Annotated in this window: 55 protein-coding genes and 1 pseudogene (2 of these 56 only partly in view); 35 read left to right on the top strand and 21 right to left on the bottom strand. The window is 72.6% G+C overall.

Annotation, left to right across the window (positions count from 1 at the left end; translation table 11 throughout):
- Nucleotides 1–1,408, bottom strand: the 5' portion of a protein-coding gene (locus ABD946_RS38155) for a DHA2 family efflux MFS transporter permease subunit (protein ID WP_345290344.1). The gene continues 35 nt to the left of window position 1, outside the view; 1,408 of the gene's 1,443 nt are visible here — the first part of the coding sequence; it begins with the start codon at nt 1,406–1,408; its stop codon lies off the left edge, out of view.
- Between the two features lie 320 nt (nt 1,409–1,728).
- On the opposite strand from ABD946_RS38155, the gene ABD946_RS38150 reads away from it, so the two are divergent.
- A complete protein-coding gene (locus ABD946_RS38150; RefSeq protein WP_345290343.1) occupies nt 1,729–2,589 on the top strand; it encodes an AfsR/SARP family transcriptional regulator in 861 nt (286 codons plus the stop codon).
- Between the two features lie 120 nt (nt 2,590–2,709).
- Here the strand turns inward: ABD946_RS38150 and ABD946_RS38145 are convergent, their stop codons facing one another.
- Entirely contained in the window at nt 2,710–3,747 is a 1,038-nt protein-coding gene (locus ABD946_RS38145) for an alpha-ketoacid dehydrogenase subunit beta (RefSeq protein WP_345290342.1), read from the bottom strand.
- Nucleotides 3,748–3,782: 35 nt separating this feature from the next.
- Complete coding sequence (locus ABD946_RS38140) at nt 3,783–4,709, bottom strand: thiamine pyrophosphate-dependent dehydrogenase E1 component subunit alpha (protein WP_345290341.1); 927 nt, start codon at nt 4,707–4,709, stop codon at nt 3,783–3,785.
- A 477-nt stretch (nt 4,710–5,186) separates the two neighbouring features.
- On the opposite strand from ABD946_RS38140, the gene ABD946_RS38135 reads away from it, so the two are divergent.
- The 3 genes from ABD946_RS38135 to ABD946_RS38125 are packed head-to-tail and all read left to right on the top strand — an operon-like array spanning nt 5,187 to nt 8,321.
- Nucleotides 5,187–6,365, top strand: a complete 1,179-nt coding sequence (locus tag ABD946_RS38135; protein WP_345290340.1) for a cytochrome P450 — start codon at nt 5,187–5,189, stop codon at nt 6,363–6,365.
- A 13-nt stretch (nt 6,366–6,378) separates the two neighbouring features.
- Nucleotides 6,379–7,653 carry an activator-dependent family glycosyltransferase gene (locus tag ABD946_RS38130; protein ID WP_345290339.1) on the top strand — a complete coding sequence of 425 codons (1,275 nt, stop codon included), beginning with the start codon at nt 6,379–6,381 and terminating at the stop codon, nt 7,651–7,653.
- Between the two features lie 8 nt (nt 7,654–7,661).
- On the top strand, nt 7,662–8,321 hold the full coding sequence (locus ABD946_RS38125) for a dTDP-4-dehydrorhamnose 3,5-epimerase family protein (RefSeq protein WP_345290338.1): 660 nt from the start codon (nt 7,662–7,664) through the stop codon (nt 8,319–8,321).
- Between the two features lie 70 nt (nt 8,322–8,391).
- Here the strand turns inward: ABD946_RS38125 and ABD946_RS38120 are convergent, their stop codons facing one another.
- The 5 genes from ABD946_RS38120 to ABD946_RS38100 form a co-directional block, all read right to left on the bottom strand.
- Complete coding sequence (locus tag ABD946_RS38120; protein ID WP_345290337.1) at nt 8,392–9,846, bottom strand: NDP-hexose 2,3-dehydratase family protein; 1,455 nt, start codon at nt 9,844–9,846, stop codon at nt 8,392–8,394.
- Nucleotides 9,847–9,898: 52 nt separating this feature from the next.
- Nucleotides 9,899–11,098 (bottom strand): FAD-dependent monooxygenase, encoded by a 1,200-nt coding sequence (locus tag ABD946_RS38115; protein ID WP_345290336.1) that lies wholly within the window; start codon nt 11,096–11,098, stop codon nt 9,899–9,901.
- Nucleotides 11,099–11,168: 70 nt separating this feature from the next.
- On the bottom strand, nt 11,169–13,148 hold the full coding sequence (locus tag ABD946_RS38110; RefSeq protein ID WP_345290335.1) for an anthranilate synthase family protein: 1,980 nt from the start codon (nt 13,146–13,148) through the stop codon (nt 11,169–11,171).
- Nucleotides 13,149–13,151: 3 nt separating this feature from the next.
- Nucleotides 13,152–13,811, bottom strand: coding sequence for an isochorismatase family protein (locus tag ABD946_RS38105; protein WP_345290334.1), 660 nt, complete (start codon nt 13,809–13,811; stop codon nt 13,152–13,154).
- 68 nt (nt 13,812–13,879) lie between these two features.
- Entirely contained in the window at nt 13,880–14,632 is a 753-nt protein-coding gene (locus tag ABD946_RS38100; protein WP_380149758.1) for a 2,3-dihydro-2,3-dihydroxybenzoate dehydrogenase, read from the bottom strand.
- Between the two features lie 718 nt (nt 14,633–15,350).
- On the opposite strand from ABD946_RS38100, the gene rfbB reads away from it, so the two are divergent.
- From rfbB to ABD946_RS38055, 9 genes are all read left to right on the top strand, one after another.
- A complete protein-coding gene (gene rfbB, locus ABD946_RS38095; protein WP_380149759.1) occupies nt 15,351–16,415 on the top strand; it encodes a dTDP-glucose 4,6-dehydratase in 1,065 nt (354 codons plus the stop codon).
- 64 nt (nt 16,416–16,479) lie between these two features.
- Nucleotides 16,480–17,349: a glucose-1-phosphate thymidylyltransferase RfbA gene (rfbA, locus tag ABD946_RS38090; RefSeq protein ID WP_345290333.1), complete on the top strand. Its 870-nt coding sequence runs from the start codon at nt 16,480–16,482 to the stop codon at nt 17,347–17,349.
- Nucleotides 17,350–17,475: 126 nt separating this feature from the next.
- Entirely contained in the window at nt 17,476–18,636 is a 1,161-nt protein-coding gene (locus tag ABD946_RS38085; RefSeq protein WP_345290332.1) for an acyltransferase family protein, read from the top strand.
- Nucleotides 18,637–18,702: 66 nt separating this feature from the next.
- Nucleotides 18,703–19,827, top strand: coding sequence for a nucleotide disphospho-sugar-binding domain-containing protein (locus ABD946_RS38080; RefSeq protein WP_345290331.1), 1,125 nt, complete (start codon nt 18,703–18,705; stop codon nt 19,825–19,827).
- 4 nt (nt 19,828–19,831) lie between these two features.
- Nucleotides 19,832–20,269 carry a VOC family protein gene (locus tag ABD946_RS38075; RefSeq protein WP_345290330.1) on the top strand — a complete coding sequence of 146 codons (438 nt, stop codon included), beginning with the start codon at nt 19,832–19,834 and terminating at the stop codon, nt 20,267–20,269.
- 108 nt (nt 20,270–20,377) lie between these two features.
- Nucleotides 20,378–22,120 carry an FAD-dependent monooxygenase gene (locus ABD946_RS38070; RefSeq protein WP_345290329.1) on the top strand — a complete coding sequence of 581 codons (1,743 nt, stop codon included), beginning with the start codon at nt 20,378–20,380 and terminating at the stop codon, nt 22,118–22,120.
- A gap of 115 nt (nt 22,121–22,235) precedes the next feature.
- Nucleotides 22,236–23,003 (top strand): SDR family NAD(P)-dependent oxidoreductase, encoded by a 768-nt coding sequence (locus tag ABD946_RS38065; protein WP_345290328.1) that lies wholly within the window; start codon nt 22,236–22,238, stop codon nt 23,001–23,003.
- 57 nt (nt 23,004–23,060) lie between these two features.
- Nucleotides 23,061–24,107 (top strand): ketoacyl-ACP synthase III family protein, encoded by a 1,047-nt coding sequence (locus tag ABD946_RS38060; protein WP_345290327.1) that lies wholly within the window; start codon nt 23,061–23,063, stop codon nt 24,105–24,107.
- Nucleotides 24,108–24,139: 32 nt separating this feature from the next.
- Nucleotides 24,140–25,279, top strand: coding sequence for a ThiF family adenylyltransferase (locus tag ABD946_RS38055; protein WP_345290326.1), 1,140 nt, complete (start codon nt 24,140–24,142; stop codon nt 25,277–25,279).
- Between the two features lie 199 nt (nt 25,280–25,478).
- Here the strand turns inward: ABD946_RS38055 and ABD946_RS38050 are convergent, their stop codons facing one another.
- The gene (locus tag ABD946_RS38050; RefSeq protein WP_345290325.1) at nt 25,479–26,846 is read right to left on the bottom strand and encodes an aminotransferase class V-fold PLP-dependent enzyme; all 1,368 of its coding nucleotides are present in this window, start codon (nt 26,844–26,846) and stop codon (nt 25,479–25,481) included.
- 287 nt (nt 26,847–27,133) lie between these two features.
- Nucleotides 27,134–27,967 carry a helix-turn-helix transcriptional regulator gene (locus tag ABD946_RS38045; protein ID WP_345290324.1) on the bottom strand — a complete coding sequence of 278 codons (834 nt, stop codon included), beginning with the start codon at nt 27,965–27,967 and terminating at the stop codon, nt 27,134–27,136.
- Between the two features lie 448 nt (nt 27,968–28,415).
- Here ABD946_RS38045 and ABD946_RS38040 point away from each other — a divergent pair, with 448 nt between their 5' ends.
- From ABD946_RS38040 to ABD946_RS37990, 11 genes are all read left to right on the top strand, one after another.
- Nucleotides 28,416–29,717, top strand: a complete 1,302-nt coding sequence (locus ABD946_RS38040) for a nitroreductase family protein (protein WP_345290323.1) — start codon at nt 28,416–28,418, stop codon at nt 29,715–29,717.
- A gap of 3 nt (nt 29,718–29,720) precedes the next feature.
- Nucleotides 29,721–31,157 (top strand): class I adenylate-forming enzyme family protein, encoded by a 1,437-nt coding sequence (locus ABD946_RS38035; RefSeq protein WP_345290322.1) that lies wholly within the window; start codon nt 29,721–29,723, stop codon nt 31,155–31,157.
- 23 nt (nt 31,158–31,180) lie between these two features.
- A complete protein-coding gene (locus ABD946_RS38030; protein WP_345290321.1) occupies nt 31,181–31,450 on the top strand; it encodes a hypothetical protein in 270 nt (89 codons plus the stop codon).
- Nucleotides 31,443–32,192, top strand: a complete 750-nt coding sequence (locus ABD946_RS38025) for a dihydrodipicolinate reductase C-terminal domain-containing protein (RefSeq protein ID WP_345290320.1) — start codon at nt 31,443–31,445, stop codon at nt 32,190–32,192. Before ABD946_RS38030 ends, ABD946_RS38025 begins: the two co-directional genes overlap by 8 nt.
- On the top strand, nt 32,189–32,923 hold the full coding sequence (locus tag ABD946_RS38020) for a class II aldolase/adducin family protein (protein WP_345290319.1): 735 nt from the start codon (nt 32,189–32,191) through the stop codon (nt 32,921–32,923). Before ABD946_RS38025 ends, ABD946_RS38020 begins: the two co-directional genes overlap by 4 nt.
- Entirely contained in the window at nt 32,920–33,654 is a 735-nt protein-coding gene (locus ABD946_RS38015) for a 4'-phosphopantetheinyl transferase family protein (protein ID WP_345290318.1), read from the top strand. The genes ABD946_RS38020 and ABD946_RS38015 overlap by 4 nt, the downstream gene beginning before the upstream one ends.
- Entirely contained in the window at nt 33,651–34,823 is a 1,173-nt protein-coding gene (locus tag ABD946_RS38010; protein WP_345290317.1) for an acyl-CoA dehydrogenase family protein, read from the top strand. The genes ABD946_RS38015 and ABD946_RS38010 overlap by 4 nt, the downstream gene beginning before the upstream one ends.
- A 17-nt stretch (nt 34,824–34,840) precedes the next feature.
- Nucleotides 34,841–36,472, top strand: coding sequence for a GMC oxidoreductase (locus ABD946_RS38005; RefSeq protein ID WP_345290316.1), 1,632 nt, complete (start codon nt 34,841–34,843; stop codon nt 36,470–36,472).
- Entirely contained in the window at nt 36,469–37,455 is a 987-nt protein-coding gene (locus ABD946_RS38000; protein WP_345290315.1) for an aldo/keto reductase, read from the top strand. The genes ABD946_RS38005 and ABD946_RS38000 overlap by 4 nt, the downstream gene beginning before the upstream one ends.
- A 62-nt stretch (nt 37,456–37,517) precedes the next feature.
- On the top strand, nt 37,518–38,294 hold the full coding sequence (locus tag ABD946_RS37995; RefSeq protein WP_270147342.1) for a class I SAM-dependent methyltransferase: 777 nt from the start codon (nt 37,518–37,520) through the stop codon (nt 38,292–38,294).
- 136 nt (nt 38,295–38,430) lie between these two features.
- Entirely contained in the window at nt 38,431–39,474 is a 1,044-nt protein-coding gene (locus ABD946_RS37990) for a PEP/pyruvate-binding domain-containing protein (protein ID WP_345290314.1), read from the top strand.
- Nucleotides 39,475–39,527: 53 nt separating this feature from the next.
- Here ABD946_RS37990 and ABD946_RS37985 read toward each other — a convergent pair whose 3' ends face one another.
- Nucleotides 39,528–40,031, bottom strand: a complete 504-nt coding sequence (locus ABD946_RS37985) for an FBP domain-containing protein (RefSeq protein WP_345290313.1) — start codon at nt 40,029–40,031, stop codon at nt 39,528–39,530.
- 234 nt (nt 40,032–40,265) lie between these two features.
- Between ABD946_RS37985 and fusA the strand changes: the two genes are divergently transcribed.
- Nucleotides 40,266–42,398: an elongation factor G gene (gene fusA / locus ABD946_RS37980; RefSeq protein WP_345290312.1), complete on the top strand. Its 2,133-nt coding sequence runs from the start codon at nt 40,266–40,268 to the stop codon at nt 42,396–42,398.
- A gap of 144 nt (nt 42,399–42,542) precedes the next feature.
- Entirely contained in the window at nt 42,543–43,139 is a 597-nt protein-coding gene (locus tag ABD946_RS37975) for a TetR/AcrR family transcriptional regulator (RefSeq protein WP_345290311.1), read from the top strand.
- A gap of 58 nt (nt 43,140–43,197) precedes the next feature.
- Here the strand turns inward: ABD946_RS37975 and ABD946_RS37970 are convergent, their stop codons facing one another.
- Nucleotides 43,198–44,412, bottom strand: coding sequence for a PP2C family protein-serine/threonine phosphatase (locus ABD946_RS37970; RefSeq protein WP_345290310.1), 1,215 nt, complete (start codon nt 44,410–44,412; stop codon nt 43,198–43,200).
- Between the two features lie 254 nt (nt 44,413–44,666).
- Between ABD946_RS37970 and ABD946_RS37965 the strand changes: the two genes are divergently transcribed.
- The 5 genes from ABD946_RS37965 (at nt 44,667) to ABD946_RS37945 (ending at nt 46,887) form a co-directional block, all read left to right on the top strand.
- Nucleotides 44,667–45,032, top strand: coding sequence for a PRC-barrel domain-containing protein (locus tag ABD946_RS37965; RefSeq protein ID WP_345290309.1), 366 nt, complete (start codon nt 44,667–44,669; stop codon nt 45,030–45,032).
- 65 nt (nt 45,033–45,097) lie between these two features.
- A complete protein-coding gene (locus ABD946_RS37960) occupies nt 45,098–45,271 on the top strand; it encodes a CsbD family protein (RefSeq protein WP_345290308.1) in 174 nt (57 codons plus the stop codon).
- A gap of 146 nt (nt 45,272–45,417) precedes the next feature.
- Entirely contained in the window at nt 45,418–45,792 is a 375-nt protein-coding gene (locus ABD946_RS37955) for a helix-turn-helix transcriptional regulator (protein ID WP_345290307.1), read from the top strand.
- 111 nt (nt 45,793–45,903) lie between these two features.
- Nucleotides 45,904–46,302 carry an STAS domain-containing protein gene (locus ABD946_RS37950; RefSeq protein ID WP_345290306.1) on the top strand — a complete coding sequence of 133 codons (399 nt, stop codon included), beginning with the start codon at nt 45,904–45,906 and terminating at the stop codon, nt 46,300–46,302.
- Between the two features lie 402 nt (nt 46,303–46,704).
- Nucleotides 46,705–46,887 carry a DUF6479 family protein gene (locus ABD946_RS37945; RefSeq protein WP_345290305.1) on the top strand — a complete coding sequence of 61 codons (183 nt, stop codon included), beginning with the start codon at nt 46,705–46,707 and terminating at the stop codon, nt 46,885–46,887.
- A gap of 87 nt (nt 46,888–46,974) precedes the next feature.
- Here ABD946_RS37945 and ABD946_RS37940 read toward each other — a convergent pair whose 3' ends face one another.
- Both ABD946_RS37940 and ABD946_RS37935 read right to left on the bottom strand, forming a co-directional pair.
- A complete protein-coding gene (locus ABD946_RS37940; protein ID WP_345290304.1) occupies nt 46,975–47,130 on the bottom strand; it encodes a DUF6131 family protein in 156 nt (51 codons plus the stop codon).
- Nucleotides 47,131–47,190: 60 nt separating this feature from the next.
- Entirely contained in the window at nt 47,191–47,418 is a 228-nt protein-coding gene (locus tag ABD946_RS37935) for a DUF6296 family protein (RefSeq protein WP_345290303.1), read from the bottom strand.
- Nucleotides 47,419–48,006: 588 nt separating this feature from the next.
- Between ABD946_RS37935 and ABD946_RS37930 the strand changes: the two genes are divergently transcribed.
- Entirely contained in the window at nt 48,007–49,200 is a 1,194-nt protein-coding gene (locus ABD946_RS37930; protein ID WP_345290302.1) for a carboxylate-amine ligase, read from the top strand.
- Nucleotides 49,201–49,252: 52 nt separating this feature from the next.
- On the opposite strand, the gene ABD946_RS37925 is transcribed toward ABD946_RS37930, so the two are convergent.
- Both ABD946_RS37925 and ABD946_RS37920 read right to left on the bottom strand, forming a co-directional pair.
- Entirely contained in the window at nt 49,253–49,741 is a 489-nt protein-coding gene (locus tag ABD946_RS37925; RefSeq protein ID WP_345290301.1) for a DUF6328 family protein, read from the bottom strand.
- 7 nt (nt 49,742–49,748) lie between these two features.
- Nucleotides 49,749–50,162, bottom strand: coding sequence for an ATP-binding protein (locus ABD946_RS37920; RefSeq protein ID WP_345290300.1), 414 nt, complete (start codon nt 50,160–50,162; stop codon nt 49,749–49,751).
- 238 nt (nt 50,163–50,400) lie between these two features.
- Here ABD946_RS37920 and ABD946_RS37915 point away from each other — a divergent pair, with 238 nt between their 5' ends.
- A complete protein-coding gene (locus ABD946_RS37915; RefSeq protein WP_345290299.1) occupies nt 50,401–51,204 on the top strand; it encodes a SigB/SigF/SigG family RNA polymerase sigma factor in 804 nt (267 codons plus the stop codon).
- Nucleotides 51,205–51,227: 23 nt separating this feature from the next.
- Here the strand turns inward: ABD946_RS37915 and ABD946_RS37910 are convergent, their stop codons facing one another.
- From ABD946_RS37910 to ABD946_RS37890, 5 genes and pseudogenes are all read right to left on the bottom strand, one after another.
- Nucleotides 51,228–51,542, bottom strand: a complete 315-nt coding sequence (locus ABD946_RS37910; protein WP_345290298.1) for a DUF3040 domain-containing protein — start codon at nt 51,540–51,542, stop codon at nt 51,228–51,230.
- Between the two features lie 156 nt (nt 51,543–51,698).
- Nucleotides 51,699–52,007, bottom strand: a complete 309-nt coding sequence (locus ABD946_RS37905) for a hypothetical protein (protein ID WP_345290365.1) — start codon at nt 52,005–52,007, stop codon at nt 51,699–51,701.
- 31 nt (nt 52,008–52,038) lie between these two features.
- A pseudogene (locus ABD946_RS37900) lies at nt 52,039–52,251 on the bottom strand (hypothetical protein); the annotation flags it as partial.
- A gap of 821 nt (nt 52,252–53,072) precedes the next feature.
- Nucleotides 53,073–53,372 carry a hypothetical protein gene (locus tag ABD946_RS37895; protein ID WP_345290297.1) on the bottom strand — a complete coding sequence of 100 codons (300 nt, stop codon included), beginning with the start codon at nt 53,370–53,372 and terminating at the stop codon, nt 53,073–53,075.
- Nucleotides 53,369–53,650, bottom strand: a complete 282-nt coding sequence (locus ABD946_RS37890; RefSeq protein ID WP_345290296.1) for a hypothetical protein — start codon at nt 53,648–53,650, stop codon at nt 53,369–53,371. Before ABD946_RS37890 ends, ABD946_RS37895 begins: the two co-directional genes overlap by 4 nt.
- Nucleotides 53,651–53,930: 280 nt before the next feature.
- Here ABD946_RS37890 and ABD946_RS37885 point away from each other — a divergent pair, with 280 nt between their 5' ends.
- Together ABD946_RS37885 and ABD946_RS37880 are read left to right on the top strand one after the other, a co-directional pair.
- Complete coding sequence (locus ABD946_RS37885; RefSeq protein ID WP_345290295.1) at nt 53,931–54,635, top strand: hypothetical protein; 705 nt, start codon at nt 53,931–53,933, stop codon at nt 54,633–54,635.
- Nucleotides 54,632–56,500 carry the 5' portion of a hypothetical protein gene (locus ABD946_RS37880; protein WP_345290294.1) on the top strand. It continues 105 nt past the right edge of the window, so only the first 1,869 of its 1,974 coding nucleotides appear in the window; it begins with the start codon at nt 54,632–54,634; the stop codon falls past the right edge of the window. The genes ABD946_RS37885 and ABD946_RS37880 overlap by 4 nt, the downstream gene beginning before the upstream one ends.

The following is a 56,500-nucleotide window of genomic DNA, read 5'->3' as shown; positions in this document are numbered from 1 at the left end:
CCGCGGGCAGGGCGGTCAGGACCACGAATCCCAGGGCCGCCCAGAACACGGTGTGGAAGGCCGGGATCACGCTGGCGCCGTCGGCGAGCGAGTGCTGCAGCAGCAGGGCGATGACCGTGGTGCCGATGGCCGCACCGAGCTGCTGGGAGACGGCGTTGACGGTGGTGGCGGCGGCCACGCTGGTCGGCGGGATCGAGTGGTAGAGGGTCACCATGACGGGCGAGGCGGCCAGTGCCAGGCCGATGCCCTGGACGAACAGCGCGGCGAGCAGCACGACACCGGGCTCGGCGCTGTCGGCCAGGCCGAACGCGGTGAGGCCGATGGCGACCAGCAGCAGGCCGGCGAGGACCAGCGCGCGCGGGTTGCTCTTGGTGTCGATGACCTTTCCGACCAGGAGGACGGCGACGGCCGCGCCGAAGCCCTGCGCGATCATGATGGTCCCCGCGGCGAGCGGGCTCTTGCCACCGGCCTGCTGGAAGAACATGGGCACCAGGACGACGGCTCCGTAGAGGCCGAAGTTGTTGAGCAGCGAGACGGTGGTGGAGGCGGTGAAGTTGCGGTCGCGGAACAGGCTGAAGTCCACGATCGCGGACCCCCGGTTGCGGCGGGCCAGCACGCCGTGCGCGACCAGGAGCAGGAGCGCCGCCAGCAGGGGGAGGAGGACCTGGGAGTCGCCGAAGGAGCGGCCCTCGCCCAGCCGGCTGAAGCCGTAGATCCCGGCGGTCAGGCCGATGCTGATGGTGAGCAGGCCGCTGATGTCCAGCCGGCCCGGCGCCTCTCCCTTGACGTTGGGGATGAGCATCGGGGACAGGACGGTCACGGCCAGGCAGACCGGCACGTTCAGGTAGAAGACCCAGCGCCAGGACAGGTCCTGGACGACGGCGCCGCCGATCACCGGCCCGGCGATGGGGGCGACCAGGATGGGGATGGCGATCAGGGACATCATCCGGCCCATCCGCTGCGGGCCGGCCAGCTGGACGACCAGGATGCGCATCAGGGGGAACAGCATGCCGGCCCCGAGGCCCTGGACCGCCCGGAACACGATGAGGGCGCCCAGCGACCAGGACAGGCCGCACAGGACCGAGCCGGCCAGGAAGAGGGCCAGGGAGGCGGTCCAGCACGCCGCGGCGCCGAATCGCTGGGCCGCCCAGCCGGTGACCGGGATGACCGCGGACATCGCCAGCAGGTAGGCGGTGGAGACCCACTGCACGTCTGCCAGGCTCGCGTTGAAGTGCTCCGTGAACGAGTGCAGCGCCACGCCCACGATCGTGGTGTCCATGAGGGCGACGAACGCGCCGAGGGCGAGCACGAGTGCCGCGCGGATCAGCGGGCCGCCGAGGGCCTGCGGCGGGGCGGGCGCCGGCAGCGGCTCGCTCTCCGTCTTGGTGGTGGTGACCTCTTCAGCCATCAGGGTGCCTTTCGTGTGTCGCGCTGCCTGTGCGATGGGTGTGGGTGGGTGACCTGTTCGGCCTCGATTGCCGGGCGCCGTAAGGGATCTGATCGATCGTCAAGCCGCGAACGCCCCATTCCGTCACCGCCCGGTCGTCTCGCCGACGACAACCTAGCACCTCTTGACCAGCACCTAGGACATTTAGGCCAGGTCGATCCCGTTCGCCGGATGCGGGGCGCGGCACCCCTGGCGCGGGCACGGTTCCTATGTATATTAGGCACGAGCCAAGGGTATCGAGGTTGGCAGTCAGGACAACGACTACAGGGGGTGCGTCCCATATGCGGGCCGAGAACGACACGGCGGTGGCGGTGGAATCGTGTGACATCCGGGTGCTGGGGCCGATGAGCGCCCGGCTGGGCGGAACGTCCATCGTTCCCACCGCGAACAAGCCGCGTCAGCTGCTCGCCCTGATGGCCCTGAACGCCGATCGGTTGCTCACGGCGTCGACCCTCATGGACGAGATCTGGTCCGACGCGGACGCGCCCCGCAGCGCGCTGCCGACGCTGCACACCTACATCCTTCAGCTGCGTCGCCTGATGACCAAGGCGCTCGGTCCCGACGCGACCTGCGCGGCCAAGGACATCCTGGTGACCAAGCCCGGCGGGTACCTGCTCAGCGTGTCGCCGGACTCGGTGGACGTGACGGCGTACCAGAAGCTGCTGACCTCCGCGCGTTCGGCGGCCGCCCGCGGTGATGCGGTGGCCGCGGCCCGTGCCTACGACGCCGCGCTGGGGCTGTGGCGCGGACCGGCGCTGGCCGACGTGCAGCCCGGTGCGGTGCTGAGCCCGGAACTGGCCCGGCTCGAGGAGAGCCGCCTGGGCGTCGTGGAGGAGCGGATCGACGCCTGGCTGCGGCTCGGTTGCCACTCCCAACTCCTGGACGAGCTGGCCTCCTTGACCAGGCGTCATCCGCTCAACGAGAACCTGCACGCGCAGTTCATGACCGCGCTGTACCGCGCCGGCCGGCAGAGCCGGGCGATGGAGACGTTCCAGAGCCTGCGCCGCCGGTTGGTGGAGGCGCTGGGTGTCGAGCCGTCCCGCCGGGTACGGACGCTGTACCAGGCGATGCTCTCCGCCGATCCCGAACTCGACGTCCTGCCGGCGGACGACCGGACCCGGCTGGCGTTCGCTGCGGCCTGACCGCCGCTCGCACGACGACGACTCGGCCCGGGGCGACGGTTCGCCCCGGGCCGAGTTCTTGTCGGTACTCGGAGCCGGCACCCGGGGGTGGTGCCGGCTCCGAGGGATCAGAGGGCCGGCTCAGAACGGTCCCTGGAAGCCGGCCGCGACGTCGATCAGCCCGGGAAGGTCCCCCCGCGCCTCTCCGCAGACCGCCAGACAGGCGTCCGCGATGGCGTCGGCACTGGGGTGGTAGGCCTCCTCGAGAGGTTGGGACACCGGCGCCGGGCTGTCGGGCAGCGTGATCCGGCGCACCGGGGCGAGCAGGGCCTGCGGCACGTTCTCGGCGACCACGGCGGCCACCTCCGCGGCGAAGCCGTACCGGGACCAGCTGGTGTCGGCGACGACGAGCCGACCGGTCTTGGCCACGGAGGAGCAGATGATGTCGTCGTCCAGCGGCCGCAGGCTGCGCACGTCGACGACCTCGACGCTGATCCCGCGCAGTGCGAGCTGCTCGGCGGCGCGTTCGGCCTCGTGGACCATGAGGGAGGCCGCGACCACGGTGACGTCCCGGCCGGGGCGGGCGATCCGTCCCACGCCGAAGGGGATCGGGACGGCCTCGGTGGGCACCTCGCCGGTGAGCGAGTACAGATTGCGGTTCTCGATCAGCACCACCGGGGTGTCCCCGGTCAGGGCCTGGACCAGCAGGCCCTTGGCGTCGGCAGGGGAGGCCGGGGTGGCCACGTGCAGTCCCGGGTAGTGCGCGAAGGTGGCGTGCGGGCTCTGCGAGTGGGTGGCGCCCTGGCCCCAGCCACGGCCGACCACGCCGCGGGTGACCACCGGCACACCGCCCTTGTCGCCGCCGTAGGTGTAGCGCCACTTGGCCGCCAGGTTCACCAGCGGATCGAGGGCCAGGAACATGAAGTCGGCGCGGATGTGCACCAGCAGCGGACGGAAGCCGGCCGCGGCCGCCCCGATGGCGAAGCCCGCGGTGGCGTTCTCCGCGTTGGGCATGTCGATCACCCGGCCGGCGCCGAACCTGGCGAACGCCTCCTTGGTGGTCCCGAACGTGCCGTTGACGTCGTCCACGCCTTCGCCGGCGACGAAGATCCGATCGTCCTGCAGCATGCACTGGACGGTGGCCTCGCTGATGGCCTGCCCGTAGGTCAGCTTGCGCATGTGTGGTGTCTCCTTCTCCCGTCGGGTGTCGACGGTCAGCGGGCCAGGGGCAGGTAGGCGCCGTCGAGCAGGCCGTCGACCGAGGGGAACGGCAGTGCCTTGGCCCGGTCCACCGACCGGTGGATCTCCCGCTCGAACCGGGTGCGCCAGTCGGCCACCGCGGCGTCGATGTCCGGCTCCTCGGCGCGCAGCGCCGCCGTGGCGCGCACGATCGGGCACCGGGCCCTCCACTCGTCGATCTCCTCCTTGGACCGGTACCCGTAGTCGTGGTCCCAGTCGGGGCCGACGTGGGCGCGCCAGCGGTAGGTCGACAACTCCAGCAGGAACGGTCCGTGGCCCTCGCGCGCGTGCGCCACCGCCCGCTGCGCCGCGGCGTGGACGGCGAACACGTCGTTGCCGTCGACCAGTTCGGCCGGCACTCCGGCCGCCTCGGAGCGACCGGTGATCGACGTGCCGGCGGGCTGCCTGGCCGACAGCGGCGAGCAGGCCGAGTACAGGTTGTTCTCGCAGACGAACACCACCGGGGTCCTGTGCACGGCCGCGAAGTTGAGCGACTCGGCGAAGACCCCCTCCTCGGTGGCCCCGTCGCCGAAGTACGTCAGGGCGACCCGCGCCTCGCCGTTGCGGGCGAACGCCCAGGCGGTGCCCACGGCCACCGGGATCATCTCCCCGAGGATCGCGGCCGAGCCGGCGAAGCCCGCCGCCCGGTCGATCACGTGCATCGAGCCGCCCCGGCCGTGGGAGCAGCCGTCCTGCCGGCCGTAGAGCTCGGCGACCAGCGCGTCCAGGTCGCCGCCCTTGGCGAGGTACGGAGCGTGGGAACGGTGACTGGTGTACACCCAGTCCTGCGGAGTCGTGGCCGCGCACACTCCGACCGCGCTGGCCTCCTGGCCGATGGAGAAGTGCACGGGCGTGCGGATCTCCTGCTCGTCGCGGTAGTAGTCGGCCAGCGTCTCCTCCACGACACGGATCCGTACCATGTCGCGAACCAGTCGGGCACGATCAGACGCCATGGTTGAAGTCCCAGTCCCTGAGTAGGCGAAGTGCGACGCCGCGGTCCACCACGCAGTCGTTGCGCGTGAGGTCCTCCTGTGCGGTCCGCCCGGCCCGGTCGGCCGTCGTTACGGGCCGCGCTGCCACAGCGGGACCGCGGCACCCGGCCTCCGGCGGTCCTCGCCGTCCGGGTACCGGTGCCGCACGATCGGTCCGTCGCTCGGCCAGTATTGCGGCACTCGATGGAGAGCCGGTTGATTCGTGCTGAGTCGGCCCGAACTCCCGGGTGCCGACCGGCTGTTCGGGGCGGTGGGCCGGCGGCCGCGCGGGGCGGTCCAGCACCGCTCGATCGGTGCTCAGCCGCCCGGGCCGAGGATGTACGGGGAGCGGTGGGCCGAGTCCCGCCGCCGCCCGATGGAGCGCCTGGACCAGGAGGATTTCCGCTCGTGCTGCTCACCGACCCCGGACTGGGGCGCCGAATCCAGCTGCAACAAGGCCTTGTCTGGCTCGCAGCAGCCCAGGGAGACCCCTGCGCGGCTCTGCTGCGCGGGCTCGACACCGATCCGCGCGAGTACTGGCGCCGGCTCGCCGAACGGCCGCTCGACCGCAGCGCCACCGGCGCCTGGGTGACGGCGCGTCACGCCGTGGCGAGCCGCGCGGCCGCCGAGCCGGCCCTGTGCGAAAGGCCGCTCCTGGACGGCTTCGGCCCGAGCGCTGCGGACGGCACGCCGCAGGACCGGGTGCCCGCCGACGGCGGTGACGACCCGGTGATCGACGTCGAACAGGCCTGGCACCGCGCGCTGGCGGCCGTCCCCGCCGCCACCGGCGGGGACGGCGGCTGGGACGTGGTGGCCGTCGCGCGTGCCGCCGCCGTGGAGGCGCTGGCCCTGGCCTGGGGACTGGACGCCGACGGACGGCTGGAGTTGAGCGCGGCGGTCGAGCTGACCGGCGGGCTGCTCGACGCCTCGTGCTATCCGCAGAACCTGGCCGACACCCGGCGCATCGCCCGCGGCGTGACCGCCCTGCGGGCCCTGCCGGCGGTCGGTGGGTCCGAGGAGCGGCTGCTGCTGGCGGCGGTCGGCGTGCGGATGGCGACCGACCTGGTGGTCAACACCCTGGTGCGGTACCCCGAGGCGATGCCCCGGCAGGACCTGGAGGCCCTGTGGGCGCGGCTGCGTGCCGAGCCGGGAGGGGCGGCGCGGGCGGTGGCGGAGACGCTGCGCTGGGCCGGCCCGGTGCAGCTGCGCACCCTCGTCGCGCAGGCGCCGTGCGAGCTCGCCGGACAGCGGATCGAACCGGGGGAGGAGGTGGTGATCCTGCTCGGAGCCGCCAACCGCGACGCCGAGGCGTTCACCGACCCCGACCGGTACGACCCCGACCGGTTCGCGGCGGCCGCCCCCGACCGGTCCGATCCCGTCGAGGCGGCGCGAGCCGCGCGGGTCCTGCTGCCCGGTGCGCCGAGCACCAGGGTGCTGTCCTTCGCCGCGGCGAGCGCGCGGGAGGGGCTGAGCCGGCTCGCCGTCCTGTGCCCGCGGCCGGACGGGACCGGGGCGCCGGAGCGGCGCGCGGCCGCCCCGGTGTCCCGGTCGCTGCTGTCCTTCGCCGCCCGCACACCCCTGAGCTGAGCCAGGAGAAGACATGAAGATCCTCTTCGTGAGCATGCCTCACCCCACGCACTTCCACCCGATGGTGTCGCTGGCCTGGGCGCTGCGCTCGGCCGGTCACGAGGTCCGGGTGGCCGGGCACCCGGACCTCACGGACACGGCCACCGGCGCCGGGCTGACCATGGTGCCGGCCGGGAAGTCCGGCTGGTACCGCGACGACCCCTACGAGCCCGACCTGTACGGGCAGTTGATGGGCCGAGGCGCCTCCGACTTCCTGCGCACCTTCGACTGGTCCTGGACCGACGAGCGGGCCTGGAGCTGGGAGGGCCTGCTGGGACAGGAGAAGATCCTGGTCTCCGCGCTGCTCGCCGGCATCAGCAACGACCCGTTCCTCGACGACGTGATGGACTACGCCCGCCACTGGCAGCCCGACCTGGTGATCTGGGAACAGCTCACGATGGGCGGCGCCGTGGTGGCCGAGGCCCTCGGCATCCCGCACGCGCGCTTCCTCTACGGCCTGGACTTCCTCGGCCGCGCCCGGGAGGAGTTCGTGCGGCTGTACCAGCAGCGACACCCCGACCAGCGCGAGGACCCGACCCGCGAGTGGCTGGAGGAGGCGGTGGGCCGCTTCGGCGGGACCTGGAGCGAGCGGCTGCGGGTCGGCGGTCTCACCATCGCCACCACCGTCCCCGGCACCGAGTTGGAGGTCGGCTTCGACACCATCGGCATGCGCTACGTGCCCTACAACGGGCGGTGCGTGGTGCCGGAGTGGCTGCGCGAGCCCACCGACCGCCGTCGGGTCTGCCTGACGCTCGGCACGTCCAACGAGATCGAGAACACCGGCACCACGGTGGGCGAGATCCTGCGGGGGCTGGCCGACCTCGACATCGAGGTGGTCGTCACCCTCGGCGCCGAGGAGGCCGCCAAGATGGGCGAACTGCCGGCGAACGCGCGGCCCGTGGGCTTCGTGCCGCTGCACGACCTGCTGCCCACCTGTCAGGCGATCGTGCACCACGGTGGCTTCGGTTCGCGGCTGACCTCCGCCTACCACGGGGTGCCGCAGCTCATCCTCGGCCACGGCTACGACACCATGCTGGCAGGGCAGCGGCAGGAGAAGCTGGGCGGCGGACTGTGCCTCTCGGCCGACAGCGCCACTCCTCAGGAGATCCGGGACTGCGTGGCCCGCCTGGTGGACGATCCGGCGCTGGCCGCCGGCGCCGCGCTGATCCGGGCCGACCTGCTGGCGCAGCCCTCCCCGGCCGAGGTGGTGCCGATGCTGGAACGCGTCGTCGCCGAGTGGGGCCGGTGAGCGCGGGCATGACCGCCGACCGGCACGGGACGGCCGCCACCGCCGAGGCTCCGGGGGCGGCACGTCCGGGCGGAGCCGGCGTCCGTGAGCTGGGCGTCGCGGGCGCCTTCGAGTTCACTCCCACCGTGTTCCCCGACGACCGCGGGCTGTTCGTGGACTCCTTCCGGCTGGCGGCCTTCGAGGAGGCGGTCGGTCACCCGTTCCCGGTCGTCCAGACCAGCCAGAGCCGCTCGCGCCGGGGCGTGGTCCGCGGAGTGCACTACACCGCGACACCGCCCGGCATGGCCAAGTTCGTGCACTGCACCGGCGGGCGGGCGCTGGACTTCGTGGTGGACCTGCGGGTGGGATCGCCGACCTTCGGCAGCTGGGACAGCGTCGTGCTCGGCGGGGAGGAGCTGCGGTCGGTCTACGTGCCGGTCGGCGTGGGGCACGCGTTCGTGGCGCTGGAGGACGCCACCACGATGGTCTACCTGATGTCGGGCGGATACGTGCCCGCCAACGAGCTCGCGGTCTCCCCGCTGGATCCGGACCTGGCACTGCCGTACGACCAGGGCGTGGCGCCGCTCCTGTCCGAGCGGGACCGGGCGGCCCCGACCCTGGCGCAGGCCGTCCGCCTGGGGCTCCTGCCGGACTACCGCACCAGCCTCGCGCTCGACAGGGCGCTCTGAGGAGCCCCGCACCGTGCCCGGGGGCCGGCCCGCGCGCTGCCGCGCGGACCGGCCCCCGGGCACGGTCCGTTCAGCCGGCCGCGGGTGCGGCGAGCAGGCTCCGCAGACAGGCCAGCAGGCCGCGCGCCTCCACGTTGAGGTAGTAGCTGTGCCGCAGCAGTTCGGTGAGCTGGCGCACCGTCAGCCACCGGTGGTCCGGGTGCTCCGCCGACCAGTCCGGCTCCGCCTCGACGATCAGGTAGCGGTTGCGGGTGTGGTAGAACCGTCCGCCCTCCTCCGAGAGCGTGGTGTCGAAGCGGACCCGCCGCGGGTCGGCGCCGAGCACCTCGTCGAGGAAGCGCGGGCGGGCCTCGGCGGGCAGGTGGGCGTAGTTCCGCGGGGTGCACTGGACGGTGGGGGCCAGTTCGACGACGTCGTTGTGCCCGGCCTCGGCGCTCGCCTGGACCAGGACGTGCAGGACGCCGTCGATCTCCCGGACCAGGAAGGCGATCACGCCGGGCCCGGTCGCGGCGATCAACGGCTGGGTCCACTCGTCCACCTCGCGGCCCCGGGCCCTGACCCGTACGCCCATGACGTCGAAGAACGCGCCTGTCCGGTGGCTGATCCGGCCCTCGGCCGAGTGCCACTCGTCGACCTGGCGGAGCGGCACCAGCCGGGCCCGCAGGTCCGTGGTGCTGCGGGCCTCGGTGATCCAGTGGGCGATCTCCGCGCCGGTGTGGCGGCCCTCGTCGGGGCCGGCCGTGCAGGACCGCAGCAGCGCGGAGCCGAACGCGTCCCCGGGGGAGCCGACGGTCTCGGTGCCGGGCCCGGCCAGTGGCAGGCAGGCCAGCGCGGCGCGCGAGTCCATGTTCACCAGGTCGTCCACGGCGAGCAGTTCGTGGAGCTGGCCGAGCGTCAGCCAGGTGAAGCCCTCGCGCACCGCGACCGGCTCGCGCACCTCGACGATCATGTTGCGGTTGCGCTTGCGGTAGAACCACGCGCCCTGCTCGGACTGGCGTACGTCGGCCAGAAGGGTGTGCCGCGCCGCGTCGCGGAAGTACTCCACGTACGGGACGTCGCGGCCCCGGTGGGCGCGGGTGAAGTTGCTGCGGGTGGCCTGCACGGTGGGCGACAGCTGGGGCCCGTCGCAGTTGCCGGGCTCCACCTTCGCCTGCATCAGGAAGTGCGGGACGCCGTTGAACTCGCTCATCAGGATGCCCAGGATGCCGGTCTCCGGCTGGTTGATGACGGGCTGGCTCCAGTGCGGCACCGGACCGTCCGGGTGCTCCACCCGCAGGCCTTCGATCGAGAAGAACCGCCCGCTGTCGTGGACGAGGTTCCCGGTCTCCGGGACGGTGTGCCAGCCGACCAGTTCGTCGAGCGCGATCGGCTCCACCTCGGTGTGCAGGCGCTCGGCGCACGCCGCGAACCACCGGTGGAAGTCCGCCGTGGTCGTCAGCCCGCCGGCCCGGGCCGCTGCGGAGCGGGCCAGGCCTCTCACCCGCTGCTCGTCAATCGTCGTGGCATCGAAGGGAGTTGTATTCATCCGGTCTCCTGCGTCCAGTCATCGGCCAGGTGGGTGGTGGTGAGGCGGCGGCTCACTGTGCCGCGGGGGCGGTGGCACCCCCGGCGTCGTGGGCGTGGAGCCAGTCGACGGCGTCCATCAGGTCGTCCGCGGACATGCCGGCGAGCAAGGCGTCGCGGGCCTGCGCCGCGCCGCCCGACGGGTGGTAGACCTCGCGGCCCATCCAGCGCGACACGTCCTGGACCCGTGCGGTGCGCTCCTGCCGCAGCGACGCGAACTCGCGCAGCCGGTCGGCGAGTCGGGAGGACGGGCAGTCCCGCAGCAGATCTCCGAGCACCACCGCGTCCTCCAGGGCCGTGCAGGCGCCCTGGGCGGCGTACTGGAGCATCGGGTGCGCCGCGTCCCCGAGGACCGCGGTGCGCCCGTCGGTCCAGGTCGTGGTGGAGTCGCGGTCGCACAGCACCCAGGTGCGCCAGTCGCGGCCCAGTTCCAGCAGGCGGCGGCCGTCGGGGTGCAGGCCGGGGAACCGGGCGAGCACCCGCTCCCGCTCCGTGGGCAGGCCGGCCACCGCGTCGCGGGCGCCGTCGTCCTGGGTGATGGCGAGGTTGAGGTGGCTGCCGCCGGCGACGGGATAGTGCACGAAGTGCCAGCCGGGGCCGGCCCAGAGGGTGACCGTGTTCGAGCGGAGCTCGGCGGGCACCGCCGCCATCGGCACGATCGCGCGGTGGATCGTGTGGCCCGAGACCCGGGGCGGGCCGTCGCCCACCAGCTGGGCGCGTACGGCCGAGTGGATACCGTCCGCGCCGATCAGGGCGTCGCCGGTGCGGTCCGGACCCCGGGCGGTCAGGGCGCGCACCTGGTCCGGCCCGCCCCGGTAGCCGGTGACCTCCACTCCGGCGTGCAGGGTGATGTGTCGGTGCGCCCGGCAGGCGTCCAGGAGCGGCCGGTACAGGTCGCTGCGGTGGACGACGGCGTAGGGCAGGCCGAAGCGTTCCCGGTAGGCGTGGTCCAGCGGCAGGACCGCCAGCGGAGCGCCGGAGCGGCCGTCCAGGAGCCGCAGGGCGTCGACGTGGACGGCCGCGGCGCCGACCGGCTCCGCCAGGCCGAGCCGCGCCAGGGCGCGGAAGGCGTTGGGGGCCAGCTGGATTCCGGCGCCGAGTTCGGTGAACTCGCGCTTGCGTTCCAGGACTTCGACGGTGTGGCCGGCCTGGGCGAGGGCGAGGGCGGTCGCCAGTCCGCCGATTCCCCCGCCTGCTACGACGACATGTGGCACGTGGGTCCCCTGTGTTCGTGCGGAAATGACGGTGCGTCAGTTGTGGCGTGTGCGAGCTGGACCGGACCGGTCAGCCGACGGCTCCGGTCAGGCGGGCGGATCCGCCGGCCCGGCGCTCCGGTCGGTCTCGGGTCAGGTCTCCGGTCAGGTCGGCGACCAGGTCGGCCAGGACGGTCAGGCCGTCGCGGCTGAGCACGGACTCGGCGTGGAACTGGAGCGACGCGAAGGCCGGCCCGCGCAGGCCGTGCACCTGGCCGGTCCCGGGATCGCGGCAGACCGCGACAGGACCGGGGAGCGCGTCGTGGTGCAGCACGTCGTCGGCGGCGTGCAGGGCGAAGGTGTTGTAGAAGCCCACCAGCACCCGGCGGCCGAAGAAGTCGATCTCCTTCTGCACGCCCTGGTTGGGGCGGCTGCGCCGGACGACGGGCAGGTCGAGGAGGGTGCCCAGGACCTGGTGGCTGAGGCAGACGGCGAGGAAGGGGGTGCCGTCCGCCAGCAGCCGCGCGATGGTGCCGCGCAGGGTGGCGATGCGGGGGTCGCCGGTGTCGCACGGGTCGCCCGGGCCCGGTCCCATCACCACGAGGTCGTAGCCGTCGGCGGAGTGGTCCTGGTCGAAGCGGCGCACGTCGACCGTCAGCCCGAGGGCCCGGAGCTGCTGGGCGATCATGCCGGTGAAGGTGTCCTCGGCATCGACGATCAGGGCCCGCCTGCCCTCCGCCACCCGGAGGTCCGGCGATTCGGCCGGCCGGAGCGCCGGGTCGAGCCAGAACGCGGCCAGGCGGCTGTTGCGGGCGGTGAGGGCTTGGCGGACGCGTGGGTGGTCGTTGAGGTCGCCGGGCGCGGCGGTCTCGGGGCCGGTCGGCGCGGCGCCGAGGGCACGGAGCATGCCGCGGGCCTTGGCATGGGTCTCGGCGGCCTCGGAGAGCGGGTCGGAGTCGCGTACCAGGGTGGCGCCGACGCCCAGTTCGAGGCGCCCGGCGGTGATGTCGGCGGTGCGCAGCAGGATGGCGGAGTCCAGCGACCGGCCGCCGTTGATGTCACGGCTGATCAGCGCGGCGGCACCGCTGTAGTAGCCGCGTCCGCGCGGTTCGTGGCTGTGGATGACCCGGCAGGCGTTCTCCAGCGGGCTGCCGATCACGGTGGGGGCGAACATCGTCTCGCGCAGGATCTCCCGCACGTCGTGGGAGCTGTGACCCTGGATCAGGTACTCGGTGTGTGCGAGGGTGGCCATCTGCTTGAGGTAGGGGCCCACGACCCGTCCGCCGCCCTCGCAGATCCGGGCCATCATCTTGAGTTCCTCGTCCACCACCATGTACAGCTCGCCGGCCTCCTTGGGGTCGGCGAGGAATTCCAGCACCTCGGTCAGGGTGGGGCCCTGCGGCGGGTGGCGCAGGGTGCCGCTGATCGGGTTCATCACAACGGTCCGGTCGAAGAGACTGACGTGGCGCTCGGGGGTGGCACCGACGAGGGTGCGCTCCCCGGTGTGGACGAGGAAGGTCCAGTAGGCGCCGCGCTCGCCCCGCAGGAGCCGGCGGAACAGGCTCAGCGCGGTACGGGCGGACCAGTTGTGGATGCGGGCGGTGAAGGCCCGCTTGATCACGAAGTTGGCTCCCGCCCCGGTGCCGATCTCCTCGGTGAGCACCCGCCGGACGATCGAGGCGTACTCGTCGTCGTCGATGTCGAAGCCCGGGTCGGTGAGTTCGACGGGTTCGTCGGGCAGCAGCTCGAGGGCCCGGTCCAGCGGGCAGGTGTGCTGCTCCGCGACGGTCATGGCGAGCAGCGGGGTCCCGTCGTCGTGGCAGGCGAAGTCCCGTTCGCGTAACTGCCGGTAGGGCAACAGCACCAGGCTCTCGTGGCGCGGTCCGGGCGGGCCCTGGCCGAGTGGCGGCAGCGGGACGTCGGCGATCCGCTGGACCTCGCTGATGTCGCCGGTGAGCAGTTCGACGCGGTGGCCGACCGCGTCGGGGCGGTGCAGCAGCGCGAAGGCGGGCGGGCAGGGGCCGAGGACGCGTTCGAGGAGCCCGGCGAATCCGCTCCGGTCGGGGACCATGGGTCAGACCTGCCCGACGAGTCCGGGCTGCCCGACGTGCTCCAGCAGCTGATCGGTGGTCATGACGACGGCGCAGCGGGCCGCCGCGTACTCCAGCGCCCAGGCGTGCCGTTCGGCGGAGAAGTCCGCGACGGCGTCCGCGACCAGGAACGTCTCGATGTCGTGGGTGAAGGCGTCGACGGCCGTCATCAGGCAGCCCACGTGGGCGTAGACGCCGCAGATGACGAGCTGGTCGCGCCCGGCGGCGCGCAGGTGGTCGAGCAGGTCGTTGCCGTGGAAGGCGCTGTAGCGCCATTTGGTGAAGATTTTGCCGTCGTCGTCGGGGGCCACGTCGTCGACGATCCGGCGGTCCTCCGGGCTGGTGCGCATGCCCGGGCCCCAGAAGTCCTTGAGCAGACCGCGTTCCTGGTCGCTCATGCCACCCGGCTGCGCGGTGTAGGTGACGGGCATGCCCGACTGCCGACATCGTTCGACCAGGCGTCGGCTGTTGTTCAGCAGTCCGGTGACGGGTTCGTGGCCGGTCGTGAAGGGCGCCACGAAGTAGCGCTGCATGTCGTGCACGAGCAGGGCGGCGCGGCGCGGGTCGGGGATCCACGGGGCGGTGTTGGCGGGCAGTGACCGCTCGGTGGGCAGGGGGTAGGGGGCGATGCCAGGGATGGCCATGGGGGTGTCCTCCAGGAGGTGGGGCGGCGCGGCGCGGCCGCTGCGGGGCGGGGCCGGCCGGGTGAGCGTCAGCGGCCGAGCGCGGCACCGCCGTCGACGTACAGGTCGTGCAGGGTGATCTGGCCGGCTCGGTCGGAGAGCAGGAACGCGACGGCGTCGGCGACGTTCTGCGGGGTGGCGAAGCGGCCCAGCGGGATTCCCACGCGGTACTGCTCCAGCACGCCGTTGAGGGAGTCGGCCGGGCCGGACTCGTCGGTCCACAGGGAGCGCAGCATCGCGGTGTCGGTCGAGCCGGGGCACACCACGTTGCAGCGGATGCCGTGTTGCGCCAGCTCCAGGCCGAGGGACTTGGTGTAGGCGATGGCCGCGGCCTTGGAGGCCCCGTAGGCGGCCATGCCCATCCGGGGGACTCCGGCGGCGTTGGAGGCGACGGTGACGATCGCGCCGCGGATGTCGTTCTCGACCATGCGGTGCGCGACGGCTCTGGACACGCGGTAGACCCCGCCGGCGTTGACGGCGAAGGTGTGCTCCCAGTCCTCCTCGGTGAGCGACAGCGCCGAGCGGGCCCGCAGCACGCCGGCGGCGTTGACCAGCAGTTCGACGGGACCGAGCTCCTTCTCGACGGCGGCGACGGTCTCCTCGACCGCGCTCGTGGAGGTCACGTCCGCGGCGAAGGCCGTCACGGACAGACCCTCGGCGGCGACGTCGCGCTCCAGTACCTCGAGGGCGTCTCCGCCCAGGTCCAGAGCGGCCACCTGGGCACCCGAACGGGCCAGGGTGCGCGCGACGCATCGGCCGATGCCTCCTGCGGCGCCGGTCACCAGCGCGACCTTGCCGGCGTGTTCCCTGTCTATGATCGTCTCCCATCGCGGGGCGGATACGGCTGCTGGTTGGTGGGGCGTGAGCGTCGGGCGGGCGGGGAGCGGGCACCCCGACGGACCGGCGCCGGTGTGGGCCGGGGCGCGCGGTCGTGCTGCGGGGACCCTCGTCCAGGTGGTCGGGGCAGCGGGGCGGGAGCGGGTCGGCGGGTTCGCCTGGGGCGACCCGATCATCCCGACACGAATGACGCGGCCATGCCATAATCCCCTTGGTGGCGGACCCTGCGCCGAATGCCAGAACGCGGGCCACCCGCCTGTGGGGGTCGCGCGGGCGGTCCACCGTCCCCTGCCGTCCTCGGCCGCCCCGGTCGGCCGGGCCGTCGGGGTGGAGCGGACGCGAGGGCGGGGTGAGTCCGGGATCCCCGGCCGCGTCGGGCCGGTTGACTGTGTGAAGGTCCTGTGGAATCTCTGGTGAATTCGTGTGCGAGCGGACGCCGGCGAAGTCCACAGCGATTTGCAACCTATAGAGCGTGATGCGCGGTGGTCAAGAGCTCGGATCGTCCCGATGTGTCCGTTTTCTATCGTATGGCCAAATTATGCGGCGGGCTGTCGCGTGAGTCGCTCCGAGCGCCTCCGATCGCGGGTTTACAAACCGCGTCTAGAGGTATTAGGTTCGGGACGCACCACATCTGACCTCCCTACTGCCCGATGGGGGTACCGTATGAACGTGGAGTTACCGCCACCGTTGAGGTCCGGCGGGAAAGGGTCAGCCGGACCGCATCGCCGCATCGTCGTCACAGGTGGTGCCGGGTTTATCGGATCCCATTACGTGCGGCTATTGCTTTCCGGGGCCGAACGGCTCTCCGTGACAGTTCTGGACAAGCTCACCTACGCGGGAAACCGAGCCAACCTGAGCGACCTCGCCGCCGATCCGCGGCTGCGGTTCCGCCGGGGTGACATCTGCGACCCGGCCGTGGTGGACGAGGTCATGCGGGACGCCGACGAGGTCGTGCACTTCGCGGCGGAGTCCCACGTGGACCGCTCCATCGAGGACAGCGGCGCCTTCGTGCGCACCAACGTGCTGGGCACCCAGACACTGCTGGACGCCGCGCTGCGCCACGGCGTGAGCCGCTTCGTGCACGTGTCGACCGACGAGGTCTACGGGTCGATCGCGAGCGGGTCGTGGGACGAGTCGAGTCCACTGAGCCCGAACTCGCCCTACGCCGCCTCCAAGGCCTCCTCCGACCTTCTGGTCCTCGCCTGCCAGCGCACCCACGGGCTCAACGCCAGCATCACCCGCTGCTCCAACAACTACGGGCCGATGCAGTACCCGGAGAAGGTCATCCCGCTCTTCCTCACCCGCATCATCGACGGCCTGACCGTGCCGCTGTACGGCGACGGGCGCAACGTGCGCGACTGGCTGCACGTGACGGACCACTGCCGGGGCATCGAGCTGGTGCGCACCCGGGGACGGGCCGGCGAGGTCTACAACCTGGGTGGCGGCACCGAACTGACCAACCGCCAGCTCGCCGAGCGGCTGCTGGCCGTCGGCGGTGCCGACTGGTCGCTGGTGCGCGAGGTGGCCGACCGCAAGGGCCACGACCTGCGCTACTCGCTCGACGACCGCAAGGCCCGCGAGGAACTGGGCTACCGGGCGCGCGTGCCGCTCAGCACCGGCCTTCCCGCCACGGTCCGCTGGTACCAGGACAACCCGCAGTGGTGGCGTCCCCTGCTGCCGGAACCGGCGGGTCGTCCCGGCGCCGCCGCGCGGGCCACCCTGCCATGAGCCCGGCGGGACGGACCGCGGCAGACCGCGTCCTTCCGCCCCGAGCTAAGGAACCACTCCTCCCATGCGCGGAATACTGCTGGCCGGGGGCTCCGGCAGCCGGCTGCTGCCGCTGACTCTCATCAACTCCAAGCAGCTGCTGCCGGTTTACGACAAGCCGCTGGTCTACTACCCGCTGTCGGTGCTGATGCTGGCCGGCATGCGGGAGATCCTGATCATCAGCAGCGCGGCCCACCTGGAAGCCTTCCGCTCGCTGCTGGGCGACGGCCGCCATCTGGGCCTGGACCTGCAGTACGCGGTCCAGGACGAGCCCCGCGGGATCGGCGAAGCCCTCGTGATCGGCCGGGAGTTCGCCGGCGACGAGGACGTCTGCCTCATCCTCGGGGACAACATCTTCTACGGGCAGGGCCTGCCCGGCCAGCTGCGCGAGGCGGCCCGGACCCTGGACGGCTGCGCCGTCTTCGGCTATCCCGTCTCCGACCCCGAGCGTTACGGCGTGGCCGTCCTCGGGCGGGGCGGCGAACTGGTCGACATCGTGGAGAAGCCGGCCGACCCGCCCTCCAACATCGCGGTCACCGGCCTCTACATGTACAGCAACGACGCCCTCAGCTACGCCGAGAAGATCACCCCGTCCGCCCGCGGGGAGCTGGAGATCACCGACATCAACCGGCTGCTGGTCGAGCAGGGGCGCGGGCGGATCGTCCAGCTCGGCCGGGGCATCGCCTGGCTCGACGCCGGCACCCACGACAGCCTCCTGGAGGCGAGCCAGTACGTCCAGGTCCTCCAGAAGCGGCAGGGAATGCAAATCGCCTGCCTGGAGGAGACGGCCTACCGAATGGGTTACATCGACCGGAGGCAATTGGCCAGGCTCGCCGAAGGGCTCCCGCCCGGAACCATGTACGGCCGGCACGTCCGTTCCCTCCTGAAAGCCTGACCCGCCGCCCTTTCCAGAAAACCGGACCGCCTTTCCGTGGAATACCGGACCGGTTGACGACGCATGTGTACCCGCCGCCTCGAATTCCCGGACCGACGGCTCGACAATGAAAACGAAGGATTACCCATGCAGGAAGTGGTGGGCGCCTCGGGAAGACGGCGCCTCGATTCCCTCACCGGTGCGCGGTTCCTGGCCGCCGGACTGGTATTTTTCTGCCATCTGGCGACCAGTGGATTCTTTGTGGCCGGTTCCGCGCCGGCCACCGGGCTGATGGCGGCCACCAAGACCGCCGGTACGATCGGGGTCTCGTTCTTCTTCGTCCTCAGCGGCTTCGTACTGACCTGGTCGGTCCGGCCCGCGGACACCTACGGCGGCGTCCTGCGGCGCCGACTGGTGAAGATCTTCCCCAACCACCTGCTCACCTACGCCCTGGCGATGGCCGTCTACGCGTCGGCCTTCACGCCGCTGGGCACCGCGCTGCTCAACCTGCTGCTGCTCCAGGCCTGGTCCTCGGACCCGATGGTCTTCCTGAGCGTCAACGGGGCGAGCTGGTCGCTCTCCTGCGAGCTGCTCTTCTACGTGCTCTTCCCGGTGCTGCTCCCGTTGCTGCGCCGGATTCCCGCCCGGCGGCTGTGGTGGTGGGCGGGCGGTGTCGCGGCCGCCGTGATGCTGATGCCGCTGGTCGCCGCCCTGCTGCCGGCCGGTCAGACCCTGCCTGTGACCGGGTCCTGGCTGGACGGCGTGTCGATCGAACGGCTGTGGCTCGTCTACGTCTTCCCGCCGGTCCGGCTGCTGGAGTTCGCCCTCGGCATCCTGACGGCGCGCATCGTCCAGTCCGGCCGGTGGATCGCGCCGCGTCCCGCCTCGACCGGGCTGCTCGTGGTGGCCGCGTACGTGCTGGGGCTCTACACGCCCATGCTGTTCACGGTGGCCGCGGTGACCGTGGTGCCGCTGGCCCTGTTCGTCGCCTCCCTGGCCCAGGCGGACAGTGCCGGCGCCGGCACGCCGCTCGCGGCGCCCGTGATGCGTCGGCTGGGTGAGGCCTCGTTCGCCTTCTACCTGATCCACGGCATCGTCCTGGAGTACGCCGGCGAGCTGCTGGTCCGCGCGCACCGCGCGCCGTCGACGGGCCAGGGCGTGGTGGTGTCACTGCTCACCCTCGTGGTGAGCCTGGCGCTGGCCCTGGCGATCCACCGGTGGTTCGAGACGCCCCTGGTGCGGTGGTTCGGCCGTCCGCGGCCGCGCCCCGTCGTCCCGGCGGAGGCCGGCAGTTCCCTGGGCCGCTGAGCCGCGACGGCCGGCACGCCCGTACCCCGCAATTCCCGCCCCCACCATTCCAGCGAGGCCTGTGTCATGCGCATGCTCTTTGTCACCGGCGGCAGCCCGGCCACGGTGTACGCACTCACCCCCCTGGCGACGGCGGCCCGGAACGCCGGGCACGAGGTACTGGTCGCCTCCAACGAGGAGACGATGGAGTCCGTCACCGGAGCCGGGCTGCCCGCCGTCTGCGTGTCCGACGTGCCGATCCGGCACCACATCTACCACGACCGCGCCGGCACTCCGCTGGCGATGCCCGAGGACCCCGACCTGGCGATCCGGGCCATCGGCCATGCCTTCGGCCGGATGGCCGCCGCCTACCAGGAGCCGCTGCTCGAGCTGGCCCGCCGCTGGCGGCCCGACGTGATCGTCGGTGGCACCCTGCACTACTCGGCGGCGGTCCTGGCCGCCAGGATCGGCGTGCCGTTCGTGCGGCACTCCTGGGACTCCGGCGAGCCGCTGGTCGTGGACGAGGCCGCAGCGGTGGAGATGCGCCCCGAACTCGACGCGCTCGGCCTGGCGGGCATCCCCGGCAGCGACCTGTGGATCGACGTGTGCCCGCCCAGCGTGCGCGACCCCGAGGCACTCCAGGGGACGTCCATGCGGTGGATCCCCTGCAACCTGCAGCCGCCGCTCGAACCGTGGATGTACAGCAAGGGCTCCGCGCCCCGGATCGGGGTCACCGCGGGCACCAAGACCGCGCCCGGCTACTTCTTCGACTACCTGGTTCAACTGGCGGTCGGGCTCAAGAGGTTGGACGCCGAGATCCTGGTCAGCGCGCCGCCGGCGGTGGCCGGGCAGCTGAGCGAGGCCACCGGCATGCGGGTCGGCTGGCTGCCGTTCGACACCGTCGCCCGCTCCTGCGACCTGCTGGTCCACCACGCCGGCGGTGGCACCGCCCTGACCGGCATGGTGTACGGCATCCCCCAGCTGGTGGTCCCCAACATGCCCAAGCTGGTGGCTCCTTCGCAGCGGCTGGCGGCCTACGGTGCGGCCCGGGTGATCCTGCCCGGCGACGACACCCCCGAGGCACTGGCGGACGCGGCGTGCGACCTGCTGACGAACCGTCACTACCGGGAGCGTGCCCGGGACTTGGCCGAGGAGGCCAACGCCATGCCGACCCCCCAAGAGGTGCTCGGCCTGATCGAGAAGCTGGTGTGACGCGGTGTTCTATCACGTGTGCTTCGTGGTCCCCGACATCGAGGCGGCGATGGCGGACCTCACCCGGACCGTCGGCGCCCAGTGGTCCGGCATCCTGGAGGACTCGCTCGGGCCGTGGGAGTACCGCCTGGCCTTCACCCGCGGCGGGGCGCCCTACACCGAGCTGGTGCAGGGCCCGCCCGGCAGCCCCTGGGACTCCAGCCTGGGTGCCCGCTGCCACCATCTGGGCCTCTGGACCGCCGATGTGACGAAGAGTGCGGCCCGCCTGTCCGAGGACGGCTTCGTCCCGGAGTTCGACGCCTGCCCGCTGGGGCGTCCCTACAGCTACCACCGGCTGGAGAGCCTGGGCGTGAGCCTCGAGATGATGGACGTCTCCCGGCAGGACCGCTTCCTGGCCGCCTGGGACCCCGGGGGCCCGGCGATGCCGCCCTTCGACGCCTGACCGGCGCCGCTCCGCACCGTGCCGCCCCGGCCGTGACCGGGGCGGCATCCGCCTGTCGTTGTTGATCCCGCAAGACCCGTGCCGGCCCGGACGAGGAGAGCCGAAGCAATGCTGAGCAGCGACATCGATGCCCCGGACGAGGGGACCCCGGACGACGGGACCCCGGACGAGGGGACCCCGGACGAGGGGACCCCGGCCACCGAGGCCCTGGACACCGACGTGCTGGTGGTCGGGGGCAGTACGGTGGGTCTCTTCACCGCCCTGTTCCTCGCCCGCATGGGGGTGCGCACCCTCGTCGCCGAGCGGCACCCGGCACCGCTGGCGCACCCGCGGGCCATGGGCATCGGGCCACGCACCGTGGAACTGCTGCACACGGCCGGCATCGCCGACGCCGTCGACGCCGAGTGCATGGACATGCGGGGCGGTGACCTCCAGATGTTCGCCACCCCCACCCTGGCGGAGGCCGACCTGGAGGCCCTGTCCGCACAGGCCCCGCCCCGCACCGACGCGTTCCGCGACGTGACGCCGCGCCACCTGCGCGGCACCTGCCCCCAGGGCCGCCTGGACAAGGTGATCACCGCCGCGGCGCGCGGCGCGGGTGCGCGGATCGAGTTCGGTACCGAGATGGTCGCCTTCGCCCAGGACGACGCACGGGTCACCGCGCAGCTGACCGGCCCCGACGGCCCCGTCGAGGTCCGGGCTCGCTACCTGGTGGCCGCGGACGGCGCCCGCAGTGGCGTCCGCGAGAGCCTGGGCATCGGCACCAGCGGCCCGGGCGTCATCGGCGACCCGCTGATCAGCGTGCTCTTCCACGCGGACCTCGGCGAGTTCACCGGCGGCCGGCCGTTCACCGTCTGCGACATCACCACCCCCGAGGCGGCGGGCGGCCTGCTGCCCGTCGACGGCGACCGCGAGTGGATCTACGCCTTCCGCTATCCGCGGGACGCCGGCCTCACCTCGGACGACTTCACCCCGCAGCGGTGCGCCGAGCGGATCAGGGCCGCCGTCGGCCGCGAGGACCTGCCCCTCGAGGTGGTGAGCATCCTGCCCTGGCAGGTGCGCGGGGCGCTCGCCGACCGGTTCCGGGACGGTCGGGTCTTCCTCGCCGGGGACGCCGCGCACGTCATTCCCCCGGTGGGTGCCTTCGGCATGAACACCGGTGCGGCCGACGCCCACAACCTGGCCTGGAAGCTGGCCTACGTGCTCGGCGGACAGGCCGGAGAGGCCCTGCTGGACAGCTACGAGCAGGAGCGCCGCCCGGTCGCCGCCACCGCGCTCCAGCAGTCGATGCTGCGGCTGGAGGACCCGTCCCTGCACTGGCAGACCGGGGAGCAGGGCCGCCGTCACCGCGCCTCGGCCGGTGCGGTCAACGCACCGGTGATCCACCTCGGCTACCGCTACGACTCCGGCGCGGTGATCGGCCCGGTCGCGGCGCTGCCCTCCACGGAGGACGTCGAGCCCGACCTGGACGGCTCGCCCGGCTCCCGGCTGCCGCACCACTGGCTGGCTCCGGGCGGGCGGACGCGCTCCACGCTGGACCTGGTCGACTACCGCTTCACGCTGCTCGCCGGACCGGACGGAGCGGCATGGCCGAAGGCAGCGGCCGAGGTGGCGTCCCGGCTCGGCGTCCCGGTCGACGCCCACCTCGTCGAGGCGGCCGTGGAGTCCGTCCCGAGTTGGGCGGCCGCCGTCGGCATCGAGGACGGCGGCGCGCTGCTGGTCCGCCCCGACGGTTTCGTCGGCTGGCGGACCCGGGCGCCGGCGGCCGATCCCGAGGCCGAACTGGCGGAGGTCCTGACCGCGCTCCTGGACCGCGCGCGAGCACCGCGCGGGAGCGGCCGGCCCGCGTGACGGTCACCCGCCGGTCCCCGGCCGGGCCGCACCCCGGCACCGGCCGGGCACGGTGGTCGCCGCCCGGGCAGTGCTCTTCATCTGTGCCACGTACGACTCTTCGAGGGGGAAAGCCATGAGTGGTCCCGCACCGCGGACCGCGCTGGTCACCGGCGCCGGACGGGGCATCGGACGGGCCATCGCCGAACGCCTGGGCGCCATGGGCGCGACGGTGGCCGTCCACTACGGACGCGACGACGACTCCGCCGCCCGGGCCGTGGCCGCGGTGCGCTCCGCCGGCGGCAACGCCTTCCCGGTGCGGGCCGAACTGGGCACCCCGGGCGCCGTCGAGACCCTGGCCGCCGGCGTCGAGGCGGGCCTGCGCGAGCACACCGGCGCGGCCCGGCTGGACGTCCTGGTCAACAACGCGGGCATCGGCTGCCGCGCCGACATCACCACCATCACGCCCCAGGACCTCGACCGGGTGTTCGAGATCAACGTCAAGTCCCCGCTCTTCGTCGCGCAGCGGCTCCTGCCGCTGATGGGCGAGGGCGGCCGGATCGTCAACGTGTCCTCCGTGGCCCATCAGGTCGCCCACCCGCACGTCCTGGGCTACGCCATGAGCAAGGGCGCGCTGGAGGCGTTCAGCCGCTCGCTCGCCGCGCAGCTCGGACCCTCCGGCATCACCGTCAACACGGTCGCCCCCGGACTGATCGAGACCGACCTGCACCGCGCCAGGCTGCGCGAACACCCCGAGGAGGCCGCGGAGGCGGCGGCCAGGACGGTCTTCGGCCGGCTCGGCCAGCCGGGCGACGTCGCCGACGTCGTCGCGTTCCTGGCCTCCGAGCAGTCCCGCTGGGTGACCGGCGAGTGCCTGAAGGCCACCGGGGGTGCCTACCTGTGATGCCCCACCACTGAACGCCCCGTCCCATCGCCCCCACCGCCGACGGAAGGTCTGGACATGCTCGCCAACGACATCTACCTCGACAGCATCGGTGTACGGCTCGGTCGCAGGCTCGACCTCGCCGAGGCGGCAGCCGACGGCCGGTACGCCGCGTCCGAGCACATCGCCAACGGCCTGCTGGGCGTGACCGTCTCCGAGGACGACCACGCCCCCGACCTCGCGGTCGCGGCCGTGCGCCAGGCGCTGGAACGCTCCGAGGCCGACCCGGCGGACGTCCGGCTGCTGCTGCACGCCAGCGCGTACTTCCAGGGCCAGGACATGTGGACCCCGTCCTCCTACATCCAGCACCACACCATCGGTGGCGGCGCCCCGGCCGTGGAGGTCGACCAGAAGTCCAACGGGGGGCTGGCCGCCCTCTCGCTCGCCTCGGCCTTCCTGGCCGCCTGCGAGGACACCGCCGCCGTCCTGATCACCACCGGCGAGCGGTTCTGCCTCCCCGGCTTCGACCGGTTCCGCACCGAGAGCGGCACGGTGATGGCCGACGGCGGCACCGCCATGCTGCTCACCAGGCGCCCGGGGTTCGCCCGCGTCGTCTCCTGCGTGCTCACCTCGGACCCCTCGCTGGAGGGCATGTACCGCGGCCGGACCCTCAAGGACGCCCCGGCCGCGGGCGACAAGCCGCTCAACATGCGCGGGCGGAAGGCCGACTTCATGCGCCGCCACCTGAGCGACCTGGAGGAGATCTCGCTGCGGATCGCCGACGGCATCAGCGGCTGCCTCCAGCAGGCACTGGCGGAGGCCAAGTGCGAGGCCGACGACATCCGGCGCTTCGTCATGCCCAACAACGGCCAGACGGTGCGCTGGTGGGGCATGCTCGCCGAGATGGGCGTCGAGCGCGAGCGCACCACCTGGGAGTTCGGCCGCCAGATCAGCCACCTGGGCTCCGGGGACCAGGCCGCCGCCCTCGACCACCTGCTGCGCACCGGTCAACTGGCCGCAGGCGACCGCGTGTTGCTGGCCGGGGCCGGTTACGGCTTCAACTGGGGCGCCGCGGTGCTGGAGATCCTGAACGTGCCCGACTGGGCCGCCGCCGAAGCGTCCTGACGGACCGTCATCCTTCCGAGACAGGAGCACACATGCCCTTCCCCCCGCTCGCGGAGCCCGCTGCCGACCTGTCCGAGGACGAGGCTCGGCGGCATGCGCACCAGGTGATCCTGGCCGGCCACGGCATGACGGCGCAGCGCCGGCTCGCCGCCGCCCGGGTGCTGGTCATCGGCGCGGACGAGATCGGCGCACCGCTGATCGCCCACCTCGCCGACTGGGGCGTGGGCACCATCGGCATCAGCGACGGTTCCCCGCTCAACCCGTGGGACCGCCACCTGGGCATCGTGGCCGACGAGCCGGCCACCCGCGCCGACGCCTGGGCCCGGGCCCTGGCCACCACCCACCCGGCGGTGCGCACCGTCGTCGAGGGCCGCTTCGACGTGACCACCGCGGCGGACCTGGTCGCCGGCTACGACCTGGTGGTCTGCGCCGGTGAGGACCCGGCCCGCTGTCAACTGGCCGACGACGTCTGCGCGCAGGCCGGCAAGCCCTACGTGTGGGGGTCCATGGACGCCACCGGCGGGCGGGTGGCGGTCTTCTGGGACGTCCACGGCGCCACCCTCCGGGACCTGTTCCCGGAGCCTCCCACCCCCTACTTCCGCGGCATGTCCGGCGCGCTGCGGGCGGTGGGGTCCTGGCTGGCGGTGACCATGGCCACCGAGGCCCTCAAGCTGCTCACCGGCGCCGGCGAGCCGCTGGTGGGCCGGGTGATGAAGTACGACGCGATGGCCGCCACCTGCGTGACCGTGCCGCTGCGCCGCGATCCGCGCACCGACCGGCCGGCCGAACCGACCGCGGCGGAGCCGTTCTTCGGGCTCCTGTCGCCGCAGGCGGCCGTGGCGGCACGCGAGTCGACCCTGTCGGTGGAGGAGCTGAAGGAACTGCTCGACGGCGACGAGCCGATCGCCCTGGTGGACGTGCGCGAGCCCGACGAGTACGCCTTCGTGAGCCTGCCCGGCTCGGTGCTCGTCCCCAAGGACGAGTTCCTGGACGGTGACGCGGTCCAGCGGCTGCCCACCGACCGCAGGATCGTGTTCCTGTGCCGGTCCGGGATCCGCTCCGCCGAGGTGCTGGCGGTGGCCAGGCGGGCCGGCCGTCTGGACACCGCGCACCTGGGCGGCGGCATCGTCGCCTGGGCCGAGCGGATCGACCCGTCGCTGCCGACCTACTGACCCCAGGGAGACTACGCTCCGTAATCGACTTCCTGGTTCGTGGCCGCCCGGACCCCGCCCGGGCGGCCTCCCTTCGGCCTACCCAAACAATATTCCCGGCGGAAATCGACCGACGCGCACCAGTCGCTTTCCGAAAAGAAATGTGCGCCCGCGCACCCGAATTCCTCGGGCAATGCGGGCGCACATCTCGGCGTTCCCGTCAGCGCACCGGAACGCAGCGGCCGCCCTCGGTCCGGTAGGTCCAGCGGGCGCCGTTCGCGACCAGGTCCGCCACCGCTGCGACGAACCGGTCCAGGTGCTCCACGGGGGTCCCCGCCCCGAAGCTCATCCGCACCGCGTTGGCGGGCCGCTCGCCCGGTCCGGCCGGCTCCGGGGCGGCGCACTCCTGGGGCTGGTTCGGGTCGGCGCCCAGCAGGCGGCGCACCATCGGGTGGGCGCAGAACATGCCGTCGCGCACCCCGATGCCGTGCTCGGCGGACAGCGCCGCCGCCAGGTGGGAGCTGTTCCAGCCGTCGACGACGAGGCCGATCACCCCCACCCGGGGGCTGGTCCGGCCCAGCAGGGAGAGCACCCGCACCTCGGGGATGCCGGCCAGCGCGGTCAGCGTCCGCTCCAGCAGCGCCTCCTCGCGGGCGACCAGCGTCTCGAACCCCGCGGCGCTCAGCGCCCGGCAGGCCGCCGCCACCGCGTACACGCCGATGACGTTGGGCGAGCCGGCCTCGTGCCGCGCGCTGCCCTGCTGCCACTGGACCGACAGGCCCTGCTCGCCGTGCACGACGAGCCGGCTGGCGCCGCCGCCCGCCAGGTAGGGCTCGGCGGCGGCCAGCCAATCGGGGCGGCCGGCGAGCACGCCGGCGCCGAACGGCGCGTACATCTTGTGGCCGGAGAAGGCGATGTAGTCCGCGCCCAGCTCGGCGAGGTCCACCGGGCGGTGCGGTACCAGCTGCGCGGCGTCCACCACCACGCGCACCCCGGCGGCGTGGGCCACCTCGGTGATCTCGGCGATCGGCCACAGCTCGCCGGTCACGTTGGAGGCGCCGGTGACGCACACCAGGCCCGGCCGGTGCGGGTCGCGGCCCGCCAGCGCCTCGGCCACGGTCTCGACCGCCTGCTGGCGCGACGCCGGCGCGGGCAGGACGGTGACCTCGGCGCCGCGCCAGGGCAGCAGCGCGGCGTGGTGCTCGGTCTCGAAGACGTAGACCTGGGTGCCGGCCGGGAGCACCGAGGCCAGCAGGTTGAGCGAGTCGGTGGTGGAGCGGGTGAAGACGACCTCGTCGTCGGCGCGACAGCCGAGGAACTCGTGCACGGTGACGCGGCTGGCCTCGTACAGGTCGGTCGACAGCTGCGAGAGGTAGCCGGCGCCGCGGTGCACGCTGCCGTAGTACGGCACGTACCCGCACACCTCCTCCCAGACGCTGCGCAGGGCCGGGGCACTGGCCGCGTAGTCGAGGGCCGCGTAGGGCACGTCGTCGCCGGTGACGAGCGGCACCATGACGTCCGTTCCCAGGACGGGCAGGGGCGGCGCCGAGACGGCGTCGATGGTCGGGGCGTTGCGGGCAACACGCATGGCGGACTCCCGGGGGGAGGGCGGATGGGGGTGGCCGGGGCGCGGGCGAGCGGGTGCGACCGGGTGGGCGCATCCGGCGGGCGCGCCGGCGGGCGGGGCACTGGAGAAGGGGATGCGCGGCGGTCGACGGCACGCCGTGCGCGCAGGGCAGCGGGCCGGAGCACCGGCCCGGTCAGGGGCCGCGGCAGCCCGTACCGCTCGATTCTGCCAAGCGCGCGCCGCGCGCGGCAGGGGGCAAGTTGGCCGCTGACGGCCAGGGCTCGGCGCGCCGCCCTGGCCGCCGGGTGTCAGGAGTGCGGGGGCAGCGGATCCGGGTCGGGCAGCAGCTGGTGGGTCCGCGCGGCGATGACGCCGGCCTCGAAGCGGCTGCTCACGCCCAGTCGGCGCAGCAACGAGGACACCGTGCGGCGCAGGGTGCGCGGGGAGACGTGCAGTTCGCGGGCGATCTCCAGGTCCTGGCGGCCCTTGGCCCACAGCCGCAGGATGACCAGCTGCTGCTCGGTCAGGCTCACCGGGGCCCCGGTGCCGGCCGGCCGGTCCTCCAGGCACGGCCCCTCGTCGTCCGCCGCGCCGGTGCGCAGGTCGCGCGCGTCGTCCCAGCAGTACTCGAAGATCCGGATGAGGACCTGCAGCAGGGCCGGCTGGCGCACCAGCAGCGTCGAGTCCGGCAGGCACACCAGCGCCATCTCGTCGTCGACGACGACCAGCCGGAACGGCAGCAGCGGCGCCACCCGGATCTGGACCCCGCGCCGGGAGAGCTTCTCCAGGTGGGAGACGGCCGTGGCGTTCTGCAACAGGCCGCTCTGGTGGATCGTGCGCACGCTGACCCGCGACCCGCGCTCCCGCCAGTCGCCGCCCAGGCGGTCGATGACCAGGTGGCGGGCGATGACCGACGGCTGGATCAGGCGGATCTGACCGCGGGCCAGCGCCACCGCGGCGTCGAGCAGCTCATGGGCCCGTGCCGGGTCGTGGACCTCCACCGGGTCGCCGGTGTGGCCGGCCGGGACCGCGGCGCGGTGCACGGCCAGCGCGGACACGTGGGACTCCAGCAGCCGGGCGCAGTCCGCCGCGCTGACCAGCGCCCGCTGCTGCCTTTCCAGTAGCTCCGACAACGTTCCCACGGCATTCCCCGCCATTTCATCCTGCTGTACCGGCACCTCGCGGCCTCCCTGCTGGCATGTCCCCCGGCGGCCATGGCCGCTCCAGGCCACTAAATGGTCTACACGGCTTTGATCTCCTCTGGCAAGATTATTTCACCGGATTAATTGGAAATCCCGTTCCCCGTCTTCGGCAGTGCTCACTCTGCGTAAGCAAACACCTTGGCGCGACCCATCCGTCAGTGGCAGCCGCAGGTGCTGACGCCGCTCCGTCTTGGCAGGAAAGGAGAAGCGAAACCGGTGAACGATCGAGACTCTCTGGTGTGCGACCGGGCCGCAGGGCACCCCCTGGGGGGCCTGGCCGACCCGGCCGGCGGGCTCGGCACCGAGCGGGCCGAGCAGACCGCGCAGCGCCTGTGGCGGCGGATGACGCTGGTCGCCGCCCCCCCACGGCACGCCGCGCCCGCGGCCGATGGCCGTACCCGCCGAACTGCACGCCGCCCTGGCCCTGTTCGAGGCCTCCGCGCAAGGCTCCGCCACCGGCGGTCACAGCGCCCCCTCGGCCGGCGCGCTGCAGCCCTACGAACTGCGGGTGGTCACCGGCGGTCCGGACGGGCCGCGGGTGTTCTCCGTGGACGTGGCCCGGCGCACCTGCTACCTCACCCACGAAGGCGAGGAGGTGGACAAGGCGCTGTGCGACGGCGGCCTCGCGCTGCCGGGCCCTGACACCAGCCTGGTGCTGCTCGTGGTGCGGCCCTGGCTGTCCATCCGCAAGTACGACGAACGCGGTTATCTGTACGCCCAGTTGGACACCGCGCACCTGGGCACCCACCTGCTGTGCCTGGCCGCGGCCGGACACCGCCGGGCGCAGTGGCTGACCGGTGCCGCGACCGGCCCGCTGAACACCCTGCTCGGCCTGGGGGACGACTACCTCCTGCCGCACAGCGTGCTGCTGCTGGACGGCCCGGCCGGCCACCGGCCGCCCGAGCCGGGCGCCTGGAGCTGCACCGACCACCGGGACACCCGCCGCTCGCCCCGGCGGCCCGAGCACTTCGAGTACCGATGTTGGCAACAGCTGGCCGAATTCCGCCACGAAGGGCCGACCGCGTCCTCGGGCACCCCGCCGCTCAGCCTGCTGGACGGCACCGAGGCGGCCGCGCCGCCGCAGCCGGCCCAGCTGGCCCGGTTGGCCCGGCTCGCCGCCGTCCGGCGCTCCGCCAAGGACTTCGGGCCCGGCCCGGTGCCGGCCGACGCGCTGCGGCGGGCGCTGGCCGCCATGAGCACCCCGCTGCCCACCGACCTGCCGCCCGCGGACGGCTTCGGCGCCACGCTGGTCGCCCGCCGGGTGGACGGTCTGGCCCCCGGCGCCTACCGCGTCCTGCGCGCCGGTACCGAGGACGCCGCACCCCGCGGTCGCGTCACGAGCAGTGACGACGACCTGGTGCGGATCTGCATGGGGCAGGAGCACCTGCGTCACACGGCCGCCGCCGTCGTCTTCCACGGCCGCCGGGAGCAGGTCTTCCGGCACGGCATGGCCGGGATCGACCACGCGCTGCTGCGCGCCGGGGCCCTGGCCCACCTGCTCTACCTGGGCGCCACCGACGCCGACGTGGCGATCACCACCATCGGTGGCTTCGACGCCGCGGCCTGGCACCGCCTCGCCGGGCTGACCGATCAGGACGAGGTCCTCTACGTCGCGATGCTCGGGCCGCGCGGCGCCGCCGCCCGGAAGACCGACCGCCTACAGGGCGCCTACGCCCACGGGGGGCGCTGACCGATGCTCGCCGACATCATGACCAAGGCCCTGCGCGACGGCGGCGGCCGGGCGCAGGTGACGGACCGTCACGCCAGGCTCACGTACCGGGAGCTGGACCGGGCCGCCGACGAGCAGGCCACCCGGCTGCGCGCTCTGCTCGGCCCCGGCGAGCGGCACCGGGTCGCCGTCCAGTCCGGCAACTCGGTCGCCTATCTGGTTGCCTACCTGGCCGTCCTCAAGGCCGGCAGCGTGCCCTTCCTGATCGACCGGGCCAGCGGCCCGCGCGAGGTGCAGCTCATCTGGCAGGACTGCGGGCTCGACCTGCTGCTCCAGGACGAGGCCGCGGCCGCGCCCGAGGTCGGCACCCCGCGCGGCACGCTGGGGTCGCTGCTGGCGACCGGCCTGCCCGCGCGGGAGGAAGCGCCCGCGCTGCACGACCTGACCGAGGTGTGCCGGTTCACCTCCGGCTCCACCGGCCGTCCCAACTGCATCGAGTTCGCCGGCACCGCGGTGCACCGGGCCGCGGTGAACTGGGCCGAGGGCACCGGCCTCTCGGGCGGCGACAGCATCCTGTGCTTCGCCTCCCTCTCCAACGGCCTGGCCTTCAACACCTCGCTGCTCTCCGCCTTCCTGGTCGGTGCCGACCTGCACCTGGGCAGCGGACTGCCCACCGGCGGCGCGGTGTCGCGGCTGCTCGCGAGCACCGCCGCCACCCGGCTGGTCGGCTTCCCGGCGCTCTACGAGTCGCTGGTCCGCCGCCCCGCCGACGGCACCGCACCGCCGAACCTGAGGATGGCGGTCTCCTCGGCGGCGCCGCTGCGCCCCGACACCCGGAGCGAGTTCACGGCGCGCACCGGCGTGCCGCTGCAGAACTACTTCGGGGTGGCGGAGGCCGGCCCGCTGACCTTCGCCGCGGACCCGCTGACCGATCCGGGCCTGGGCCAGCCGCTGCCCGGCGTGCGCCTGCGGGCCGGTACCGCCGCCGCACCCGAGGTGGTGCAGGTGCACAGCCAGTCCATGGGCACCCGCTACCTCAACGCGCCCGGCGTACTTGAGGGCCGCATCGACCAGGACGGCTTCTACCACACCGGCGACACCGGCTACCTCCGCGACGGCAGCCTGGTGCTCACCGGACGCACCAGCCAGAAGATCAACGTCGGCGGGCGCAAGATCGACGCCCTCGAGGTCACCCAGGCGCTCCTCGACGTCCCCGGCGTCACCGACGCGGTCGTCCTGGAGACCCCCGACCGGCACGGCGGCAGCGCACTGGCTGCCGTGATCACCGCCGAACCCGGCTTCGACCCGGCCGAGGGGCGCCGCCGGCTGGCCGAGCGCATCTCCGCCTACAAGGTCCCCAGTCTCATCCGCGTCGTGCCCCAGATCCCCCGCGGCTCCACCGGCAAACCCGCCATGGCCCAGCTGCGCGGCCTGTTCATCACCACTGGCCAGCCCCAGTGACGACCCGCCAGGAGAACGCCGTCATGCCCGTGTCCTCGAACCAGATCCGTCCGCGCATCGTGCGCATCGTGCTCGGCGCCGCCGAGGGCGATCTGACCGAGCAGGCCCTCGCCGCCGCCAACTGGTCGCTACCGGCCGTCAGTTACTCCTCCCTCGCCTACATCCGGATGATCGACACCGTGGAGAACGAGCTCGGTGTCTACCTGGACCCGGAGGAGGACAGCGAGCGCTTCGAGACCATCGACAGCATCGTCGACCTGGTCTGTCAGCAGTTGGAGTCCGGCGATGCCTGAGCCGGTCCTGGGGATCGTCGGCACCGGCCGGCTCGCCGCGGCGGTCGGCGGACTCGCCCGGGCCGAGGGGCACTCCGTACGGGTCTACGAGCCCCGCGCCGTCGACACCTGGCGCCGAGGCCCCGCGGCCGACGTCGTCATCGACTGCTCCGCCCCGGCCGTCACCGGCCAAGTCGCCGACCTGTGCGCCGAGTTCGGACTGCCGCTGGTCGAGTGCGTCTCCGCGCTGCCCGAGGTCCAGGTGCGGCGACTGCGAGCCCTGGCCGCCGGGGTGCCGGTGGTGCTGGCCGCCAACCTGTCGCTGGGCAACTACCTGCAGACCCGCGCCCTGCGCGGCGTCGCGCAGGTGGTGACGACGATGGCGCGGGCCGGCATCGACGGCGCCGTGCCCGAGGCAGCGGTGCTGGAACGCCACCCGGTCACCAAGGCCCACCGGCCCAGCGCCACGGCCGAGTTGCTGGCCCGGGAGTGGACCCGGCAGACCGGGGCCGACCCCGCCGACGTGGCCTCGCTGCGCCACGGGCCCGCCGTCAGCGACCACACCGTCAGCCTGGGCTGGCCGGAGCAGAGCCTGGTGATCAGCCATCACGTCACCTCGCTCCGGGCGGCCGCGGCCGGCGCCATCGGGGTCGCGACCTGGGCCGTGGGCCACACCCCCGGCAGCTACACCGTCCACGAGGTGTTCGACGACATGGTGGCCGCCATGGAGCGCGCCACCGGCCGAGCGGAGGGGGTCCGGTGACGGCGACCACGACCGGAGCCCGGGTGCCGACCCGGATGGCCGAGCAGATCGCCCTGGGCGCCCGGATGCTCTCCCTGGACGGGCACGACGACTTCAACCAGGGTCAGATCTCCGCGCGGATGCCCGGCTCGGACACCTTCTACATCAAGAACGCCCTGGTGGGGTTCGACGAGGCGGGTCCCGACCAGATCGTGGCGGCCGACACCGACCCGGCGGCTCCCGTCGATCCGCTGGCCCCACCGGAACTCCCGCTGCACCAAGCGATCTACCGCGCCCGCCCGGACGTCAACGGCATCGTGCACAGCCACGCCCCGCACACCCTGGTGTTCGGCGCCACGGACCTGACGCTGCGACCCGTCTCGCACGACGGCGCGCACTTCGTCGACGCCCTGGGCCTGTTCACCCTGACCAGCAACACGGTCCTGGACCAGGAGACCGGCGAGGCCATCGCCCACGCGCTCGGCGACGGCAACGGCGTCCTACTGCGCAACCACGGCTCGGTGGTGATCGGCCGGAGCGTGCGGCACGCGGCCGTGTTCGCCCAGGTCCTCGAGCGCGCCTGCCGGCTGCAACTGCTCGCCGAACAGACCGGCGTCCCCTACAGCTGGTCGAGCGACACGGACGTCGCCCTGAAGCGCGACTTCGTCTACGCCGACCTGTCGGTGCGCTCCTACTGGGACTACGCCGTGCGCCGGGTCCGGCGCAGCTGGCCGGACATCAGCACGTGGTGAGACATCAGCACGTGGTGAGCGGCCACGCCACCTCCGGCATCCTGGTGGCCGTCTGCGACGTCGCCACCGCCGCGGACCGCTACGGGCACCTGCTCAGCGCGGTCGAACGGACCGGTGCGGCGGCCTACCCGCCGCACCGGGCCCGGGAGTTCACCGCCGGGCGCGGACTGCTGCGGTGGGCTCTGGGCCACACCCTCGAAGCGGGGGCCGCCGCCAGCCGGATCGTCCTGACCGACCGCGGCAAGCCCGTGCTGGCGGACCGGCCGGCGACCGGCATCAGCCTGTCCCACAGCGGCGGGACCGTCGCCGTGGCCGTCGCCGTCGGCCGCGCCGTCGGCATCGACCTCCAGGCGCCGGTCCCGGTCACCGACGGCCTGCTGCGGCGCTGCTGCACACCCGAGCAGCAGCGCGAACTGGCCGCCCTGGAGCCCGACCGCCGTCCCACCGCCCTGGCCCGGCGCTGGACGATCCTCGAGGCACACGCCAAGGCCACCGGACGCGGTCTGACCCGTTCCCCGGGCCGGTTCCCCGGGCCCTTGCTGGCCCGGCGCGGCCACGGCCGGGACTTCGCCTGGCGCACGCTGCCCCCGCTGGGCGGCTGCGCCGCGGCCCTCGCCTTCGACGGACCCGCCCACCGGGTCCGCCTGCGCATCGCGCTGCCGGCCGGCACCCCCGGCCCCCGCCGTACCGTCCACGACACCCATCCTCACCGAGAGGCGCCGACCCGATGACCGCTCTACCCCTCGTCGCCGACGGACCCCGTGCAGCGACCAAGGAGGAGGTGCGCGAGCTCCTGGCCCTGGCCGAGGAGCTGGCGGACAAGGAACTCGCCCCCAACGCCGACACTTTCGAGGCGCAGTCGCACTTCCCGCGGGAGATCCTCGACACCCTCGGCCGGGCCGGGCTGCTCAGCCTGCCCTACCCCGCCGAGTACGGCGGCGGCGGCCTGGGCTACGAGGAGTACCTCACCGTCCTGGAGGTCCTCGCCCGGCGCTGGCTCGCCGTCGCCCAGTCGGTCAACATCCACGTCCTGTCCTGTTACCCGCTGGCCGCCTACGGCACCGACCGCCAGCGCGAGCGGTGGCTGCCGGACATGCTGGGCGGCCGGCGGCTCGGCGCCAACTGCATCTCCGAGGCCGAGGCCGGCTCCGACATCTCGGCGCTGGCCTGCACCGCCCGCCTGGACCGCTCGCAGGACGCCTACACGCTCCAGGGCACCAAGTCCTGGATCAGCCACGCCGGTCAGGCCGACTTCTACAACATCTTCTGCCGCACCGGGGGCGAGGGCGCGCGCGGACTGTCCGTGCTGCTCACCGCCGCCGACACCCACGGCCTGGTGGTGCAGGGCCTGGAGAAGAAGATGGGCACGCGCTCGTCACCCACCGCGGCCATCGCCCTGGACGGCGCGCAGGTGCCGGCCGAGCGCCTGATCGGCCGGCCCGGCAAGGGGTTCCTGATCGCCTCCGGTCTGTTCGACCGCGGCCGCCTGGGCATCGCGGCCTGCGCCGTGGGGCTGGCCGCGGCCGCCGTGGACTACGCGGTCGCCTACGCCAAGACCCGCCGTCAGTTCGGGCGCCCCGTCGCCGACTTCCAGGGGCTGGCCTTCATGCTCGCCGACATGTCCACCCAGGTCGCGGCCGCCCGCGCGCTGGTCCGCGAGGCCGCCCAGGCCCTCGACCGGGGGGCCGCGCCCTCCGCCGTCACCGCCGCGGCCGCCCGCGCCAAGCTGTTCGCCACCGATACCGCGATGCGCGTCACCACCGATGCCGTGCAGGCCCTGGGCGCCTACGGATACGTCCAGGACCACCCGGTCGAACGCTGGATGAGGGAGGCCAAGCTGCTCCAGATCATCGAAGGCACCAACCAGATCCAGCGCATCGTCATCGCCCGTTCGCTGTGACCGAGGGGACCGCAGCCGTGTCCGAACCGCACTTCACCGAGCACGTCGACGTCGTCATCGTCGGCAGCGGCCCCACCGGGGCGGCCTACGCCCGTCTCGTCACCGACGCCCGGCCCCGGGCCCGGGTGCTGATGGTCGAGGCCGGCCCCGCCGTCACCGACCCGCCCGGCGCGCACCTGGCCAACCTGACCGACGCGGGAGAGCGCGAACGCGCCGTCCTCGCCTCCCAGGGCCCCCACCAGCACCGCTACCCGCTCTCGGCAGCCTCGGCCGTCGCCCAGCACCGGACCCCCGAGGACCGCGCCCGCGCGCTCCTCACCCGGCCCGGGCTGATCCCGGTGGGCTCCGGCGAGCCCGCCGGCGACGGATGGCCGGCGGCCCAACAGGCCTGCAACGTCGGCGGCATGGGATCCCACTGGTTCGGCGCCAGTCCCCGTCCGGACGGCACCGAGCGGATCCCGTTCCTCGACCCCGCCGTCCTGGACGAGGCCCTCACCGTCGCCGAGCGACTGCTCGACGTCTCGAGCACGCAGTTCCAGGGCTCGGCCTTCGCCGCCCACCTGCGGCAGGTGCTCGGCGCGGACCTGGACGAGGACCGCGCCCCCGGGCGGCGGGTGCAGCCCATGCCGATGGCAGTCCGCAACACCCCGGCGGGCCTCCGGCGCTGCGGCACCGACGTGGTCCTCGGCGAGCTGGCCGCCGGCGCGAACAAGCACTTCGAACTGCGCCCCGGCACGCTCTGCGAGCGGATCCTCACCGCGGACGGCCGCGCCCTCGGGGTCCGGCTGCGCGACCGCGCCGACGGCACCGCGTACCAGGTGCGGGCCGAACACGTCGTGGTGGCGGCCGACCCGCTGCGGACCCCGCAGCTGCTCTTCGCCTCCGGCGTGCGCCCCGCCGCCCTGGGCCGCTACCTCAACGAGCACTCCCAGGTCTCGCTGCTGGCCGAGGTGGACCTGCCCGAGGCGGAGGCCGTGGCAGCGGACTCGACGGGCCCGGCGCCGGTGATGTCGGACTCCACGGTCTCCACCCTCGCGGCCAGCGGGGTGACCTGGATCCCCTGCGACGGCGAGGAGTACCCGTTCCACGGCATGCTCACCCGGATCGACCCGGCCACCCTGGCCCGCCCCGGTACCGGCGAGCCGCCCGCCAAGCCGCTGCTCTCCGTCCACCTGTTCACCGCGCAGGAGCCGCGGCGCGACAACCGGCTGGAGTTCAGCGACACCGACCAGGACTGGCTGGGCATGCCGGCCATGACGATCCGTCACACCCTGGGCGAAGCCGACCGCCGCGTCCTGCGCCGCGCCCAGGCCGAGGCGCTGCGACTGAGCGGGCTGGTGGGCAGGCCGCTGGCGGAGGAGAGCCCGTGGGTCCTGCCCGGCGGCAGCTCCCTGCACTACCAGGGGACCGTACGGATGGGCGCCGCCGACGACGGCAGCAGCGTCTGCGACCCGGCCTGCCGGGTCTGGGGCCTGGAGAACCTCTACCTGGCGGGCAACGGGGTGATCCCGACGCCCACGGCCTGCAACCCCACGCTCACCAGCGTCGCGCTGGCGGTGATCGGCGCGCGCGACCTGGTGCGCCGGCTGCCCGACACCACCCAGGACCTGGCCGTCGCGTCAGGGCCGTCGGAAGGGAAGACCACGTGATCCACACACGGCTCGGCCGCACCGGACTGCGCGTCAGCAGACTGGTCCTCGGCACCGTCAACTTCGGCGGCCGGGTGGAGGAACCCGAGGCGCACCGGCTGATGGACCACGCCCTCGCCCAGGGCATCAACGTCGTCGACACCGCCAACACCTACGGCTGGCGGGTCTACAAGGGCCACACCGAGGAGGTCATCGGCCGCTGGCTCGCCAAGCAGCCCAACCGTCGCGACCAGGTGGTGCTCGCCACCAAGGTCGGCGACCCGATGGGCGACGGCCTCAACGACCAGGGCCTGTCCGCCCGCAACATCGTCGCCGGCTGTGAGGCCTCGCTGCGCCGACTGGGCACGGACCACATCGACCTGTACCAGATGCACCACATCGACCGGTCCGTCGGCTGGGACGAGATCTGGCAGGCGATGGACCTGCTCGTCACCCAGGGCAAGGTGCGCTACGTCGGGTCCTCGAACTTCGCCGGCTGGGACATCGCCTCCGCCCAGGAGGCGGCCCGGCGCCGCAACGGCCTGGGCCTGGTGTCCGAGCAGTGCGTCTACAACCTGGTCACCCGCCACCCCGAGCTGGAGGTCATCCCCGCGGCCGCCGCCTACGGACTCGGCGTGCTGGTCTGGTCGCCGCTCCACGGCGGCCTGCTCAGCGGCGTGTTGCGCAAGATCCGCGACAACGACGCCGTCAAGTCGGCCCAGGGCCGGGCCGCGGAGGCCCTGCTGGAGCACCGGGACACCATCGAGGCCTACGAGAAGCTGTGCGCCGACTTCGACACCGATCCCGCGCAGGCGGCGCTGGCCTGGACGCTGTCCCGCCCCGGGGTGACCGCCGCGGTGATCGGTCCGCGCACCGAGCGGCACATCGACGGTGCGCTCGCCGCCCTCACCTCACCGCCGCCCGAGGCCCTCCTGTCCCAGCTCGACCAGCTGTTCCCGCCGGTCGGACGGGGCGGCCCCGCCCCCGACGCATGGCTCTCCTGACCACCACACCCACGGATCCGCCGGACCGGTCGGCCCGGCACCACTCGAAAGGACAACCTCCCATGACGGCAGAGAAGTTCACCGACCCGCTGATCGTGCCGCACGAGTCGGCCCAGGACCGCGACGCCCGCGAGCGCCTGACCAAGCTGCTCGTCGAGACGCCGATCCCGCCGCAGTACCTGATCGACAACCTCGCCGTCTACATGCGCCGCCACCAGCTGGCCGACCTGCTGTCCATGGACCAGCTGTACCGCATGCTGGGCGACGTGCCGGGCACCATCATGGAGTTCGGTGTCCTCCACGGCCGCCACCTGGCCACCCTGACCGCGCTGCGCAGCATCTACGAGCCCTACAACTCGCTGCGCCGCATCGTCGGCTTCGACACCTTCACCGGATTCCCCGAGGACATCGACTCGGTCGACAAGGTCAGCACCAGCGCCGTGCCCGGCCGCTTCGCCGTGCCCGACGGTGAGGTGCAGCACCTGCGCGAGGTGCTCGCCGCCCACGAGGCCACCGAGCCCTTCGGCCACACCCAGCGCTCCTTCGTCGTCCAGGGCGACGTCCGCGAGACGGTGCCGCAGTACCTGGCCGACAACCCCGAGACGATCATCGCCATGGCCTACTTCGACCTGGACCTGTACCAGCCGACCAAGGAGCTGCTCGAGGCGATCAAGCCGCACCTGACCAAGGGCAGCATCCTGGCCTTCGACGAGCTCGCCCACCCCAAGTGGCCGGGCGAGACCACGGCCCTGCGCGAGGTGCTCGGCCTGGACTTCGCGCCGCTGAAGCAGCTGCCCGGCCGTGAGCCGCCGGTGATCTACATGCAGTGGGGTCAGTGACGGCGAGGCGGGCCGCGGGGGCGTCGACGCCCCCGCCCCGGAAACGCGTCGGGTGCCGCAGGCCACGGCCGGCGGCACCCGACGCGCTGTGCGGTACGGCATGCGACACCGGCGATCGGGTGAGGAGGAGGCACCGGTGATATCGGAACAGGCGCGACTGGCCGCGACGGCGGATGCGCGGGGCGGACGACGGGCGGCGGCGCCGGCGGCGCACCGACTGGTCTTCCCCGGGGGCGCGACGCAGGCCGCCGATCCACTACTGGTGGGGCACAAGTTCGCGCGTCAGGCTCGACTGCTGGCCGCCGGGTACCGGGTGCCGGAATTCGTGTGCGTGTCGGTCGAGGCCTTCGACGCGGTGCGAGCCGAGACCGGCATCGGCGCTCCGGCCGTGCGGGATTCGGGGGAGCTGGCGGCCTGGGCGGCGCGGGCCCGTGCCCGGGTGCGCGCCGCCGGGGTGCCGGACGCCCTGGCCGCGGCGCTGCTGGAGGCGTACGACCGCCTGACCGACGATGGTGGCACCGTGATGGTGCGGTCCTGTGCGGTGCCCGCCCGGGCAGGGGCGCACGGCGGCGGGGAGGAGGCGGCCCCGGCCCCGGGTGGCGGCTTCCCGGTGGTCGGGCGCGATGAGCTCGTCGACCGGGTGTCCCAGTGCTGGGCCTCGGCCTTCACCACCGAGCGGGTGCTCGACCGCTTCGCCCGCGGCGGTGACCCGGCGGCGACCCGGATGGCGGTGGGGATCCAGCGACTGGTACGGGCCGAGCGGTCCTTCGTGGCCGTCAGCCGCGATCTCCGCAGCGCCCCGGACACCGCCGACCAGGCTCATCTGGCGGCGGCCTACGGACTGGGCGAGGGAGTGACGGGAGGGAGGGCGGACGTCGACCACTTCTCGGTGGACGTCGGCACCGGCGTGGTCGAGCTGCGCACGGTGCGCAAGACCCGCCGACTGGTGCCCGCCGACACCGGGGGCACCACCGTCGTCGAGGTGCCCGAGGACCTGGCGCACCGTCCGGTGCTCGACGTCCAGACCGCACGCCGGATCGCCCGGCTGGCCCGCGGGTTGGAGAGCCACTTCGGCGGGCCCCAGGAGATCGAGGGCGCCATCACCGCGGACGGCGAGATCCACCTCGTCCAGGCCCGCCCGGCGGTCGTCACCCGGCTCGGGCGGCGCCGGCCCCGCTGAGAGCGGCCGGTACGGGTTCGGCGGGAGCCGAGGCCGTACCGGCCCCACAGTTCCTAGGCCGTGACGACCCTGGTCAGGAACTTCGACAGGTTCACCCGGGTGCGGGTGATCTTCTCCTCCGTGGTGAGGTTCTCCTTCATCCGGATCCCCGACGCGTCCGCGCGCTTCTTCTCCCGGACGTACAGCGAGCAGGCGAGGTCGCTGCAGAAGTACTCGCCGGCCGACACGTACTCGTCGTCGCTGGCCCGGCGCGCCTTACGGGCCGTCATCAGGGATACGCCCGAGGCGACATGCGTGGTCAGGCAGATCGAGCACATGGAGCCGTGGTGGGCGCCGACGGTCCGCTGGGCGAAGCGCAGCGCGACGCCGACGAGCCGGCCGTCGTGCTCGGCGACGATGTAGCTCCGGGTGGGGGCTCCGGGGTCCCGCCAACCCATGAAGTCCATGTCCTCCCAAGGGAGTTCGTCCAGGTGGCGCGGCAGCGCGATCCGGCTCGCTTCCCCCTTGGTGCAGTTGACGAACGATGCGCGGATCTCCGGGTCAGTCAGTGCCTTCATGCTTCCTCACGATAGCGCCCCTGTGTATATTAGGCAAAAGCCAATCCATCCTAGGTATAGGGTCGTGTCCAGCGGATCCCCCGCTCACACCATGGGTGCCCTCACGGCATCCGTCGAGCGCCATACCTGGTGCCGTCCGTCCTGAACTCGGCCGTTTCCGCCGGACTCTGACGACGCGTCACAGGAGAAGCCCGACTCGACCATCCGTCCACCGCGCAGGAAGTACTGATCGTCATGGCTGAGAACTCGCTCGACCTGGCTGCCGTCCGCAACATCGGGATCATGGCGCACATCGACGCAGGCAAGACGACGACCACCGAGCGGATCCTCTTCTACACCGGTGTGTCGTACAAGATCGGCGAGGTCCACGACGGCGCCGCCACGATGGACTGGATGGAGCAGGAGCAGGAACGAGGGATCACCATCACCTCGGCCGCGACCACCTGCCACTGGGAGTTGGACGGCGTCGACCACACCGTGAACCTGATCGACACCCCCGGGCACGTCGACTTCACCATCGAGGTGGAGCGCAACCTGCGGGTGCTCGACGGCGCGGTCACCGTGTTCGACGGAGTGGCCGGTGTCGAGCCGCAGTCGGAGACGGTGTGGCGGCAGGCCGACCGCTACGGGGTGCCGCGGATCTGCTTCGTGAACAAGCTCGACCGCACCGGCGCCGACTTCCTGCGCTGCGTCGACATGATCTCCGACCGGCTGGGGGCGCACCCCCTGGTGATGCAGCTCCCGATCGGCGCCGAGGCCGACTTCCGGGGCGTGATCGACCTGGTGCGGATGAAGGCGCTGCTCTGGTCCCCGGACGCGGCCAAGGGCGAGATGTACGACGTGCTCGACATCCCGGCCGAGCACGCCGAGGCCGCCGACCTGTGGCGCGGCCGGCTGATCGAGGCCGTCGCGGAGAACGACGAGCAGATCATGGAGCTGTACCTGGAGGGCACCGAGCCCACCGTGGCACAGCTGGACGCCGCGGTCCGGCGCATCACGATCGCCTCCACCGGGGCGGGCGGCAGCAGCACCGTCACGCCGGTGTTCTGCGGTTCGGCGTTCAAGAACAAGGGCGTCCAGCCACTCCTGGACGCGGTGGCGCGCTACCTGCCCTCGCCCCTGGACATCGGTGCGGTGGAGGGCCACGCGGTCGCCGACCCGGAGGAGGTCCTGCGGCGCGAGCCCAGCGACGACGAGCCGCTCTCCGCCCTGGCGTTCAAGATCATGTCGGACCCGCACCTGGGCAAGCTCACCTTCGTCCGGATCTACTCCGGCCGGCTGGACTCCGGCAGTTCGGTGCTGAACCCGGTCAAGGGCCGTCGGGAGCGCATCGGCAAGGTCTACCGGATGCACGCCAACAAGCGCACCGAGATCGACGCGGCCGGGGCCGGCGACATCGTGGCCGTCATGGGCCTCAAGCAGACCGTCACCGGCGAGACCCTGTGCGACGAGCGGCAGCCGGTCGTCCTGGAGTCGATGGACTTCCCCAGGCCGGTCATCGAGGTCGCCATCGAGCCCAAGTCGAAGGGCGACCAGGAGAAGCTCAGCGTGGCGATCCAGCGCCTGGCCGAGGAGGACCCCTCCTTCCAGGTCCACGCGGACGAGGAGACCGGGCAGACCGTCATCGGAGGCATGGGGGAGTTGCACCTGGAGGTGCTGGTCGACCGCATGAAGCGGGAGTTCCGGGTCGAGGCCAACGTCGGCAAGCCGCAGGTCGCCTACCGCGAGACCATCCGCAAGGCCGTCGAGCGCGTCGACTACACCCACAAGAAGCAGACCGGCGGGTCCGGCCAGTTCGCCAAGATCCAGATCGCGATCGAGCCCCTCGAGGACGGCGCGGAGGCCACCTACGAGTTCGTCAACAAGGTGACCGGCGGGCGGGTGCCCAAGGAGTACATCCCCTCCGTCGACGCCGGCTGCCGCGAGGCGATGAAGTTCGGCGTCCTGGCCGGCTACGAGATGACCGGCATCCGCGTCACCCTGCTCGACGGCGGCTACCACGAGGTCGACTCCTCCGAACTCGCCTTCAAGATCGCCGGTTCGCAGGCCTTCAAGGAGGCCGCCCGGATGGCCCACCCCGCGCTCCTGGAGCCGATCATGGCCGTCGAGGTCACCACCCCCGAGGACTACCTGGGCGAGGTCATCGGCGACATCAACTCCCGCCGCGGCCAGATCCAGGCCATGGACGAGCGCGCCGGCGCGCGCCTGGTGCAGGCCATGGTGCCGCTGTCCGAGATGTTCGGCTACGTCGGCGACCTGCGCGGCAAGACCTCCGGCCGGGCCAGCTACAGCATGCAGTTCCACGGCTATGCCGAGGTCCCGCGCGCCATCGCCGAGGGGATCATCGCCAAGCTCCGGGGCGAGTGAGCCACCGGTGTCGCCCGCGTCCCGCACCATCGCCCCCGGCGGTGCGGGACGCGGTGCTTCACCGTCACCCCGCCGAACCGGAAGCCTTCCGTCGTCCCGCCCTACCGTCCGCGTCGGGCCGGTCATGCTTGAGGAGCGAACGAATTGGGTGCACGCGTCGGCCTGACCACCAGCCGCATCGTCCACGCCGCGGCCGACCTGGCCGACAGCGTCGGCTTCGCGAACGTCACCATCTCGGCGCTCGCACGCGGCTTCGGAGTCAAGGACGCCAGCCTCTACTCCCACATCGGGGGCCTGCACGAAATGCGCGCCCGGGTGGCTTCGCTGGCGGCCGAGGAACTGAGCAGCCGCCTCGCCGAGTCCATCGCGGGCCGGTCCTCGCCCGGTGACCGCCTCACCGCCTTCGCCCACGCCTACCGGGGCTACGCGCTGCGCCACCCCGGCCGCTACGCGGCGACCCAGTTCTCGGCGGACACCCTCCTGCCCGCCGACACCGGCGGGTTCACCCACAGCACCGGACTGACCTACTCGGTCCTGCGCGCCTACGACCTGCGCGAACCGGACCTGACCGACGCGGTCCGGATGATGCGCAGCGCCTTCCACGGCTTCATCGACATCGAGTCCAGCGGAGGGTTCGGGCACCCGCACGACATCAACGACTCCTGGACCAAGGTCGTCGTGTCGATGCAGCAGATGCTCGAGCGCTGGCCCCGCGCCCGCCGTCCCGAGCCGGAGGCGTAGCGGCCCGGTCTCGTGCCCAAGAGGTCGCACCTTCGAATCCTGCCGTCCCGACCGGCGTTCACGCAGGCCGGAGGCCGTTCTCGCACGGTACGGCTCGGGTGGGGTGCCATTCGGCGAGCAGGATCGTGGCGTCGTCGTCCAGCGGGTCGAGGTGGTGGTCGAGGACGGCGCGGATGAGGCGGCGCAGGGCTTCGGGGGCCGGTTCGTCGGCGGCCAGGGAGCGGGTGACGAGGTCGGTGAGCTGCTGTTCGCCGTAGCGTTCGCCGGTGCGGGAGCGGGCTTCGGTGACGCCGTCGGTGTGGATCAGGATGCGGTCGCCGGGTTCGAGCTGGGCCTGGTGGACGGTTCGGGTGGCCCGGTAGCCGGGGCCGAGGCCCAGGGGCAGTTCACCGGGAGGGGCCAGAGCGTCGGCCACGACGTGGTTGGCGCGGATCAGCAGCGGTGGTGGGTGGCCGGCGTTGATCCAGCTGAGCTGTCCGGAGGTGAGGTCGAGGCGCGCGAAGATCCCGGTCAGGAGCCGGCCCGGCAGCCACTGGTCGAGGTCGGCGTCGATGCGGTCGGTGATGTCGGTGAGGGTGCCGGCGGTGCGACGGGTGGCCCGGCCGCCGGCCAGGGCGACGGCGGAGGAGAGTCCGGCCGCCAGGTCGTGGCCCATGGCGTCGACCACGGTCAGGTGGAGGTGGCCGTCGTCGAGTCCGTGGTCGAAGGCGTCGCCGCCGACTTCGTAGGCCGGTTCGACCACGGCGGTGGAGGTCACCTGCTCGGTGCCGATGGTCTGCGGCGGCAGGAACGCCCACACCATTTCGGCGGCGGTGGTCATCCGCCTGGTCCGGACCGTCCGTGCGTACTCGTCGCTGAAGGCGCTCTTCGACACCACGACCACCGCGACCACCGCGGCGAGCCTGGTGGCGGCCTCCAGCGGCTCCGGGGTGAGACGGTCGGCGGTCACCCGCAGCACGCCGAGGCGGGTGATCCCGTCGAGCAGCGGCACGTGTGCCACCCCGGGCGCGTGCGGCGACACCTGCGGCGTCACGGTCCGGTAGGCCCGCCCGGCCACCGAGCCGTCGATCTCCTGCTCCTCGGGGTTCACGACGGCGGACCGACCCGGTAGGGGCACCAGTCGTTCCTGTTGGACGTCGGCGAGCAGGACGGTCGCGGAGTCCAGACCCAGGTGGCGCGCGGTCTCCTCGACGAGCGCGGCCACGTCCTGGGGCGCCAGGGCGTGCGAACGCTCCAGGAACCGGGCCAGCGCTGACTGCCATCGTCCGGACATTCCGGCACCCACCTGTCGCGACGGAACCTTCCGCTTCGAGTGTGGAGCCGATCAGCGGCCGCCGCCCGACCGTGCGGCAGGAGCGGCGACCGTGAAGGTTCCCTTGGCCAGTCGTCGCCCTCGCCCTGATCGGTCGTCACACCGGGCAGCAGGTTCAGGTCGGCAGGCATGGGTTCGGCGGTCACGGGGCAGGCGCGGCCCGAGGACGCACTGCGGGAGACCGTCCGCGGTGCGGCGAGATGGGAGGCAACACGATGGGAACCGTCGACATCTGGGCGTTCCGTGCCGACTCCGGCCACGTCTCCGGAGCCGACCTGGTGGGCTTCAAGGTCGAGGCGACCGACGGCCACATCGGCAAGATCGACCGGCTCTCCGAGGAGGCCGAGTCGAACTACCTGGTGGTGGACACCGGGCCGTGGATCTTCGGCAGGCACGTCCTGCTGCCCGCCGGGACCGTCTCCCGGGTGGACCTCGGGAACGAGGTGGTCCACGTCGACCGGACGAAGGACGAGATCAAGGACGGCCCTGAGTTCGACCCCCACAAGCACGAGGACGACACCGACTACCGCGAGCGGTACGCCGGCTACTACGGCCCCTTCTACGGCGGTCCGGTCTTCTGACGACCGGTCATCGGAGGCGAGGGACGGCGGCGGTACGGGACCGCTCCGACGGAAAAGAGGACGGCATGAGCGCGAGCGACAAGGTCAAGAACGTAGCGGAGAAGGCGAAGGGCAAGGTCAAGGAGGCCACCGGCAAGGCGTCGGGGAACGAGCGCCTGGAGGCCGAGGGCAAGGTCGACCAGGCCAAGGGTGACCTCAAGCAGGCGGGCGAGCACGTGAAGGACGCCTTCAAGCGCTGACCCGCGGTCACGGGGCCCGCCACCATCCTCGCTCGGATGGTGGCGGGCCCCGTGACCGTCTCGGCGCCGCGCTGTGGTTCCAGGAGCCGCCCGGCGTCCCCGCACTCCGGAGTTGCCATGCCGGAATGCGGGTGCACACTTGAGGGGTGGCGGACAGGCGTGAGCCCCGTACCAGCTGGACGTTCCTGACCCAGCACGCGCGGGTGCTGCTGACGGTCTCGCGCGACCCGGAGGTGCGGTTGCGGGATCTGGCCGCCACGTGCGGCCTCACGGAGCGGGCGGTGCAGTCCGTGGTGTCGGACCTGGAGACGGCCGGCTACCTGACCCGGGTCCGCCACGGGCGGCGCAACCACTACGACGTCGTCCGGCACATGACCTTCCGTCATCCCGCCGAGGCACGTCACGAGATCGCCGGACTGCTGGAGCTGTTCGACGATTCCGGCCACGGTGGTCCTTCTGCTCCGGTCCGGCTCCCTCTCCCTCCCGGTGGTGACCGAGATGAGCGTGACGAGCACCTCTGACCTCGCCCGGCGGGCCCGGCAGCACACGGGCGGACCCTGCCGGGGCCGATCCGGTGGAGCACGGCCCGGCCCCGGCACGGCGCCGACTCGTTCCTTGAGGGGAGCGCGCTGATGGACCCCTCGCACATCACCCCGCACCCCGAGGGCTGGTCCCCGCCGCTCCAGTTGACGATCACCGAGGACAGCACCGCCGACGGCACCACGGTCGTGCACCTCGCCGGGGAGATCGACCTGGACGAGGGGGCCGCGCTGGAGGACGTCCTCACCCGGGCCCTGGAGGCCCGGCCGTCCCGCCTGGTCGTCGACATGAGCGGGGTCGGCTACTGCGACTCGGCCGGCCTCAACGCCCTGCTGAAAACCCGCACGGCCGCTGCCGCCGCCGGAGTCGACCTTGTGGTCGCCGGGGTCGGCGAGCGCATCGGCCGGCTGCTCTGGGCCACCGGCACCACGGACGTGTTCACCATCACCGAGACCGTCGAAGCCGCCCTCGCCCACGGCCAGGAGGAGTGAGGGCCGCGCCCCGCTCCCGTCGTGGTGAATGCCGCGCGCGAGCGACCGCATCGCCGGAGTCGGCCGTGCCAACCGCTGATCCCGGCTGCTCCGGCGGGCTGCGCACCGCTGGGGCGGATCACCGACCGCGGCCTGATCGAAGCCGAACTCCCCAGCGGCATGCCGGGGTTGCGGGTGACCGCTGCGCGAGGCGAGCGAGCGGTTCGACCTGTGGGGGTACCGCCGGGCCGGATCCTGCGGAACGTGTTGGTCGCTGCTCACGGCACTGCCTCGCCAAACGGGTCGCCGGGCGCCTGCCCGGCCGGGGCGGGGTTCACCCCGGGCAGGGCAGGGCGGAGCGGATGCCGGCCGGACGACCGCGCGCCGATGTTTCCTCGTCGTCGATCCGGAAACGCGCCAGGCATGGACATCAAGGACTTCGCACTGCAGACCCAGCTCGCCGGAGCCGGCGGCAGCGCGCTGTGGCTGATCCTGGCCGGCGTGCTGATCGTCGTCGTGATCCTCTCCGCCTTCGTCCTCGGCCAGCGTCGCAAGGACCGTGAACCGCCGCCCACCGGCCTGCACCGGCGGGGTGGCCGACGCTGACGCACCTGCTCAGGTCCGCCACCCGTACGTAACGGGTGGCGGACCTGAGCAGGTGCGTCAGCGTCCGGGGTGTTCCGGGAGAAGGACTCACCAGTAGTGGTTGCGGCCGCCGACCGCGTGGCCCAGGGCTCCGGCGATCCACAGCACCAGGCCGATGACGACGAGCACCAGGCCGATCGTCCACAGGATCGAGATGCCGGTGACGAATCCGATGATGAGCAGGAGCACTCCAAGGAGGATCATGGTTGCCTTCTCCGGTCGAGGACTTGTGTCCGTTCCCCCGCTGTGTGGTGCCGTCCGCCGTCAGGGCAGGGGAGTGGCGGGCAGGCAGGTGTGGCCGTTCGGCCCGGTAGCGGTGGCCAGCACGTGGGCGATGCCGTCCGCGATGTCGACCCGCAGGGCCCCGGCCGCGAAGACGGGCCGGCCCCACTCGCTCATCTCGCCGGTGGCGTGGACGATCACCGCCTCCTGAGGGCGGTGCGAGCCAGGCCGGCCCGGCAGGGTGATCACGTAACGCGTCGGGACGTCCACGGCCCTCACCGACCGTGCGACGGTCGGCCGCCGGTGGTCGCGAGCGCGGCGAGGAGGCGCGAGCGCGCTTCCCACCACCGTCCGCCGCCGGGGGGATGGGCGTGCCCCCGAGGTGGGAGGCGGTGCACCGGCCGGTGCTCGTGCGGGGCGCGCGAGGCCGAGCTCGCGGTTCGTGCCGTGTTGGACGGCTTGGACATGGTCGGACCCCCTCTCGGAGGGGAAAGCGGTCCGGTCACAACCTGCCCGGCTTCGGCTGCGGCAATCAGCCGGCGAGAGTCCGAGCCTTCACCCCTCCGGGACGGTTCCGCCCGAAGGGCCCGTCGGTGGTTCCGCCCGCCACCGGCGCGGGTCGTCCAAGGCTGGACCTGGCAGGTGCCCGCTCGCCCGCGACGGTGCGTGATTCCAGGGTCGGCCGCCGTCCCGCCCCGACATCCCTGGCGGGCAGGCAGCGCTCCCCGAGACCGGCGGCCAGTGTTTGTCACCGCGCAGCCCGGGCAACCGCTGCCTGTCACTCCTTTCCACCCGGCCACCAGGGCGGCCGCGGAGCAGACCAGGTCCGCCCGCGCGGCTCGTCCCCGGAGGCTCACCGTGGCCGTGCAAGCCCGCACCCGGCTCCGCGCCGACCCGGTACCCGACCGTCCCCCGCAGCCGGCGGACTCTCCCCGGCGCCGCGCCGGCGCGGCACTGGTGCCCACCCTCGGCGTCGAGGAGGAGTTCCTGCTCGTCGACCCGGACTCCCGGGCCCCGGTCGCCCGGGCCCCGGAGGTGCTGGCCGGCGAGCACGGACTGGGTGCGCTGCTCCAGGCCGAGTTCTACACCTGCCAGCTCGAGGTCTGCACCGAACCGGTCCTCACCCTGCCCGACCTCCGCGCCCAACTGCTGCGGCTGCGCGACTCGGTGGCACAGGCCGCCGCCGACTCGGGCTGCCACGTCATCGGCTCGGGCTGCGCCCCGCTCGCCGCCACCACCCCGGTCCCGGTCACCGACACCCCGCGCTACCGCCTGATGGCCCGTCACGTCGGCTCCGTCGCGGACCACCGCACGGGTACCGTGTGCGGCTGCCACATCCACCTCGGTGTCCGCGACAAGCCCGAGGCCCTGCTGCTCGGCGCCCACCTGCGGCCCTGGCTCCCAGCCCTGCAGGCCCTGGCCGCCAACTCGCCCGTCTGCCAGGGCAAGGACAGCGGCCACGCCAGCTGGCGCGCGCTCTGCTGGGCCCGCTGGCCCACCGTCGGCCCCATCCCCGTCCTCGACGCCGCGGCCTACGAGGCCCTCGCCGACTCCCTGGTGAGCTCCCGCCTGCTGCTCGACCGCCGGATGATCTACTGGTACGCCCGCCCCTCCGAGCACGTGCCCACCTTGGAGGTGCGGATCGCCGACGTCAGCGCCGACCCGGACACCACCGTGCTGCTCGCCGGCCTCACCCGCGGCTTGGTCGCCCGGCTGCGCCGCGACGTCCTGGAGGGCCGCCCGGTCCCGGCCGTGTCCGACGCCCTGCTGCGGGCCGCGCACGGCTGCGCGGCCCGCGCCGGTCTCGCGGGCGAGGGCCTCGACCCGCAGTCAGGCAGGACGGTGCACCAACGGCACCTGCTGGACCGCCTGGTCGAGTACGCGGGCCCCGGGCTGGCCGCCGCCGGAGACCTGACCACGGTCACCGCCCTGCTGGAGCGGACACTGCGCGAGGGCACGGGCGCCGAACGGCAACGCGCAGCACTCGGCCGACGCGGCCGCGCCGAAGACGTGGTGGACTCCCTCGCGGCCACCTTCACCGGCCACGCCTGAGAGCGGCCGCGTTCGAGAGGCGGCCCGCGTTCGAGAGGCGGCCGCGCCGCCCTCACCGGCCCTTGCGGCGCAGCACACTCACCGGCAGCAGCACCCAGCACAGCGCGAACCAGGCCGCCACGCCCCCGGCGATCGCCCAGGAGGCCCAGCCCAGCCCGGCCACCCTGAGCAGCAGGACCAGGGCCGCGCAGACCGTGACGGCCAGCAGCACCAGACCGAGCGAGACCAGGCGGGCGGCGGCGTCGACCATCCGGGCCTTGACGTGCTCGCCGGCCAGCAGCCGGTGGTAGGAGACCGGGGCGATCAGCGCCCCGACGGCGAACGCCCCGAGGGTCACCACCGTCGCGTACAGGGCCCGCTCGAATCCGTCGATGGTGGCGAAGCGCGGGGTGAAGGCCACGGTGAGCAGGAAGCCGAACATGATCTGGGCACCGGTCTGGGCGATCCGCACCTCCTGGAGCAGCTCGTCCCACCGGCGGTCCGCCCGCTCCTCCGCCGTCTCGTCGCGCCCGCCGTCACGGCCGCCCGGCTGCTCCTTCACCGCAACCTCACCCGCCCTCACCTTCCTTCGGCGGCCCACCCGGCGCCTGCGGGGCGTCGCCCGGGATCTCGGCCCACACCGTCTTGCCGCCCGGCACGGCCATGGTGCCCCAGCCGCGGCTGAGCAGGTGGACCACCTGCAGGCCGTGCCCGCCGGGCCGCCCGGGGGAGGCCGGCCTGCGCTGCGGAAGGCCCGGGCCGGAATCGGTCACCTCGATGCGCAGCGCCCCGTCGTCCAGCACCGTCAGCCGCAGCAGGCCGGGCCCGCCACCGTGCAGTGCGGCGTTGGCGACCAGTTCACCGGTCACCAGCACCGCGTCCTCGCAGACCGGCTCGGGCACCGAGGCGACGACCAGGGCACCGCGCACCGTACGGCGCGCCACCATGACCGGGTGCGGTTCCGCCGCCAGATCGACCTCCACCGGACGCACCGAAGGCGTTCCGGCCGGCCGGGACGAAGCCGTGGGATCCGAAGCCACCTGCTCTCACCTCACCCCGCTCTGGCCACTGCCGCGATCACTCTCTGCCGTGCGCCTGCCCGGACAGGCGCGGTCCATCCCCAGGAGCGGCCACCAGGTAGGCACATCATCGGGCCTGCGGTGATTCCCCGCAGCCCAACCGGGCAGGAGCAAGGACGGGGGTCTGCGGAAGGAAGACCTGATGGCACCCGAGATCATCGCGAACCCGAGCACGGTCAGCACCGGTGACGCCCGCGAGCTGTCCAGGGAGCTGTTCCGCCGACTGGCCGAGGCCGAACCGGGCAGCGAGACGTACTCCTACGTCCGCGGCACCCTGATCGAGCTCAACATGTCCCTGGTCCGCTTCGCCGCGCGCCGCTTCCGCAGCAGCCACGAACCGATGGAGGACATCCTCCAGACCGGCATGGTCGGACTGATCAAGGCCATCGACCGCTTCGACCCCGACCGGGGCGTCGAGTTCGCCACCTTCGCGCTGCCCACCGTCCTCGGCGAGATGCGCCGCTTCTTCCGCGACACCACCTGGGCCGTCCACGTCCCCCGCAGCCTCCAGGAAGCCCGGCTCGCCGTCGCCCAGGCCACCGACGAACTCGAACAGACCCTCGGCCGCCCGCCCGACAACACCGAACTCGCCGCACACACCGGCCTGACCGAACAAGGCGTAGCCGACGGCATCGCGGTCGCCACCGCCCGCACCGCCGGCTCACTCGACGCCCACACCCCCGGCGACAGCGAAGACGAGCACCCCGGACCTCTCGACCGGCGCCTCGGCCACGAGGACCCGTCCTTCGTCACCGTCGACGACATCCAGTCCCTCAAACCGCTGATCGCCACCCTGCCCGAACGCGAACGGGCCGTCCTCGCCCTGCGCTTCACCGGCGACCTCACCCAGGCCGAGATAGGCCGCCGCCTCGGCCTGTCCCAGATGCACGTCTCCCGCCTCCTCAGCCACACCCTCACCGACCTGCGCGCCGCCCTCACCGGGTGAGGCCGCCCGGCCACCGGCCGGGCTCAGGTGCGCCGGTGACGACGCAGCCCCCGCAGGGTGACGGCCCGGCGCGCCGCCCACACCACACCGACAGCGGCCAGCGCCCCGGCCGGCACGAGCCCGCCCTGACCCAGCGCCCCGGCCGCCACGAACGCGCCCACCGATGCCACGAGCAACGCCATGGCCAGGACCACGGTCATGCGGACGCTGCACCACACCGACCAGCACGGCCCGGCCCGCCACGTCCGCAGCCGACGCTCCAGTTTCCGGTCCTGGCGCAGCCCGGCCTCGATGTCGACCAGCATCTTCTTCTCCCACCCGGAGAACCTCGCGCTCATCTGCGCTCACCTCACCGCACCGGCAGCCGCGTAGCCAGGCGTCTTCCCCAGGACGTGGCAGACATGCCGTCCCGCGGATCGGTACCGCCCCGACCAGAGGCGACGGCCCGAGACCGCCATCGCGCCTCTCCGCTGCAGGCCGGCGTCGAACGAGGGTCAAGTCCCTTGCCTGCGAGGGTGGTTAGGCCCTGATCCGTGGCGGCCCGGACCGGTGGCGGCGAACTCAGGGCCGTCACGCCCCGTCTTGAGCTCCTCGTGGACCGGCGGCGGAGCGCCCTCGGCGGTCATCCGCGCTTCCGGGGTCTCGGACGGTCGGACTCCGTCGGCCAAGACTCCGACCGAGGCGGCGCGCTGATCCACGGCCAGGGACGGGTCGGTCGAGCGGTGGGCCAGGTGCCCGCCGAGCGCGCCGACCAGAGCCACCACGCCGTTGCCCGCCAGGCCGTAGCCGATGCCACGCGACACGCAGGAGATCCTCGCGCGGGTACGGGCACACGGTGACTGCTTGTCCCGCCTTGGCGGCCTGGTAGCTGGCCTGGATCGCGCGTATGGCGTCGGCCCTGAGCGGTGACTTCGACCGACGACCGGACGTGCTGGACGTCCCCCCTGCGCGGCGGAGGTGGAGCGCCCCGGCCGCAGGTGCCGGCGACGACGAGGTAGTCGCCTCCGCACGGGCTGAGGTAGAGCGGTGCCGAGCGTGGCTCGGCACCAGCTCGGCCAGTCCCCCCGCGAGAGCGGAGGTACAGCGGCTGGCAAGGCCAGCGAGCTGTTTTCAACACGAGCCCGCCAGTTGAGTGACCGTCAGGTGTGGCCAACTCCCGCCATGTGCGGTCGATTTCTGCCAGAACCGCTGCGGATTGATGACAGTCACTCAGGGTGATTGGAGGGGCGGGCATTTCGGGCCACTGTGCCCCAATTCAAAGGGCACTCGTGGTGAGTTGGTCCCAAAGTGGTCCCAAGCAGCATGCGAACCGAATCGCCCGGTCTCGGATCGACTGTCACGCAAAAGGCCGCTGGCCTGGGATTTCTCCCGGCCAACGGCCCATCCGACTTGCGTCGGGACGACAGGATTTGAACCTGCGACCCCTTGACCCCCAGTCAAGCGGCTTATCTAGGATGCTGGTTGAGTGGCTGCCGGCGAGGCGGGTTTTTCTTAGTCAAGTATCTTCAGGGGTACGGGAGTTGATGGTTCGGCATGCTCGCCAGGTAGTGCTATGGCTGACGGAGGCCCAGCTGTTATATTGTCCCACTTTGTCCAGATCGGCTCAACCGTGCGGAATCCTCGCGCAGCGGCGTGGTCCCAAAGTGGTCCCAGAGGTAGCGTGCCGTCTGCAGTCACTGCCTGCGATGACGTGCCGCAGGCGCACCCCCAAGGGGGCGTCTGGTCCCTACGCAGGCGGGGCATCGTCGCCTTCTGGCACCGTGAGTGGGTGCAACCACCAGTGTGCCGAAGGGCGGACAGGGGGCATGACTGCAGTCCCGAAGGTTGACTGCCCGCTTGGCGGTGACGGTGCCTCTGCTGGTGGCTGGTCAGTCTGCTCTCAGGATCCGGGAGATGTAGATCGTGGGAGGGTCGGTCTGCTCGTTGACCGCGTACTCGACCAGGCCGACGTCGTGTCGCAGCGGGGCTGAGTGCATCCCGGGCCGGCCGGGCACGGGCATGCTCAGGTACGGGAAGGCGTTCTCGCGCAGGTCGACGAGGAACGCCACTGTCGCGGAGAACACCTCGGCCGGGGTCTTCAGGTCGCTGAGGAGCTCTTCGACGGCCGGGGACAGGGTGATTGGGTCGTCTTCGACGTGCTCGCCTTCGTCGTCCCAGGAGTCGCTCACCGGTTTCCCAGCCGGCGTAGGACCTCGGAGGCCGGGGCGCCGGGTGCGGTGCCGGTCTGGATGGCGGCGTGGATCCGGTCGCCTTCGGGGTCGCGATAGAGCTCGGCGCGCAGCCACCAGCGGCGCAGGACGCCGCCGATCGTCTCGTCGGTGGCCTCGCCCATCTCGCGGTAGAACTCCATCCGCTGGGCCGGGGGCAGGGCGGCGGCGACGCCGTCCTGGGTGCGGGGGATCGGCTGGGTGCCGTCGTGGTGGCCATGCAAGGGTGCGGCGCTCACCGTGCCTCCGGAGCTCTGGTGCGGGCAGGTCCGGGACCAGTCTCCCTCACCGGTGAGTGTCTGTGCGACGTTCACTTCCGGGAGTCGGTTAGCGCTCCGCACCCCGGTTCTCAGCAAGCGAGGTCGAGGCCGACCAACGGGTCCGGGCTGGGTGGCCTCGCTGTTCGGGTGGGCCCAGGTTGGCAGGACTGCTGTGCTAACCCTGTGGTCAGTGTCCCGCGCCGCAGCCCGAAGCCTTGAAGCCGGGACACGCGTAGTTGGTGGTCGATACCCTGGGCGGGTGACTGCCCCTGCATCACCCGATCCGGATACCCCCGCCACCAGCCGTGAGCAAGATGCCGTGCGGATCTTGCTGCTCATTAACGGAGCCAGCGAGAGCCCCAACTCGGTGGAACTGAGTGACCCTGGCCTTGCCGAGGCAGTGGGTGTCGTCCGCTCCCAGGTCAGGCTCCAGAAGCTCGACTTCTGGCTGCGCAACCCCGACTACCTGGCGGACGAACTGCTCACCGACTTCGAAGCGAGCGGAGAGCTGAGGCTGCTGCAGCTGGCCGGAGAGATCCTGGACTCGGAAGAGCCGGAAGTACGCCGGTATCCGATGCTGCGTCATCACTTCGGTGCCTACGAGCCGTTGGATGACGCGCTCGCGGTACTGCGAAGCGCCGGCCTCATCGCCCGAAGGCGCCGAGGGACGGTCGACCGCGTGCGCCAGCACGACTACTACCTCCTGAAGGCCGGTGAGCAGGTGGCAGGGCAGATCGTCCACGACGCCCCTGCGTTCAGCTACTACGTCGACCGGGTCGCGCTCGTTGTCGCGCTGGCAGACGGGCTAGGTGGCACCGACCTGAAGAACCGGCAGTACCTGCAGCGGGAGTACGCCCAGGCCGCGCGAGGCACGCGCATCGGCTCGGTTAGCGCCCGCGCACGGGCTCGGCTCGCCCAACTGAGAGAACAACACCAGACCGAACAGGACGCGGGAGACCAGTGACGAACGCCGAGAGGCCCCTCGACGCGAGGATCGCGGCAGCCGCGGATGAGCCTGTTGAGAAGGTCCGGGACGTTTTCCGGACCTACGCGCTGCCACTCACCCACACACCGGCCCGGCCGCGTGGGCTGCGAGTCCACCGGCTCAGGATCGCCGGCATCCGAACGGGCGCTCTTGAGCCCGGTCCCTTCGACACCACGCTCCCCTTTCCCGCGGGACTCACGGCTCTGGTCGCCTCGAACCTGAAGGGCAAGACGAGCGTCCTGGAGCTGATCACCTGGTGCCTGAGGGGGACGCCGCGGGATCTGCAGAGCGGCGTGCGCCAGTGGATTCGGGAACTGGACCTCGACGCCGTCGTGGCGGGCCAGCCGGTGGGGTTCCGTCTGGACATCACCGATGGCGAAGTGGTCTCCGGCCTGGTCCTGACCGGCCCCGACGTGAGCAGCCTCAGCTCGGCGCGCCGCCCCGATCCGGCGCGCGATGTGACACCGCTTATCCGGGCGAGCAACGAGGACAGCTTCGCCGAGCAGGTCCAGGGGTTCATGATGGGCAGACTCGACCTCCAGCCCCTGGTCAACAGCCACAACGAGACCAGTACCCAGACCCACGGGTGGCCGTCGTACTACGGCGCCATCTACGTGCCTGCCGGCGGCGACAAGGTGCTCCTCGGAGACCAGACGTTCGGCGGGCTCGCCGGCCGTCTCCTCCAGGTGTTCCTTGACCTGCCGGCTGCTGCCGCACTGACACGGGTCAAGACCGCATACGACCTCAGAGACGGCGCGGCCAAGCGCCGCCGTTCCAGCGAGGAGAGCGCATACAGCGCTCGCAAAGCGGAACGCGAGCAGGTCGAGGTCGATCTCGCCGCCGCGCGCATCCGGCTCAGGGCGCTCCCGCCCCTGGACGAGCACGAGTCCCTCACCGAGCTGGCCGCCGAGGCCGCCCGGCTCGCCCGCGCTGTCGCCGACGCCCAGGAGACCTGGGAAGAGCTCATGCGCGTTCACCGGAGGAACCGCAGCCACAGGCAGCGCGAGGAGAAGCGCCTCAACGACGTGGCCGAGAGTGTCACGGCCCGGCTCCTGTTCCACGGGCTGGACCCCAAGGCGTGCCCGCGGTGCGACCAGGCGATCGCTGAGGACCGGCGCCTCGAAGAGCGCGACAACCACTCCTGCGCTGTATGCGCGAGGCCGGTCACCGGGGACGACGAAAGCCCTGAAGAGGTCACGGCGGAGGCACAACAGCGGCTCGCCGAGGCCAATGACGCGGAGACCGGGGCGCGTGAAGCTCTTGAGAAGGCCGAGAGCGAACTCGCCCGCCTCACGGCTGCCCTTAGGGCCGTGGAGGAGCGCCTGCGGCGCGCCCAATCCGTGACGCAGCTTCCGCAGCGCCTGGCGGCACAGGAGGCGGTCCTGCGGCTGGAGGGTGCCCTGTCCGTGCTCCCCGAACCGCCCGGCATCGTGGACGATCCGGACGAGATCACGACGATTAAGGTCCTCAAATCTGGCGCCGAGGTCCTCGAAGCCGAGACCAAGGATGCGGCCAGCAGGCTCTTCCAGGACGTCGACAACGAGATTGCCCAGCTGGGACGCCGCTTCGGAATCACCTCACTGGAAGCTGTGGAGATCAACCGCGCAGCCCGGCTGAAGGTCATCAAGGACGGTGGTGTGTCGGACTACTTCAGCAAGCAGAGCCCTGGCGAGCGGCTCCGCTTGCGCATCGCCGTGGTGATCGCTCTCCTGCGCGTGGGTGCGGCCCACGGCATCTCGACACACCCCGGACTCCTGATGATCGACAGCCCCAAGGCTGAGGAAGTACAGGACCTCGACGCCCACACCCTCCTCCAGGAACTAGCCGCGCTGGCGGAGGAGAAC

Origin of the sequence: Kitasatospora albolonga (genome assembly GCF_039535905.1) — a bacterium.
Lineage (GTDB): Bacteria > Actinomycetota > Actinomycetes > Streptomycetales > Streptomycetaceae > Kitasatospora > Kitasatospora albolonga.
Note: the sequence above shows the minus strand (reverse complement) of the source record. Positions and strands in the feature narration are given on the sequence as shown.

Coding starts and splice junctions, on each gene's coding strand:
- ABD946_RS38065 (WP_345290328.1), top strand. CDS start 22,236: ATGAGTGGTCCCGCACCGCGGACCGCGCTGGTCACCGGCGCCGGACGG.
- ABD946_RS38110 (WP_345290335.1), bottom strand. CDS start 13,148: ATGGTCCCCGACCGGAGCGGATTCGCCGGGCTCCTCGAACGCGTCCTC.
- ABD946_RS38040 (WP_345290323.1), top strand. CDS start 28,416: ATGGCCGTACCCGCCGAACTGCACGCCGCCCTGGCCCTGTTCGAGGCC.
- ABD946_RS37970 (WP_345290310.1), bottom strand. CDS start 44,412: ATGTCCGGACGATGGCAGTCAGCGCTGGCCCGGTTCCTGGAGCGTTCG.
- ABD946_RS37995 (WP_270147342.1), top strand. CDS start 37,518: ATGACGGCAGAGAAGTTCACCGACCCGCTGATCGTGCCGCACGAGTCG.
- ABD946_RS38085 (WP_345290332.1), top strand. CDS start 17,476: ATGCAGGAAGTGGTGGGCGCCTCGGGAAGACGGCGCCTCGATTCCCTC.
- ABD946_RS38030 (WP_345290321.1), top strand. CDS start 31,181: ATGCCCGTGTCCTCGAACCAGATCCGTCCGCGCATCGTGCGCATCGTG.
- ABD946_RS37945 (WP_345290305.1), top strand. CDS start 46,705: ATGGACATCAAGGACTTCGCACTGCAGACCCAGCTCGCCGGAGCCGGC.
- ABD946_RS37950 (WP_345290306.1), top strand. CDS start 45,904: ATGGACCCCTCGCACATCACCCCGCACCCCGAGGGCTGGTCCCCGCCG.
- ABD946_RS37965 (WP_345290309.1), top strand. CDS start 44,667: ATGGGAACCGTCGACATCTGGGCGTTCCGTGCCGACTCCGGCCACGTC.
- ABD946_RS37960 (WP_345290308.1), top strand. CDS start 45,098: ATGAGCGCGAGCGACAAGGTCAAGAACGTAGCGGAGAAGGCGAAGGGC.
- ABD946_RS38145 (WP_345290342.1), bottom strand. CDS start 3,747: ATGCGCAAGCTGACCTACGGGCAGGCCATCAGCGAGGCCACCGTCCAG.
- ABD946_RS38055 (WP_345290326.1), top strand. CDS start 24,140: ATGCCCTTCCCCCCGCTCGCGGAGCCCGCTGCCGACCTGTCCGAGGAC.
- ABD946_RS38120 (WP_345290337.1), bottom strand. CDS start 9,846: ATGAATACAACTCCCTTCGATGCCACGACGATTGACGAGCAGCGGGTG.
- rfbA (WP_345290333.1), top strand. CDS start 16,480: ATGCGCGGAATACTGCTGGCCGGGGGCTCCGGCAGCCGGCTGCTGCCG.
- ABD946_RS38070 (WP_345290329.1), top strand. CDS start 20,378: ATGCTGAGCAGCGACATCGATGCCCCGGACGAGGGGACCCCGGACGAC.
- ABD946_RS38010 (WP_345290317.1), top strand. CDS start 33,651: ATGACCGCTCTACCCCTCGTCGCCGACGGACCCCGTGCAGCGACCAAG.
- ABD946_RS38035 (WP_345290322.1), top strand. CDS start 29,721: ATGCTCGCCGACATCATGACCAAGGCCCTGCGCGACGGCGGCGGCCGG.
- ABD946_RS38105 (WP_345290334.1), bottom strand. CDS start 13,811: ATGGCCATCCCTGGCATCGCCCCCTACCCCCTGCCCACCGAGCGGTCA.
- ABD946_RS37910 (WP_345290298.1), bottom strand. CDS start 51,542: ATGAGCGCGAGGTTCTCCGGGTGGGAGAAGAAGATGCTGGTCGACATC.
- ABD946_RS38080 (WP_345290331.1), top strand. CDS start 18,703: ATGCGCATGCTCTTTGTCACCGGCGGCAGCCCGGCCACGGTGTACGCA.
- ABD946_RS38150 (WP_345290343.1), top strand. CDS start 1,729: ATGCGGGCCGAGAACGACACGGCGGTGGCGGTGGAATCGTGTGACATC.
- ABD946_RS37915 (WP_345290299.1), top strand. CDS start 50,401: ATGGCACCCGAGATCATCGCGAACCCGAGCACGGTCAGCACCGGTGAC.
- ABD946_RS38025 (WP_345290320.1), top strand. CDS start 31,443: ATGCCTGAGCCGGTCCTGGGGATCGTCGGCACCGGCCGGCTCGCCGCG.
- fusA (WP_345290312.1), top strand. CDS start 40,266: ATGGCTGAGAACTCGCTCGACCTGGCTGCCGTCCGCAACATCGGGATC.
- ABD946_RS37940 (WP_345290304.1), bottom strand. CDS start 47,130: ATGATCCTCCTTGGAGTGCTCCTGCTCATCATCGGATTCGTCACCGGC.
- ABD946_RS37985 (WP_345290313.1), bottom strand. CDS start 40,031: ATGAAGGCACTGACTGACCCGGAGATCCGCGCATCGTTCGTCAACTGC.
- ABD946_RS38050 (WP_345290325.1), bottom strand. CDS start 26,846: ATGCGTGTTGCCCGCAACGCCCCGACCATCGACGCCGTCTCGGCGCCG.
- ABD946_RS38125 (WP_345290338.1), top strand. CDS start 7,662: ATGACCGCCGACCGGCACGGGACGGCCGCCACCGCCGAGGCTCCGGGG.
- rfbB (WP_380149759.1), top strand. CDS start 15,351: ATGAACGTGGAGTTACCGCCACCGTTGAGGTCCGGCGGGAAAGGGTCA.
- ABD946_RS38060 (WP_345290327.1), top strand. CDS start 23,061: ATGCTCGCCAACGACATCTACCTCGACAGCATCGGTGTACGGCTCGGT.
- ABD946_RS38130 (WP_345290339.1), top strand. CDS start 6,379: ATGAAGATCCTCTTCGTGAGCATGCCTCACCCCACGCACTTCCACCCG.